We start from the raw sequence: 55,951 nt of genomic DNA on the forward strand, positions 1-55,951 counted from the left end.
AAGGACGGTCTTGCCCTCCTCCTTGAGGCGGCGGAGGATCCGGAAGAGGTAGTCGGTCTCCTGGGGCGTCAGGACGGCGGTCGGCTCGTCGAGGATCAGCGTCTCGGCGCCGCGATAGAGCACTTTGAGGATCTCGACCCGCTGCTGCACGCCGACCGAGAGCTCACCGACCCGCGCGTCGAGCTCGACCGCGAGCCCATAGTCCTTTTCCAGCTCCTCCAGCGTGCGCCGCGCCCGCGCGAAGGACTGCTCGGTCCAGACCCCACCCTCGGCGCCGAGCACGATGTTCTCTAGAACGGTGAAGGGCTCGACCAGCATGAAGTGCTGGTGCACCATGCCGATGCCGACAGCGATGGCGTCCTTCGGCCGGCGGATCTCGACCGTCCGCCCGGCCGCCCGGATCTCGCCCGAGTCGGCCTGGAGAAAGCCGTAGAGAATGTTCATCAGGGTCGACTTGCCGGCCCCGTTCTCGCCGACGATGCCGTGAATCGAGCCCTTGGCGACGCTGAGGTCGACCGACCGGTTGGCGTGGACCGCGCCGAAGCGCTTGTCGATGCCCCGCAGCTCGATGGCTGGTGGCGGCGTGCGCGGCGGCGCCCCGCCCGCCGGTTCCACCTCCGTCACGGAGCCGCCTCGCTCGCCGGATCTTGCTGACGACTGATTCTCAACCTCCGGCACCCTTCATCATGCCGTGCTCGGACCGAATGTTCCCGGGCGCCGGCGGTCCCCGCACCGCCGGATCGCATCCGGCAATGACGGCTAGCGGGGCCTCTCGAGCGTTGTCACGGCCCCCGCCGCTCAGTAGCTGCAGGAGTTGTTGGCCGTATAGTCCGCGACCTTGATCGTGCCGGCGATGATGTCCTTCTCCGCCTGCGCCAGCTTGGTCTCGATCTCGGGCGAGATCAGGCCCCGGTTGTAATCGTCGAGCGCCCAGCCGACACCGCCCTCCGCCAGGCCCAGAACCTTCAGGCCGGGCTTCCAGGTACCGTCCTTGGCCGAGCGGAAAGCCTCGTCGACCGCGACGTCGACCCGCTTCACCATCGAGGTCAGCATGACGCCCGGGTGCAGGTAGTTCTGGTTGGAGTCGACGCCGATCGCCAGGTTGCCGGTGTCGTTGGCTGCCTGATAGACCCCGACGCCGGTGCCTCCCGCCGCCGCGAAGACGACGTCGACGCCGCGGCCGAACTGGGAGCGGGCCAGCTCGCCGCCCTTGGTCGGGTCGTTCCACGCCGCCGGCGTGTTGCCGGTCATGTTCATCAGGACCTCGGTCCCGGCATTGGCGTGCTTGGCGCCCTGCTCGTAGCCGCAGGCGAACTTGCGGATCAGGGGAATGTCCATGCCGCCGATGAAGCCGAGCTTCCCGGTCTTCGACGCCATGGCGCCGACCATGCCGACCAGGAAAGAGCCCTCGTGCTCCTTGAAGACGATCGACTGGACGTTGGGCGCGTCGACCACGCCGTCGATCAAGGTGAACTTGACGTCGGGCAGCTCCGCCGCGACGGTCTCGACCGCGGCGGTCTGGGCGAAGGAGACGGCCACGATGACCGTGGCGCCGCGCCGCGCCATGTTGCGCAGGGCCTGGGCGCGCTGGGCCTCGTTGGTCGGCTCGAACTCCAGGACCTCGATGCCGGTCTTGCCCTTGAATATCTGGGAGCCGTTATAAGCCGCCTCGTTGAACGACTTATCGAACTTGCCGCCCATGTTGTAGAGCAGCCCCGGCTTGAACTCGGCCGCGGCCAGCGCGCCCGAGAGCCCGAAGACGCCCAGCGCGACCGCCAGGCACAGGCGCTTGATCTCAAACCCAGCCATCACGAACCTCCCCGTTCGGCGTTCCGTTGTCCCGCCCAAAGTGAAGCATCATTCGCTGGTGAGGGGCAAGGGCGGGCCGGTTTGGCTATCCCTCCTGCGGCGGCACCTCCCGCGCCGGCAGCGGCCCGTCGTAGTAGGGCAGCCGGACCCGGCGCGGCTGCCAGCCGCCCTGGTCGATCAATCCCTTGGCGTGCTGGGCGATCTCGTCCATGGGCGCGAGCCAGACGTCGCCCTTGGCCAGCATGGTCTCGATCATGCCGCGCAGGGCCTCGGCGCGGGCCAGGCGCGCCGAGACCCAGGGGTGCCAGACGCTGATCCACATCCCGCCGTGCCGATGGGCCGCCTCGAACTCCGCCATGAAGGTCTCGCTGGCCTCCCGCGGCGAACGGATGTTCAGGTTGTAGCCGACGTCGGAGTTGCAGACGTACTGCGGCCAGTCGTCGAGCGCCCAATGGGAGGAGAGTCCGATCAGCCGGCCCCGGTCGGTCTCGTAAAGGCTGGGCACGTCGTCGTCCATCAGGGAGGCGTCGTAGAGGAAGCCGAACTCGGCCAGGATCGAGGCGGTATGACGCGAGAACTGGTAGGTCGGGGCGCGGAAGCCGCGGGGCTTCTGGCCGGTCATGCGCTCGATGGTCTCGATCCCGCGCCCGATCCATTCGACCTCGGCCTCCCGGTTCGGCAGTTTGTTCATCTCTTCGTGGAGGTAGCCGTGGTGGGCGATCTCGTGGCCGTCCTTGAGGATCGCGTCGACCAGATGCGGATAGCGCTCCATGCACCAGGCCGGATAGAAGAAGGTCTGCTTGATCTCGAACTCGCGGAAGATCGCCAGAATGCGGGGCACGGCGATCTCGTCGTAGCGCACCCAGGAGGTCGCTGCGACCTTGTCGGGCATGGCGTCGCCGTAGATCAGATGCAGGAAGCTGTCGGTGTCGATGTCGAAGGTGAAGGCGGCGGCGCACTTGGCGGCGTTCGGCCAGGGGACGGGGTTCTCGATCATCGTTCCGGCGGTCACTCGACCGGATCGCGGATCAGCGGGCAGGTCGAGCAGTGGATGCCGCCGCCGTTCAGCTGCACCCTGTCGTAGGGCACCACGACGATCTCGACGCCCCAGCTCTCCAGCCGGTCGCGCGTGCGCGCCGAGAGGCCCTCGGGCATCAGGACACGGCCGGGCCTGACCGCGAGGCCGTTGACGATCCAGGCGTTGTCTTCCGGGGTCATCTCGACGGTGCGGATGCCCAGCGCCTTGAGCTCCTCGAGAAAGGAGAAGGGCAGGCCGGGCGCCCAGACCAGGGCGAGATCGACGTCGACCATGAGGAAGTGGCCGTCGATGTGGATGTCGTAGCCGCGCAGGTCGACGACGATCAGCCTGACGCCCTGACGGTCCAGCACCTCGGCGACCTGGGCGATGCCCTCGTCGTTCACGCGGATGCCCCGGCCGACCACCGCGGTCCGTCGGTTCAGCCAGGCGAAACTGCCGCCTTCGATCATGCCGGTGCCGCTGACGGTGCGCAGGATCGGCACGCCGAGCCCGGCCAGCGTGCGGGTGACCGCGCGCTCCTCGCCGTGGCGCATGCGCGGCGCCATGCGCGCCACGATCGCGCCGCCCTTGACGGCGAAGGCGCTGTCCCGCGTGTAGACCGACTTGAAGCGGCCGCCCTCGACGCCTTCCAGGTAGTGGACCTCGACCCCCTCGGCGCGCAGCGCCGCGGCCAGCGCGTCGTGCTGCGCCTGCAACTCTTCGAGCGCCGGGATCTCCTCGCTCTGCCAGTACCAGCCGGCCTCGGGATCGCCGTAGGAGCCGATCGCCTCGATCCGCTTGCCGCGGTCGATGACCGCGAACTCCGCGCCCGGCCGGTGCATCAGCACGGCGCGGAGCTGGCCGACGTCGTTGTCGCAGCCCCAGTTCCGGCCCCAGACCGCCGCCATGCGTTCCGGGTCTTCGAAGGCCGGCTCCGGATGCGAGCCGAACAGCTTGATGGTGGCGTTGTAGACGTCCTTGTCCTTTGGCGGGATCGGCGCGCTCACGAGCGGTCCCGCTCCAGGCCGGCGTTGTAGCGGGCCTCGGCCTGGCGGAAGACTTCACGGGTGTGCGCCATGTCCCAGGGCTGCTCGACCAGGGTTTCGTGATCCCACTGGCTGCGCGGCTTCGGCGGGTTGAAGAAGTCGCCGCCGTAGACGTGGATCGCGCTGGTGTGCTTGATGATCGGGTTGGCGACCGAGTGGATGATGTCGCGCCCCAGGGTCGCAACCTGGCCCGGCCCCATGGACTCGGCGCCGGCCGCCTCGATCGCGGGCGCGCCCTCGCCGTGGTCGATGCGGCGCCAGAAGAGGTTGTCCTCGCGGCCGCCGTATATGCCGATGACGGCGAACATCTGGTGGTTATGGGGCAGCAGGGTCATGCAGGGCGCCCAGACGAAGTTGATCACCGTCAGGTCGTCGGCCTGGTGGAGCGGGAAGACGCCGGCCTTGGTCGGCTCGCCCAGCTCGGCGACGATCCCGGCAGGATCGGACACCGCTTTCCGCACGAGCTCGCGGATCGCCTTCTGTCCTTCGCCTACCGCTGCCTTGCAGTCCTCGATGAAGCGCTCCTTCTGAAACATCGCTCCGCCCCCGGAAATCCGCTGGGAAACACAGGGAAAAGCTTAGCGATAGGGGCGGTCTCGGCCTAGAACAATTCGGCCGCCTCTGGTGCGGCTTTCTGGAGCGGGCAGAGCGATGCGCAGCCAAGACTACGACTACGTGATCGTCGGCGCCGGCTCGGCGGGCTGCGTCCTGGCCAATCGTCTTACCGAGGACGGGCGCCACCGGGTCTTGCTGCTGGAGGCCGGTCCCATGGACCGCAACCTGCTGATCCACGTGCCAGCGGGCGTCTACAGCGTCTACAGGGACCCGCGGCTCAACTGGAACTACCAGAGCGAGGAAGAGCCGGAACTGAACGGCCGCGCCATCGAGACGCCGCGCGGCAAGGTGGTCGGCGGATCCTCCTCGATCAACTCCATGGTCTACATGCGCGGCCACCCGCTCGACTACGACCACTGGGCCGAGGCCTTCGGCCTGCCGAACTGGCGCTACGCGGACTGCCTGCCCTACTTCAAGGCAGGCGAGACCAGCGACCGCGGCGCCGACATGTGGCGCGGCGACAGCGGGCCCCTCAGCGTCGCCCGGAGCAGCCTGGAGAACCCGCTGTTCGACGCCTTCCTTGAGGCGGGCGACCAGTCCGGCCAGGGCCGGTCCGACGATCTCAACGGCTACAAGCCGGAGGGTCTGGCGCGGCTGGACAGCACCAAGAGGAACGGCCGCCGCTGCAGCGCCGCCGTGGCGCATCTCCGGCCCGCGCTCAGCCGGCCGAACCTGCGCCTGGTCACCCGGGCCGCCGCCCGGGAGATCCTGATCGAGGGGAACCGGGCCGCCGGCATCACCTACACCCACCGCGGCGAGCGGCACGCGGCGCGCGCCGACAGGGAGGTCATCCTGTCCGGCGGCGCGATCAACTCGCCGCAGCTCATGATGCTGTCCGGGATCGGACCGGCCGATCACCTGCGCGACCACGGCATAGAGCCGCGTCTGGACCTGCCGGGCGTCGGGCAGAACCTGATGGACCACGCCACGGTCATCGTGAAGGTCGCCTGCACCCGGCCGGTGACGATCCACGAGGTCGCCCGGCCGCTGAACAAGGCCCTGGCCGGGGCGCGCTGGCTGATCGACCGCTCCGGCATCGCCGCCTCCAACATCTGGGAGGCCGGCGGCCTTGTGCGCGGCAACGCTAGCGTTTCCTACCCCAACCTGCAGTACCACTTCGGCGCCTTCGGCGCCGAGTACGAGGGGCAGAAGATCAGGCTGCAGCAGGCCTTCTCGCTCCACGTCGACCAGCTGCGCCCGACCAGCCGCGGCGAGATCCGGCTGAAGAGCGCCGACCCGGCGGAAAAGCCGGCGCTTCATTTCAACTACCTCTCGAGCGAGCACGACCGGCGCGAGATGGTCGAAGGGGTCCGCCTGGCCCGCGAACTGGTCGCCCAGCGCGCCTTCGATCCCTACCGCGGCCGCGAGCTCGCGCCCGGCCCCGCGGCCGTCTCGGACCGGGAGATCCTGGCCGCGGTCCGCGGCCTGACCGGGACCGACTACCACCCCTGCGGCACCTGCCGCATGGGCAAGGACGCGCTGGCGGTGGTCGACCAGGAACTGAAGGTCCACGGAATCGAGGGACTTCGGGTGGTGGACGCCTCGGTGATGCCCCGCATCATCAGCGCCAACCTCAACGCCCCGGTGCAGATGATCGCCGCCCGCGCCGCCGATTTCATCCTGGGCCGCGCGCCGCTGCCGCCGCTGCAGGCCGACTTTCACTTTCTGGAGAAGCGCCCCGGATAGGGCGCCGAAAAGCCAAAGGACCTGCGCCGCTAAGCGACACAGGCCCTTTGAAACTTAACTCGCATTCGGGAGGCCGAGGCCCCCGTCAGGCGTGACTAGTCGTCGTCTTCATCGTCGTCGAGCGGCTGAAGCGACTCTTCCAGGATCTCCCTGGCCAAACCACGGCCGCTCGCCTGTCCAGCCTGGTTGCTGAACTCGAAGTGGATGCCCGCAAAGATACGCGCCCGGCCGGCCTCCCTGGCGGCGTCGGAGAAGCTGGAATAGGTACGCTCCTCATTTCCTCCAACTTCGCTACAAGTGCGGTCGCTTCCATCATCACCGGCGAACGTGAACTCGATGTGGTCCGTGCCGTAGAAGCCGGCCAGGATTGTCGAGCCTGCACCCGCGAAGGTGCTCTGCCCCGAGGTGTGCTCGGGAGAGGAGCCCGTGCCTATGTTGCGAGGCACCCATGGATCAACGGCTTCGGTATGGCGGTTACCATCCGTGTCGGCATTCTCGACTGCGGTTCGGGGACGCCAGAAGCCGAACTTATCCTTGCTGATCCAGGCAGGGATCACCGCGTCGCCCATGGCCAGGCCCTGCAGGGCGAAGAGACGCGCCGTCTCGGAGATCGACTTGGTGGTGTTCTCCCCATCGGCGACGACGCCGGTGACCTTTATCCACTCGCCCGGAGGGCGCGCCGAGCCGCCGGAGCCCTGCCAGAAGCAGACAGTTTCCAAGAGCTCCCTTTCCTCGTCCTCATTGTCGGCGCCACCTTTCTCACCCATCAGCTTCACATCGTTGAAGGCGGTGGCATAGGCCCGGCTACGCAGCTTCGGCGGCCCGTCGCTCTCGTAATCCTCGGGGTCCTCGATCGCGAAAGGCTCCAGGTCCGCGTACTGGACAGATCCGAATCTGCCGCGGAAGTCGCCCGGGCCATCCCCGTAGAAGCCCGGCTCCCGAGTGACTACCGGCCTGTAACCGTCGTCCAAGCGGTTGTGGTACACGTCGTTCCCGACGGTTACGCCCCACTTGAAACCGCGGTCGGCCCCTTTAGCGCCGTCCAGCCTGAGCATCTCCACGGCCAACTGGTTATTGAGCTCGATCTGAGCATTAGCGCTAAGCTCCAGATCTTCCACGAACCTGCTGAGAACGGTATAGGCCGCTCCCACCGCCGCTGCCTCGCGATTACCGCGGCGCGGCGCGGCGGCGAGAAGGCGCTCAGTAACCAGAGCGGCTTCGCGGCCGCGGCGGCGCTTACGGTCGATGCCGTTGACCGCGTCGTACATGGCGGCATTGACGATCGCATAGATACGCGCGGCGTCAGGCGTACCCACACTTTCCTCGCGGACCGCGTCCAAGGCCTCTCCGTTCCAGGTAATGATCACGTCGCCGGGTTGCGTCCCGGTCGCCGTTGCTACGCTGCTTGTCGCAATTACTGACACAAATGCACAGGCCATTACCCCTGGCCATTTTCTGATTCTAGGCATTGTGTACCCCTTTGATTTTTTGGATTTCGCTTTGGGTGAGTGCTTTAAGATCTGCAACAAGTACATCACTCAGTTGTTATCTGCAACAAAAATAGTTTGTGGTTTGACGAAATTATTTTCGCCGAAACCGTATCTAATACATTGTATTTACGCGATATACACATTCTTAACACCGGGTTAATTGTAGCAATTCACGCTAAATTAGCCCTTTCTAGTCGCCGACAAATCTCGCGAGGGACTCAACTCCTAATATTAGTAAAACGTAAAGGAAGTGGGCGTATCGATGGGGCCAACCTTTCGACAAAAGCTTGTGCGAAGGAAACGGCAAGATGAGCAAAAGCAACAATTTGAAGTGGGCCACGGCGGCCGCGCTCGCGGCAGTCCTGGCGATCGGCGTTACCAAGACGGCGCAGGCCGAGCTGACCTCTGCGGAGCTGGTCCGGGCCCTGCAATCCGGCGGTCATGTCGTCTACATGCGCCACACCCTGACCGACCGCTCCCAGGAGGACCTGGATCACACCAACCTGGACAACTGCGCGACACAGCGCAACCTGAGCGAGGAGGGCCGCGAGCAGGCCCGGGTCATCGCCCAGGCCACGCGGCAGCTCAGCATCCAGTTCGATTCCGTGATGACCAGCCCGTACTGCCGGGCCAAGGAGACGGCGAGCCTGGCCTTCGGCCGCGGCCAGCTGACTCCCTCGCTGCGCTACCTCTCGCACCAGCCCGAGTACGAGCAGCCCGGTTCGATGCAGGACATCCGCCGCATGCTCAGCACCCCGCCGAGCAACGGCGGCAACACGATCCTGGTCTCGCACACCGAGAACCTGAAACAGGTCGCGGGCATCTGGCCCAAGAACTCGGGCGTCATGCACGTCTTCGAGCCCCAGGGCAACGGCAGCTTCCGGCATCTCGGCAAGATCGATCCCGGCGAGTGGACCACCCTGTCCCAGCTCGGCGGAAACGACGAAACCTGCATCTGGTTCGTCTGCTGGTAATACCGGCGCTCGGCTTCGGCTCTCTCGGGACGCCGGCTGAACTTAGATCTCCAGGGGCCGCCTCTCTCCGTCGTGCGACAGCACGGAAGGGGGCGGCCCGCGGATCCCGGGAGCGGCCGAGCCCGCCGAGGGTTCCAGCGGCGCAACCGATGCCACTCGATTGGCAAGCGCGATGAAACATAAAATAACAACCGCGATCCTCTTTCTGGTCCTGGCGATTTCGGCCTCCGTCGCTCCGCTCGGCAGCGCCTCGGCGGGGAGGTACGAAGCGGTCTCGCGGGCGAGCGGCAACCTCCTTACGCTCTCGCAGCAGATCACGCAGGACACCCTCCTGGTCGCGCTCGAGGTCGACAAGAAGCAGAATCTCGCCCGGCTGGGCGCGCATGCGGAGATCCTGGTTAGCGAGGTCAACGCGCTCCGGGGCACCGACGGCGCGACCATCACGTGGCCCACAGTCGTCGACGCCCAGCTGATCCAGATCGAGAAGGTGGCGAGCGACCTCCTGGCGATCATCCGGCAAGGACAGGGCGCCCGCACCATGTCCCAGGAACAGGTGCAGACGGTGGTCGGCCTGGAAACCCTGCTGCGCGAAGCCGTCGCGAACTTCCAGAAGGACTATCGGAACCACTCGCCCACGGGCGAGGTCTACTCGCTCTATCTCCAGACCCTGGATGTCGCCCGGCAACAGGCGGTGCTGTCCCAGAAGATGTTCAAGGAGTTCCTCTTCGTCGCCTACGGCCTCGCCACGACGGACAACCTGAGAAACCTGAACCGCAGCTATTCGATGCTCGACCGCTCGTTCCAGGCCCTGATCCACGGCGACAGCGAGCTGCGGCTGATCCCGGCGCCGAACCAGACGGTCGAGCGCCACTGGAACGAGGCGCGGGACATCTGGATCGGAATCCGCCCGATCATCAAAGAGGCGGCCAGAACCGGGACGGTCGACGTGGGTCTGATCAACGAGGTCGCGAGCCGCAACGACGCGCTCCTGACGGCGATGGTCAGCGCTGTCGAAGCCTACTGAGGCAGCAAGCGGATCGGAAAGCGCTCCCGGATCGCCAAGTCCGTGGCGTGCGCTAGGTGATCGGGCGGTTCCATCGACAGGATTTCCGCGGTGCGCGCGCGAGCCCGATCCCACATCGAGCGGCCGCCGGCTTCGAGCCATTCGGCGACGCCGCTCCGGTCGGCCAGGCGCGGATAGACGTACTCGGTTTTCATCAGGGCAAGGGTCTGCGCTTCGCCCAGATAGTGCCCCTCGCCGGTCACGACACGCTCGATCGAGGTCAGGTCAATTAACTCGTCGCGTACCTCGATGCCGCGGAGGGAGCGCAGGATCGCGCCGCACATCTCGTCGTCAATCACCAGGGCTTCGGGCGAGGCGACCATGATCGAGCCCAGCATGCCGACCGAGAGATTGATCATGTCTGCGCCGGCCAGTGCGGCCAGCGCGACGCTGTTGCCCTTTTCGTAGCCGGCCTGGGCGTCGGCCAGCTTGGAGTCGGTCATCCCGGCCGAGACGATCGCCGGCAGTTCGAGGTGAAGCAGCAGCTGCGCCGCCGCCGCGTTGGCAACCGCCGCCTCGCCGCCGCCGCCTGTCATAGCGCCGGTCCGCAGATCCGAGATGAAGGGCATGAAGGCGAAGACCGTCGGATGTCCCGGCGCCAAGGTGTCGACCACCATGAGACCCGCCAGCGATTCCGCCAGACCTTGGGCCAGGGCCCCAGCGAGCGAAGCCGGGCTGGTCGCCCCCGCTTGTCCCGCCGTACAGATCTTGAGCGGCATCCCCGCCGCGATCGCGGCCTCCATGATCGCGACGCCCTCCTCGGCGAAGCGCAGGGGCGAGACGACGTGGACCACGGTCGCGGCGCAGAACGGCTGGCGGCGAAACGCGTCGGCGCCGCCGAGCGCGAGGTCGAAGAGCGCCGCCACGGGCGCCACGTGCCCGGCGGTGTCGAAACTCACGCTGATCGGCTTGCCGGTGCCACGCAGGCAGGCGTAGGCCGTGTTGATGTCGAGCTCAAAGGCGGTGGCCATGTCCCGCGCGACCAGCGGGCGCACGCCGTAGTGGATGTTGGGGCAGGCATCGAGCACCCGCATCATGGCGTAGAGATCGTCGAGCCGCGAATCGCGATAGGCGCCGGTCTCTGAGTCGAGCACCTGGACCGCAGCGCCGCCCGTGCCAATGTGCACATAGCCGCCGCCGATCTGAAGCCCGCGCGCCTCGAGGTAACCCGGGAGGGCGACGCGCCGCAGCGCACGGCCGAGCGCGCGCTCGACCGACGCACGGCCGAACACGAGGCGGCCGTCGCTTCGCTGATGGGCGCCGGCATCAATCAGCCGCGCGCGGAGCCAGTCCGGTGCATCGCCGAGTCCAATGTCCTCGAGTATCGCGAAGGCCTTCTCGACGATGAGGTCCCGTTCGCGGGCGGACAGGGGTTGGTAGCGACCGCCGCGAAACACCGGCGGTGCGGCGACAGGCTCAACCGCTATCGGCGCTCGCTTTCGGGAAGACCGCCGTCCGGCCATCGCCAGCCCCGTCCTTGTGTCTGCCCCGCACTATCGGTCACGGCCGGCCGGATTTGAAGCCGTATTGTCGTGCTGGCGCGACGCCGTGGACGCGGCAGTCGAGATCCATAGCAGGTTCATGCCGCCGAGGATCTCGGCCAAAGAGCCGAACAGGGCCTGGAAGGCGAACCAGTCGAGGCCCGGATGCTCGGCCTGGGCGCCGGCATGGATGCCGCGCAGGTCGGCGCGGCCGTCGATGCGGCGCACGATCGCCGGGGAGAAGTCGGGCACCGGGATGCGAAGACGCAAGCCGTCGAAGTTCGCGGTCAGCGCCCCGTCCCGCGCCAGCGCGCGCGCCAGCTCGTCGACCGGGACGCGCTCGATCTTTGGGATCGCCTCCGGCCGGTCGAAGCGCGGGGCTCGGTCCACCTTTGCGCCTTCGGGGGCAAGGTAGGCGACGTGCTTTTTCATGTTGCCGGCGAGCCGTTCGGCGAAGGCAGCGGCCTCGAGGAGGTCGAGGGCCGCGGTCTCTTCCCGCAGCACCGGGTCGTCGAGATAGCTCTCCGGCCGGTAGCGCAGCGGTTCCACGAAGCTGACCACGGCCAGCCCGGCCTGCTCGACCAGGCCGGCCAGCTCCGGGACGCTGTAGGCACGGTCCCGACTGTGCAGGAAGAGGTCGACCAGCTCGGCGTCGCCGCGCTTGTGATCGCCCAGGAAGGGGTTGCGTTTCAGCCAGTTGGTGGCGGGCAGGGCGTCCATCAGGCGCCGGGCCAGGCCAACCCGCTGGTCCAGCGGCGCCGCGCCGCCGATCTGGCGCAGCATATCCTGCATGGGGTAGACGCCGGTCCGGCCGTAGGGGGCATAGACCATCACCCCCAGACCGCCGCCGGGCGCCAGCGCCCCGGCGAGCCGCGCGAGCGCCAGGCCGGGATCGGCCAGGTGGTGCAGCACGCCGCAGCAGTCGATGTAGTCGAAGCGGCCGAGGTCGAGGCCGGGCAGGTCCTCGATCGTCCCGGTGACGAAGCCCAGGTTGGTCAGGCCGCGCACGCGGGCGCGCGCTTCGGCGACCGCCCGCGCCGCGGCCGAGGGATCCAGATAGACCACCTGGCCGGGGCCGCCGGTCTCCGCCAGCTGCTGGGCCAGCATGATCGCCGCGTCGCCGGTGCCGCCACCGGCGACCAGGGCTCGGAATTCCTTTGAGAAGTCCCGCCGCCCGCCGAACAGGTAGTGGTTCAGCTCGTCGCGGTGACTCGGCGAGCCGGTGATCAGGCGATGGGCCTCGTCGGCCGGGTCGCGCGCGGGATAGGGGTAGGCCTCGTACTGCTCGCGGACCGGGTCGTCCATCACCGAGTGGTCAGCACGACCTTGCCGGTCGCCTTGCGGGCGCTCAACAGCTCGAGGGCCGCGGCCGCCTCGGCGAGGTCGAAGGTCTCGGAGACGCGGGGCCGGAGCTTGCCCTCCTGAAGCCAGGCGAAGAGGTCGCGGAACTGGGCCGCGACCAGGTCGGGCGCCTTGCGCCGGTACGAGCCCCAGTAGAAGCCCAGGACCGAGAGGTTCTTGACCAGCACGATGTTGGCCGGGATCTGCGGCAGGTCGCCGGCGGCGAAGCCGATCACCAGCAGCCGGCCGCCCCAGGGTACGCAGCGCAGGCTGGCCTCGAAGACCTTGCCGCCGACCGGATCGAAGACCACGTCGGCGCCACGGCCGCCGGTCAGCGCCTTGACCCGCTCGCGGATGTCCTCTTGCCGGTAGTCGATCAGATGGTCGGCGCCGTGCGCCTCGGCCACGGCCAGCTTATCCGGGCCGCCCGCCGTGGCGATCACGGTCGCGCCCAGCGCCTTGCCGACCTCGACCGCCGCCAGGCCCGTGCCGCCCGCCGCGCCGTGCACCAGCAGGGTCTCGCCCGGTTCGAGTCCGGCGCGCCAGACCAGGGCGCCGTGGGCCGTGCCGTAGGTGATCGGGAAGCCGGCCGCCACCGCCGGATCGACGCCGTCGGGCAGCGGGAAGACGTCGGCCTCGCGGGCCAGGGCCTGCTCCGCGAAGCAGCCCCAGTCGGCCAGCGCCATGACCCGCTGGCCCGGCCGGACCCGGGTGACGCCGGCGCCAACCGCCGCGACCGCGCCGGCCATCTCCAGGCCCGGGCTGAAGGGGAAGGGGGGCTTCTCCTGGTACTTGCCCGCGGTCATCAGGGTATCGGCGAAGTTGACCCCGGCAGCCTCGACCGCGACCAGGACCTCGCCCGGACCGGGCACCGGAGCATCGATCTCCTCGAGCGTGAGCCCGGCCGGCCCGTCCCAGCTCCGGCAGACGACCGCGCGCATCGACTAGAAGGGGGCGGCCGCGGCGGCGCGCACGGCGCCGACCACGTGGCCGGCGCGGTTGCGCACGGGCTGCTCGAGGACATTGCCGAGCTCTTCCGCCTCGGTCTCGGACAAGACGCCGAGCGCCACCAGCAGCCGGCCCATGACGAGTTCCGCCGCGCGGGTCGCCCCGTCGTCGACCTTGAGGGCGACCCCGAGGCCGAGCTCCGGCAGCGCCGCGCAGTAGACGCCCTCGGCGCCGGTCTTGACCAGCGCCCGCTCGCCGGTCAGCGCCATGACCCGGGTGCAGAAGCGGCCGGTGCCGGCCACCATGAAGGGTTCGGCGGCCACCGCGCGGCGCAGGCGCGCCGCCGCCGCCTGCCGCGGCTCCGGCTGGTCCGAAGGATCGCCGAGCCGCGCCATGGCCAGCGCCAGGTTGCCGAGGGGAATGCCCAGGGTCGGAATGCCGCAGCCGTCGATGCCGCGCGGCGCCCGGCCCAGGTCGAGGCCGGTCATCTGCTCGAGGATGCCGAGCACGCGCTGCTGGACCGGATGCTCGAGCTTGATGTAGCCGGCGGTATCGGCGCCGAGCTGGCGGGCGACGGTCAGGAAGCCGGCGTGCTTGCCCGAGCAGTTGTTGTGCGCCGCCGTCGCCGCGCGACCGCTCGCGAGCAGCTCGGTCGTGGCCTCCTGGTTCGTCGGCAGGTGGGCGCCGCACTCCAGGTCGCCGACGCCGCAGCCGATTCGCGCCAGCCAGCGCTCCACGGTCTCGACGTGGCGCGGCTCGCCGCTGTGGCTGGCGCAGGCCAGGGCGATCTCGGCGTCGCCCAACGCGTGGGCCTCTGCGGCACCGGTCTCGAGCAGGGCGAGCGCCTGGAGCGGCTTGATCGCCGAGCGCGGAAAGACCGGGTGCTCCAGCGCGCCGCAATGGCGCACCGCGCGGCCCTCGGTGTCGACGACGGCGAAGGCGGCGCGATGCCGGCTCTCCACCATATCACCGCGCGTGACCTCGACCAGCAGCGGATTGACCTCCGCGCCGGTTGCCGGCGCGGCCGATTCCCCGCCCGGCCCGGTCGGCGCATTGGCGGAAAGACCCATCGATAAAGTACCTTCGGTGGCGCGGGAGGCGCGGGCGCAGCCGCACAATCCCTGCAAGCTTGCCTCGCGGCGCCTGGCCATGCAAGGTCTCGCGCCATGCGCGGATACTTCGCAATCGGCGTCGAGGGCATCAGCAAGCCCATGAACCTGGGCAACCTGCTGCGCTCGGCCCACGCCTTCGGCGCGAGCTTCTTCTTCACGATTGCGCCGGCCTTTCAGGCCCGCGAAGTGGCGCTGTCCGACACCTCAGACGCGGCCAAGCACCTGCCGCTCTATACCTACGCCAGCGTCGACGCGCTGACCCTGCCGCGCGGCTGCGCCCTGGTCGGCGTCGAGCTGACCCCCGATGCCGTCGAGCTGCCGTGCTTCCGACATCCCGCCGCGGCCGCCTACGTGCTCGGACCGGAACGTGGCAGCCTCTCATCGGCACTGACGGAGCGCTGCGACTTCGTCGTGCGCATTCCGACCAAGTTTTGCGTGAACGTCGGCATTGCCGGGGCCATCGTGATGTACGACCGGGTGATCAGCCAGGGCCGCTTCGCGCGCCGGCCGGTCAACCCGAGGTCGAGCGCCGAGCCTCTGCCGCCCCACGTGCACGGGCCGCAGGTACGGCGGAGCGGGCACGACCCGGTCCGCGAAGGGGCCGCTCCCAGCGCAAAAGCCCCTACCCGACGCGGGTGAACTTCTTATATTGTCCCCCGGGGCAAGGATCGCGGCAGACGACCCGCAGATGCAAGCAAGGGTAAGGCGCAATGCAATCAGTTGAATCGAGCGAAGACTTCGGCAGGCAGACAGCGGACCTCCGGTCCCGTCGACGGGGACCGGCGGGCCTCGGCCTCGCGGCTCTGGCCTTGCTGCTCATGGCCTCGTCCGCTTCGGCGGCCGACGTCAAGACTCTGGGCAGTTTCGGCAGCGGCAAGTGGCAGGCCCACACCTACGACGACGACGGCGGCAAGGCCTGCTACATGACCGGGCAGCCGATCAAGGACGAGGGCAAGTACACCAAGCGCGGCGACATCTACGTCATGGTCACCCACCGCCCGGCCGAGAAGATCCGCGACGAGGTCAGCTTCTGGGCCGGCTACGACTTCAAGGAGGAGAGCCGCGTCGAGGTCGCGATCGACGGCCGCAAGTTCGAGGTCGTCCCGATCGAGGAGATCGCCTGGGCCCCCGACGCCGAGAGCGACCGCAAGCTGGTGGAGGCGATGAAGGCCGGCAACACCATGGTGGTCCAGGGCACGTCCCAGCGCGGCACGGATACCAAGGACACCTACTCCCTGAGCGGCTTCACCAAGGCCTACAACACCATCAGCGAGGCCTGCGAGTAGGGCTGCCGAAACGGCAGCGGATCCCGTTCGGCCGGTGCCCGGTCCCGGCCGAAGACACCTCTTGCGCACAACCAGGACCGACGCTGTCGTTTGCGGCGGGGCGCCGACCTTGCGGCGGCGCCGCCGGCGGTCTATGTGAACGGCCATGACCCGCAGCACCCACGCCGACCACTTCGCGCCGCCCGAGGACGCAGGCGCCCGCCGCAACCTGGTCGGCCTGAGCCGCGACGAGCTGGCGGCCGAGTTCGCCGCGCTCGGCGAGCCGGCGTTCCGGGTCGGACAGCTCTGGCACTGGATCTATCACCGCGGGGTCACCGACTTCGCCGCCATGACCACCCTCGCCAAGACGCTGCGGGCGCGCCTGGCGGAGAGCTACGTGATCGCGCGGCCCGGCGTGGCGACCGCCCAGCAGTCGTTCGACGGCACGCGGAAGTGGCTGCTGCGCTTCGGCGACGGCCAGGAAGCCGAGAGTGTCCATATTCCAGAGGAAGACCGCGGCACGCTCTGCGTCTCCAGCCAGGTCGGCTGCACCCTCACCTGCCGCTTCTGCCACACCGGCACCCAGCGCCTGGTGCGCAACCTCTCGCCGGCCGAGATTCTCGGCCAGATCATGGTGGCCCGGGACGCCCTGGGCGAATGGCCGAGCCCGGCGGAAGGCCGCCAGATCACCAACCTGGTGATGATGGGCATGGGCGAGCCGCTCTATAACTACGACAACGTCGCCAAGGCGCTGAAGATCGTCATGGACGGCGAGGGCCTCTCGATCTCCAAGCGCAAGATCACGCTCTCCACCGCGGGCGTGGTCCCGGCCATGAAGCGCTGCGGCGAGGAGCTCAACGTCAACCTGGCGGTCTCTCTGCACGCCGTGACCGACGAGCTGCGCGACCACATCGTGCCGCTCAACAAGAAGTACCCGCTGAACGAGCTGATCCCGGCCTGCCGCGACTATCCCGGCGTCCACAACGCGCGGCGCATCACCTTCGAGTACGTCATGCTGAAGGACGTCAACGACTCCCCGGCCGACGCGCGCGAGCTGATCCGCCTGCTCTCGGGCATCCCGGCCAAGATCAACCTGATCCCCTTCAACCCCTGGCCCGGCGCGCCCTTCGAGTGCTCGACGCCCGAGGCGATCCAGCGCTTCGCCCGGATCCTCAACGACGCCGCCCTCTCCGCGCCGGTGCGCACGCCGCGCGGCCAGGACATCATGGCGGCCTGCGGCCAGCTCAAGAGCGCGAGCCGGCGGCTCAAGGCCGCCGAGCGGGCCGCCGAGGGCGCCAGCGCGCCCTCTCCCGCCTGATCAGCCGGCGCACTTACGCTCCCTTAACCCAGTCCTGACAAGTTGGCCGATCTTCGGAGACCAGGGGAGAACCCTTGGAACTGGGCTTGACCACTTATCTTCTAGCCTTCGCGATCGCCGTCATCTGCGGCTTCGCCGCCTCCGCCTTCATGTTCTGGGCGCTGCCCCGCCGGTCGCTGACGCCGCCGGTGTTCAAGGCCGTCATCGCCGGCGAGTTCGTCGTGGTGACGGCCGTGATCTTCTACGTCGCGATCAGCCTGGCCGGCCTGTCGCGCGTGGCGGTGCAGTAGGTTTCCCCGCAGACGGGCGGACAGCTTAGAGCGGATCATGTTTTGACGGAAACGCTTCGCGGTTCCGGCGAAGACATGTGAATCTGCTCGATATCAACTTTTTAGAGCAGATTCACCGGGTTTGATGGATCGCCTCTGGCAATTCATCAAACCCGGATCTGCTCTACGTGGTGTAGCTGACGTTGGGCAGCTTGGGGCCGATGTGGCCGACGATGCCCTTGCGGGTCTTCCCTTCGGGATAGAAGAACAGGCGCCAGGGCCCCGGCGTGATCGGGACGTGCCAGGAGAACACCCGGGTCTCGCCGTCGGGGCAGCGGAAGCTGTGCTGGGCCTCGAAACGCTGAAGGGTGACCTGGCTCTCCGGGTCGCAGTCGGGGATCGCGCCGCGCTCGAACGGCCCGTCACGCCAGGCCACGAAGCAGTCGTTGACCTGACAGAGCCGGCGGAGGACCTGGCGCAGGTGCGGGTCGCCGCGCTCGATGCCGCGCAGCTGATCCTCAACCCGCGCGCAGAAGTCCAGCCCCGGAAACAGCTCGCGCCGCTGTTCCCAGAGGTCGGCGCCGCTCTCGAGCTCGGCGCGTTGCCGGGCGCCCAGCCAGTCCCTGTGCCCGGCGACGTGGTCGGGGGCGCAGGCGTGGCGGATGCGGGCTTCGCCCTCGACCAGGTCGGCGGCCTCGTCCAGAGACAGCACCTTGACCTCGAGCGTCTGCTGGTTCCAGTCCTCGCCCGAGGGGATGCTGACCGCCAGCCCGTCGAGCACGTGGGCGGCGGAGAGCCCCTTGGCCTCGCGCTCGGCGTGGAAGTACTCGGAGATTCCAAGCCGCTCCTCCGCCTCGGCCCCCAGCACCCTCTCGGTGAAGGGGCCATAGGTCGCCATGGCGAGAAACTTGCGCCGGAGATCGATGTCCACCTGGGGATCGTGGGTCCAGTGCCAGAGGGAGTAGCCGTCGGACAGCTCCTGCTCGACCGCGTTCTCGGGCAGCAGCAGCATCCGGCTGGCCCCGGCGCTCTGGGCCAGATGGCAGGTGTGGATCAGCGCGAGCATCCAGTCCCGCGCCGGCTCCACCGCGGGCGCCGGATCGAGGGAGAGCTCGTTGAGGACCAGCTCCGCGGTCATGCCGCGCTACGCGACCTGGGGGGCGGGGAACAGGAGCGCGCTGGCCGCCTTGTCCCACTGGTCGAAGAAGCCGTCGGGCCAGCGGTCGAGGCGGCCGTTCTCGTCGATCGCGATGGCCGTGACGGCGGCCTGGGCGACGTCGTCGACCGCCGTGCGCTCGAAGAAGTAGAGCTTGATCTTGTCCGGCGCCGCCGAGCCCTCGTGGACCGCCAGGCGCATGCCGTTGAGCAGGTGGTCGCTGTGGGTCTCGACCAGAATCTGGACCCCGCCCGCCGCGGCCCGCGCGAAGAGCATGCCGAGACCCATCTGGCCCTGGGGATGCAGGTGGGCCTCGGGGTTCTCGATCAGGATCAGGGATCCGGGCTTGGCCGCCAGGACGGCGACCAGGATCGGCAGGGTGTAGGTCAGGCCGAAACCGACGTTGGTCGCCCGAAACTCGTTGCTGACCGCGCGGTCGGTGACGAAGGAGTAACGCAGGTGCACCAGGTCGATCTGGTCGATCGCCTGGGTATGGATCCGGGTACCCGGCGAGATGGTCGCGGTCCAGGCCTCAACCTGGTCGACCAGGGCCTCGGAACTGGCCTCCGGGTGAGCCAGGGCCGGCACGCCGATTGGCTCACGCCCGTGGACCTCGAGGAAATGGGCCGTGAACTCGCCCTTGGCGCCCAGCTGGTGGCGCCGCCGGACCTGGTCGTCGGAGACGCCGAAAGTCGTGCGCGGCCCCAGACGCTCGGCCTGGACGTACTGGAAGTCCGAAGTGAAGAGCGCCTGCTCGAAGACCTGGTCGCCCGCCTCGGCGTCGATCAGGTCGAGCATGTCGTTGCTCGCCCCGGCGTCGAAGCGCCAGGCGGCCTTGCCGCCGTCCGCGAAGTCGAGGGCGATGCCGATCTCCTCCTCGGCGGCGCCGGCGAAGAGCGCATCCTGCGCGGTGCCGATCCTAACCAGGGCGCCGTTCAGGGTGACGCCGGCCTCGGCGAGCAGCGACTGGTCATGGGACTGGCGCAGCAGGAGCAGGGACTGGATGACCGAAGACTTCCCCATGCCGTTCATGCCGGCCAGAAGTGTCAGGTTCTGGAGGGGAAGTTCTTGCGACTCGAAGCATTTGAAGTTGTTAAGCTTCAAATGTGAGATCATTCGAGCACTCCCTGGACTAGATGTTCTATTTCTCGAAAGCGCTTTTTTACGTTTGCAACACTGCCAGTTGCTTGGGATAGCGCTTTGTTGAACGCGTCGTTATTCAATAATAGCTTGATGAATTCCTGGTTAAGCACCTCGCGCCGGCCGATCAGCTTTTCCAGCTGATCGGCATCCAGCGCGGCGAGGCAGACGCTCCAAACCTCGAACAGCGCTTTGTTGAAAGCCGCCGGCGGGTCTTGGCGCCGGAACGCCAGGTCGCCGAAGATCGCCCGGGCGGCGGATAGCGCCCGCTGGAAATCGCCGCGCAGCCGCTTCAGCGTCGTGCCGTCGACCTCGTTGAGGCGGGCCATTTGCTCGGCCAGGAAGGTGTCGAAGTCGCCGGCCTGGTAGTCGCTCCAGGGGGCCATTCGGAACGCCAGGAAGCGCAGGACGCAGGCCTGATCGCTGAGCTCCCGGTCGGACAGGCCCTCGCCGGCGACCGCCTTGAAGTCCTTGGAACCCGCGAGCAGCTTCAGGAAGCGGGTCGCCTGACCCCGGTGCAGGGCGTGGCGGATCTGCTGGGCGCCGAGCGGCCGGCCCCCGGTATTGATCCGCCGAAACAGGTTGAACTTGACCGTCGGCGGACAGCCTTCGCGCAGCAGGAAGGCGGTCACCTGGGTCTCCAGGATGCGCCGCTGGAAGTGCCGCGGCAGGGCGTCGAAGGTCTTGCCGTTAAGGTCGTCGTGGTACTCGAGGCCGCGCAGCTTGAGCTTCTTCTCGACCACGAAGGCGCGCAGGGTCGTCAGGCGTTGCAGCCCGTCGACCACCAGCCAGTGCCGGTCGTCGCTGGCGTCGAAGTAGAAGGCCGGTATCGGCAGACGGATCAGCAGGGACTCGATCAGGCGGCTCTGGTCGACCGCGGACCACAGGCCCGCCCTGGGCTGGAAGTCGGGATAGAGATCGATGCCTCCCTTGGCCAGCCGCGAGACCAGCTGATCGAGGGCGAGCGGCTTGCCGTCCATGCGCAGGCGCGTCGCGTCCAGGGGCTCGACACCCTTGGCCGGACCGCCGCCGTCAAGGGTCTCGGGCTCGACGTCGGGGAGACTGTCGGGGGCTTCACTGCGCCGCATCAGCGCTCGGACCGAAGGTCGTGGACGAAGGGGCCATCTGGCCTAGCGCGCGGTAAAGAAATCCTTACCGGCCTGCCGGGCCAGGAGATCCCCTCGCTTGTCTCGCCGCCGCCCTTGCCTATACTCCCGGCCGGTCCGCGCCGGCGCGGCTAGATCTGGTTGGGGGGTAGGTTCGATGAGCGAAGTAAAGAAAGTCGTGCTGGCCTATTCGGGCGGGCTCGACACCTCGGTGATCCTCAAGTGGCTGAAGGAAACCTACGACTGCGAGGTCGTGACCTTCACTGCCGACCTGGGCCAGGGCGAGGAGCTGGAGCCGGCGCAGCGCAAGGCGGAGATGTTCGGCGTCAAGGAGATCTTCATTGAGGACCTGCGCGAGGACTTCATCCGCGACTACGTCTTCCCGATGTTCCGGGCCAATACGCTCTACGAGGGCACCTACCTGCTCGGCACCTCGATCGCGCGGCCGCTGATCGCCAAGCGGCAGATCGAGATCGCCCGCCAGACCGGGGCGGACGCCGTGGCCCACGGCGCGACCGGCAAGGGCAACGACCAGGTGCGCTTCGAGCTCAGCTACTACGCCCTCAACCCCGATATCAAGGTGATCTCGCCCTGGCGCGAGTGGGACCTGACCAGCCGGACCCGGCTGATCGACTTCGCCGAGAAGCACCAGATCCCGATCGCCAAGGACAAGCGCGGCGAGGCGCCCTTCTCGGTCGACGCCAACCTGCTGCACATCTCGGCTGAGGGCAAGGTGCTGGAGGATCCCTGGCAGCCGCCCGAGGAGTACGTCTTCTCGCGCACCGTGGCGCCGGAGGACGCGCCGGACAAGCCGACCGAGGTGGAAATCGGCTTCGAAGGCGGCGACCCGGTGTCGGTCGACGGCAAAGCGCTCTCGCCGGCCGCGCTGCTGACCCGGCTGAACGAGCTGGGCGGCGCCCACGGCATCGGCCGGCTCGACCTGGTCGAGAACCGCTTCGTCGGCATGAAGAGCCGGGGGATCTACGAGACCCCTGGCGGAACCGTCCTGCTGCACGCCCACCGCGCCATGGAATCGATCACCCTCGACCGGGGCGCGGCCCACCTCAAGGACGAGGTCATGCCGCGCTACGCCGAGCTGATCTACAACGGCTTCTGGTTCTCGCCCGAGCGCGAGATGCTCCAGGCGCTGATCGACCGCAGCCAGGAGCACGTCACCGGCACGGTCCGGCTCAAGCTCTACAAGGGATCGGTTACGGTGCTCGGGCGCAAGTCGCCGGTCAGCCTCTACAGCGAGGCCCACGTCACCTTCGAGGAAGACGAGGTCTACGACCAGCGCGACGCCGAGGGCTTCATCAAGCTGAACGCGCTAAGGCTGCGCCTGCTCAACCGCCAGAAGGGTTAGAGCAGATCCGGCCTCACCCCGGCGGCAGGGCGGGGACGCCGAAGATCGCCGGGTGCAGGTGCAGCAGCACGGCGTAGAGCGCGACCGCCACAAGCGGGCGCCACCAGCCGATGCCGGCCCAGTCCATGGTAGTGCGGCCGCTCGCCAGGGCGGCGAAGGGAATCGCGCTGGTGGTCAGGGCCATCGGCCCCCAGGCGGCGCCGAGCGTGGCCTCGCGGCGCCGGTCGATGTGCCGCATGCCGCCGAGCGAGAGCACCAGGATGCCGCCCATCACGATCACGTTGGGCGCCTCGCCGTTGGCGGCCAGGTGGCTGGCCGCCCAGAGCGCGCTGCCCCAGAGAAAGGGGTGACGCGTGATCCGGAGAACGCCGGGCGCCGGATCCAGGCCGCTGGGGTCGGTCAGGCGCGCCTCGCCGCCGACCAGCGTCGGGCTGCCGGTGGTCAATCCGGCGACCGCGAGGAACAGCGCGACCGGCATCACCAGGGCTGGCGCCCAGGCCAGGGCGGGCGGCGGATCCCAGAGCAGGATGACCGGCGCCTCCCCGTAGGCCTGCAGCATCCAGACGAAGGTGATAAGGGCGAAGACGCTGTAAAGCCCGCGAAACGCGGACTGGGCCCCGCTGAGCGACGCGGAGCCGCCGGTCAAGCCGGCGATCACGCGTTCCAGGGCGCTGGTCAGTGCCTGGCGGACGGGGAGGCTGGACAGCAGGAAGTGTCCGGCCACGAAGAACACCGTCGCGGCCAGGAGGTCGTTCAAGGACTCGGTCATGGGCGCCCGTCCGCCGTTTGCCTGCCGTCCCGCCGGCGCCGCGCCGTCAGGCGGCGCTGTAGATGCCGGCGGCCTTGACCTCGGCGTCGACGTAGGACTCGAACTGCTTGAAGTTGGTCTCGAAGCGCTTGGTCAGCTCGCGCGCGGTCTGGTCGTAGGCCCGCTTGTCGCGCCAGGTGCTCTTCGGGTCGAGCACGCCCTCGGGCACGTCGGGGCAGACCGCGGGGATATGGAGACCGAAATCGGGATGCCGCGAGGTCGCCACCTCGGCCAGCCGGCCGTCCAGGGCCGCGCGCACCATGGCCCGCGTGTGGGCGATCTCCATGCGCCGGCCGATACCGTAGCCGCCGCCGGTCCAGCCGGTGTTGACCAGCCAGCACTTGGCCCCGGTCTCGGCCATCTTGCGGCCGAGCATCTCGGCATAGACCGAGGGGTGGCGCGGCATGAAGGGAGCGCCGAAGCAGGTCGAGAAGGTCGCCGAGGGCTCGCTGCCCATGCCCTTTTCGGTTCCGGCGACCCGCGCGGTGTAGCCGGACAGGAAGTGGTACATCGCCTGCTCCGGCGTCAGCCGAGAGATCGGCGGCAGAACGCCGAAGGCGTCGGCGGTCAGCATCACGATGTTCTGCGGCGGGCCGCCTTGGCCGCTGGTCTCGACGTTGGGGATGAAGTCGAGCGGGTAGCTGGCCCGGGTGTTCTCGGTATATCGGTTGTCGTCGAGGTCGAGCACGCGGGTCGCCGGGTCCATGGCGACGTTCTCGAGGATCGTGCCGAAGCGCCGGGTGGTCGCGTAGATCTCGGGTTCGGCCTCGGCGGACAGCTTGATCACCTTGGCGTAGCAGCCGCCCTCGAAGTTGAACACGCCCTTGGCCGACCAGCCGTGCTCGTCGTCGCCGATCAGGCTGCGCGTGCCGTCGGCCGAGAGCGTCGTCTTGCCGGTGCCGGAAAGCCCGAAGAAGATCGCGGCGTCGCCGGCCGGGCCGACGTTCGCCGAGCAGTGCATTGGCAGGACGTCGCGCTCGGGCAGCAGGTAATTGAGGATCGAGAAGATCGACTTCTTGATCTCGCCGGCGTAGCTCGAGCCGCCGACCAGGACCAGCCGCCGGGCGAAGCTGACCACGATGAAGGTGCCCGAGTTGGTCCCGTCGAGCGAGGGCTCGGCTTCCAGGCACGGGGCGTGCAGCACCGTGAAGTCCGGCTCGAATTCGGCCAGCTGGTCGTGTCCGGGGTGGATGAACATGTTGCGCGCGAAAAGGCTGTGCCAGGCGCTCTCGCTGACCACGCGCACCTTGAGACGGTATTCCGGATCTGCGCCGGCGAAGAGGTCCTGGACGAAGAGGTCCCGGTCCCGGAAGTAGCCGATCACCTTGGCGTGGAGCCGCTCGAAATGGTCCTCGGACATGGCGACGTTGACCTTGCCCCACCAGATGCTCTCGGCGGTGGCGGCCTCCTCGACGATGAACTTGTCGTTCGGCGAGCGCCCGGTGTGCTGCCCGGTCAGCGCCACCAGGGCGCCGCCATCGCTCAGGGTCCCGTCGCCGCGGCGGATCGTCTCCTCGACCAGCCCCGGGGCGGTCTCGTTCCAAACCGCGCTGCGGTATCCCCGGATATCGTGCTTAGAAAGGCCGTAACGGCTGACCACCGTACCGGTATCGCTCACTGCAAATCTCCCCCACTTCGGCCTTGCCCGCCTTCTCATCGGCGCTTCGGCCGGCTTTCTCCAGTTCGGGCGGTCTCGCCCGGCGTGGCCGGTCGAGAACCACGAATCGCTGGGATACTAGACGGGGCGGGTCGGGGGTTCAAACAGACTCGCCGGTCAACGGCGGACTCGGGCCTGAGCTCGGGATCTATGGTTAACCGGGGGCCGAAATCCGCGCCGGGCGTCAAGCATTTGAGAGCCTTCTCGTGCCATGCTTCGGCCCGGCGGCTGCCCAAAAGGCGCCACAGTCGGGCGGCACCTTGCCGTCTGCCACAATTGGCCCTGGACATCGGTGAATTGCCGCCCAAATCGCTGTAGGAAGAGGAAACCATGCAGCAGACCATCGCGCTGGTCGACGACGACCGCAACATCCTGACCTCGGTCTCAATGGCCTTGGAAGCCGAGGGGTTCAAGGTGAAAACCTATAACGACGGGTCCGAGGCCCTGCGCGGCATCTCGAGCAGCCCGGTCGACCTGGCGATCCTCGACATCAAGATGCCGCGCATGGACGGCATGGAGTTGCTCGGCCATTTGCGGCGCGCCTCCAATCTGCCGATCATCTTCCTGACCTCCAAGGACGACGAGGTCGACGAGGTGCTCGGCCTGAGGATGGGCGCCGACGACTACATCACCAAGCCCTTCTCCCAGCGCCTGCTGATCGAGCGCATCCGGTCGCTTCTGCGCCGCGAGAAAGTGGCGCGCGAGGAGGTCGAGCCCGACGGCGCCGAGCAGCCGCTGGTGCGCGGCGACCTGACGCTGGACCCCGCCCGCCACCTCTGCACCTGGCGCGGCGAGCAGGTCAACCTGACGGTGACCGAGTTCCTGATCCTCAAGGCCCTGGCCCAGCGCCCGGGTCACGTCAAGAACCGCGACCAGCTGATGGACGCGGCCTACGGCGAGCACATCTACGTCGACGACCGAACCATCGACAGCCACATCAAGCGCCTGCGCAAGAAGTTCAAGGAGCTGGACGACGACTTCGTGCAGATCGAGACGCTCTACGGCGTCGGCTACCGCTACCGCGAGCGCTGAACGGCCGGGCTCCGCGACGCGCGGGACGCCGGGCGGCGCGGTCAATAAGGGGTTGGGTCCGGCCCCGATTATCTGTATGGCTTTCGATAGCAATGGCTTAGCCGGTCGGACGGGACCGCGTTCCCGCGGCCGGGGCGAGCGGATATGACGGCTGAACTAGAAGGCGATGCGCGCCTAGCGCCGAAAGGGGGCGTCGGCGCGTCGCGCAAGGGCAATCGCCGCAAGGCCGGCCAGCAGGCCGGAGAGCGGACCACGGAAAAGCACGCCCTGGGCAGCGAGGAAAGGCAACAGCGCGGCGCGGCGCTGCGCCGTCGGCATTTCATCTGGGGCTCGTCGCTGACGCGGCGCATTTTGCTGCTCAACCTGCTGGTCCTGGTCATTCCCGTGGTCGGGCTGATGCACCTGGACCAGTATCGCGAGACCCTGATCTCGGCCGAGCTGGAAAGCCTGAGCACCCAGGGCCGCAGCTTCGCCCTCTCCCTGGGCAGCACGGCGGTGGTGGTCAGCGGCACCGGCCGCGAGCGGCTGATACCCGAGATGACGCGGCACCTGATGCGGGTGGTCCTGACCGACAGCGCGGTCCGCACCCGGCTCTTCGCACCGAGCGGCGAACTGATCGCCGACAGCTTCCGGCTCGGCCGCCTGGGCGACGACATGGTGCAGATCTTCGAGCTGCCGCCGGCCGACGAGGGATCGCTCCCGGGCCGGGTCGCCCGCTTCTTCGATTCGCTGGCCGACTGGCTGCCGGGCCCGGGCGACCTGCCGCGCTACACCGAGGCGGCGGTGCAGCGCGCGGACGACTACGAGGAGGTGCAGAACGCGCTCGCCGGCGAGACCCAGGGCAAGGTCAGGCTCGGGCGCCAGGGCCGCCTGATCATCTCGGTCGGCGTGCCGGTCCAGCGCTACCGCAAGGTGCTGGGCGGCCTCATGCTCTCGAAGGACGGCGCCGACGTGGTCGCTGCCGTGCGCGACCGGCGCCGCGACATCCTGCTGGTCTTCGCCGTCGCCTTCGCCGCCACCGTGCTCCTGTCGGTCTACCTCGCGGGCACGATCGCCCGGCCGATCCACCGCCTGGCGCGCTTCGCCGAACGGGTCCGCCACGGCCAGGGGCGTGAGCTCGAGATCCCGGACTTTACCCGGCGCGGCGACGAGATCGGCGACCTCTCTAAGGCGCTGCGCGAGATGACCGTGGCGCTGTGGAACCGGCTCGACGCCATCGAGGGCTTCGCCGCCGATGTCGCCCACGAGATCAAGAATCCGCTGACCTCGCTGCGCAGCGCGGTCGAGACCGTGTCCCGGCTGGAGGACGCCGACCAGCAGAAGAAGCTGATGGCGATCATCCTCGACGACGTGCAGCGGCTCGACCGCCTGATCAGCGACATCTCCGACGCCTCGCGGCTGGACGCGGAGCTGTCCCGGGCCGAGAGCCAGCCGGTCGACGTCGGCGCGCTGCTCGAAGCGCTGGTCGAGGTCCACCGCTCGACCGAAACGGCCGGAGGGCCGGCCTTCGATCTTGCGGTCAACAGGTCCCAGCGGCTGATCGTCAACGGGATCGAGGGGCGTCTCAGCCAGGTCCTGCGCAACCTGATCAGCAACGCGGCTTCCTTCTCGCCGCCGGGCGGCAGAATCGGCCTCGCCGCCCGGCGGGAACGGGGCCGCGTCGAGGTGACCGTGTCGGACCAGGGCCCGGGACTGCCACCCGAAAAACTGGAGGCGGTGTTCGAGCGCTTCTACAGCGAGCGGCCGCGCGGCGAGAAGTTCGGCACACACTCGGGCCTCGGCCTGTCGATCTCGAAGCAGATCGTCGAGGCGCACGGCGGCACGATCAGCGCGGAGAACCTGGTCGACGCCGAGGGGCAGGTGACCGGCGCCCGCTTCGTCATCAAGCTGCCCGGCGCTTGATCGGCCGGCGATGGCGGACAAGCTGGTGCACGCGACCTGCGTCGCCCTGCCGCCCGGCGTTGGCGGCGGTCCGGCGGACCCGCCCGCCGCCGTCCTGCTGCGCGGCGCTTCCGGTTGCGGCAAGTCGGACCTGGCGCTGCGCCTGATCGACCAGGGCTGGCGCCTGGTCGCCGACGACCAGACCGCGCTCGCGGCCCGGGGCGACGCGCTGCTCGCCAGCGCGCCGCCGGCCATCGCCGGGCTGCTCGAGATCCGGGGCCTTGGCATCCTGCGCTTTCCAAACGCGCGCGACGCGAGGGTCTGCTTGGTCGCCGACCTGCTGCCGGCGGAGCGGGTCGAACGTCTGCCGGAGCAGGAGTTCTGCGACCTTCTGGGGGTCCGCCTGCCGCGCGTCGCGCTCGACCCCGCCGCGCCTTCGGCGGCGATCAAACTCCGTCTTGCCGCCCGTCGCGAAGCCGACGCTATAATGGAGCGCGAGGCCGCGCCGCGGTCGCCCGCGCGCCACGGGGACAGGAGCCAGCGGAGCATGACCACGGAGACCGACAGTGCGCCGGAGGACGAGGCAGCGCAGACCGGACCCAACCGGGTTGTGCTGGTGACAGGCCTGTCGGGCGCCGGCCGTTCGCTCGCGCTGGACATCCTCGAGGACCTCGGCTTCGAAACCATCGACAATCCCCCGCTGGAGCTGCTCGAGGGGATCGTGGCCGATCCGCTGGACCGCTCGGTCGCGCTCGGCATCGACATCAGAACCCGGAACTTCGCGGTCGACACGGTCACCGACTGCCTGACCAGGCTGCGCGGCAACCCGCGCCTGTCGGCCAGCCTGCTGTTCATGGAGTGCGACGACGAAGTGCTGCAGCGGCGCTACACCGAGTCGCGCCGGCGTCATCCCCTGGCAAGCGGCCGGCCGCTCAAGGACGGCATCGTCGACGAGCGGCGGCTGATCGCGCCCCTGCGCGACCAGGCCGACCTCCTGGTCGATACGACGAACCTGACGCCCGCCGATCTGCGGCAGTACCTGAACACGCGGCTGACCTCGCCGCAAGCCGAAGAAGGCATGGAGGTCTTTGTCACTTCCTTTGCTTATCGCCACGGCCTGCCGCGCTCGGCGGATCTGGTGTTCGACGTGCGCTTCCTGAAGAATCCCCACTACGACGCGGAGCTGCGCGTGCAGACCGGCCTGGACCCCGGCGTCGCCGCGTTCATCGAGGCCGATCCCGAGTTCCAGCCCTTCTACGACCGGCTGACCGGGATGCTCGAACAGCTGCTGCCCCTTTACGAGAAGGAAGGTAAGAGCTACTTGACCATAGCCATCGGCTGTACCGGCGGCCGGCACCGTTCGGTCATGACCGGCGAACGGCTGGCGCGTCGGCTCGAGAGCGCCGGCTACCGGGTGACCACGGGGCATCGCGACCTCACGGCGCCGCCGGAGAAATCGTAACGCCGGCGCCCCGAGGGGAAGCGCGGCGCAAAGAGAACGAGAGGGCAAGCAATGATCGGCATGGTCCTGGTGACCCACGGCAGGCTGGCGCTGGAGTTCATCGACGCCCTGGAGCTCATCGTCGGGCCGCAACAGGCGGTTGCCGCGGTCTGCATCGGGCCCGACGACGACATGGAGGCGCGCCGCCGCGACATCATCGACCGGATCGCCGAGGTGGAGGGCGGCGAGGGCGTGGTGCTGCTGACCGACATGTTCGGGGGCACGCCGTCCAACCTGGCGATCTCGGTGATGGAGCCGAACAAGATCGAGGTGATCGCCGGCCTGAACCTGCCGATGCTCATCAAGCTGGCCAGCCTGCGCGGCACGGAGACCCTGAAGAACGCGGTCGCCGGCGCCCAGGAAGCGGGGCGCAAGTACATCAACGTCGCGTCGCAGCTCCTGGCCAATCAAGGGTCGGGCGGCGGCGGTTGATCTAGCGATGAGCCGGTTGCTCTCGGCCAGCTGTCGGGTCGAAGTCGTCAACAGCCGCGGCCTCCATGCCCGGGCGGCAGCGAAGTTCGTGAAGCTGGCCGGCGCCTACAATGCCGAGGTCACGGTCCTCAAGGACGGCGTCGAGGTTTCGGGTTCATCGATCATGGGGCTGATGATGCTGGCCGCGTCGACCGGGAGCTTTCTCGAGGTGCGGGCCTCGGGCCCGGCGGCCGAGGCGGTCGTGGTCGCCCTGGCAGACCTGGTGCGGAACAAGTTCGATGAAGATGGATAAGGCGGCGAAGAAATCGAAGCGGGCGGCCAGGGCCGGCAAAGAGGTCGTGCTGCCGGGCCTCGCCGTCTCACCCGGCGTCGCCATCGGCTCGGCGCACCTGCGCGAGAGCGGCGAGATCCGGGTCCTGGAGTACCAGATCGGCGCCAGCGCGGTCGACGACGAGCAGGCCCGCTTTCGCCAGGCCGTCACCAAGGCCAAGCGACAGCTCGACAGGCTCAAGAACAAGGCGACCCGCTTCCACGGCGCCGCCGCGGAGGAGCTCGGGTTCCTGCTCGAGGCGCACCACCAGATGCTCGGCAGCTCGCGACTGCTGTCCGGCGTCGAGCAGCGGATCGCGACGGCGCGCCAGAATGCCGAGGCGGCGGTCGCCGAGGAAATCGCCGAGATCGCCGCCGCCTTCGAGCAGGTCGACGACCCCTACCTGCGCTCCCGGGCGGAGGAAGTGCGCGAGGTCGGCATGCGCATCGTGCGCACCCTGTCTGATCAGAAGCTGAGCGACTTCTCGGCCCTGCCCCGCGGCAGCATCGTGATCGCGGAAACCGTGACGCCTGCCGACACGGCGCTGATGGACCCGCGCGAGATCGGCGGCTTCGCCACGGTGATGGGCGGCGCCGAGGGCCATACCGCGATCATGGCCCGCTCCCTCGGACTGCCCGCCGTGCTCGGCGTCGCCGGCCTGCTCGAGGCGGCGCACACCGGCGATACCCTGATCGTCGACGGCTCGAACGGCGCGGTCATCGTCAACCCCGCCGAAGAGACGCTGGCCGAGTACCAGCAGCGGCGCCGCGCCTTCAAGCGCGAGGCGCGCGCGCTGGACCGCCTGCGCGACGTGCCGGCCAGCACTCGGGACGGCGAGCGGATCTCGCTCGCGGTCAACCTCGAGCTGCCGCGCGAGATCGACCAGGCCGTCACCGTCGGCGCCGAGGGCGTCGGCCTGCTGCGCACCGAGTTCCTCTACATGAACCGCGACGACCTGCCCGACGAGGACGAGCAGTACGACGCGTTGAGGAACATCGTCGAGGCGATGGACGGCCGGGCGGTCACCATCCGCACGCTCGACGTCGGGGGCGAGAAGCTGATGTCGGCGCTGGGCGAGACCCTGGAAGACTCGGCCAACCCGGCGCTCGGCCTGCGCGCGATCCGTTTCTCGCTAACCCAGCGCAAGCTGTTCGAGGCCCAGCTGGCGGCCATCCTGCGGGCGAGCGCCCACGGGCCGGTGCGCATCCTGCTGCCAATGATCACCACGGTCTCCGAGGTGCGCGAGGTGCGCAAGGCGCTCAACACGGTGATCCGCCGCCTGCGGCGGCGGAAGGTCAAGATCGCCGACCCCCTGCCGCCTCTCGGAGTCATGATCGAGGTGCCGGGGGCCGCCCTGGCGGCCGACTCCCTGGCGCGGGTCTCCGACTTCTTCGCGATCGGCACCAACGACCTGACCATGTACACCCTGGCGATCGACCGGGGCGAGGAGCGGGTCGCCCACCTCTACAACCCGCTGCACCCCGCCGTGCTGCGGTCGATCCAGTTCTCGGTCGAGGCCGCGCTCAGGGCCCGCATCCCGGTCTCGGTGTGCGGCGAGATGGCCGGCGATCCGCGATACACCGCGCTCTTTCTGGGGCTCGGCGTGCGCGAGCTCTCGATGACGGCCAACGCCCTCCCGCGCGTGAAGAGCCGCATCCTCAACCTCGACCTTCAGGCCGCCGTGCGCCGGGCCTCGGTTATCATGGACCAGTTCGACTCGGGCCGGATCGCGGCGCTGCTCGACGACTTCAACGCCCTGGCCTGAATTAAGAGCGGACGACGATCCCGTGACCGAGCGAGACGACGCGGCCCCCGAAGAGCGCAAGGACGACCCGGTCGCGCGCACCATCCTCGACCTGCTGGCCGAAGCCGGCCCGGGCAAGACCATCGAGCCGGGCGACGCGGCCCGCGCCTTCGCCGCCGAGCGGGCGAAGCGGGGCGACCCGCCCGACCTCTGGCGGCGCTACCTGCCGGCGGCGCGGCAGCAGGCGCTCCACCTTGCGCGCCAGGGTCGGATCACGATCCTGCGCAAGGGCAAGCCGGCCGACCCCCACGCGCCGATCAAGGGACTGGTCCGCCTTGCCCTGCCGGAATAGCTCGGAATAGCTAGAGTTTCGGCTCCGGAACCCCCGCCTGGCGGCAGGCGGCGGTGACCGTGTTGGCCAGCAGGCAGGCGATCGTCATGGGCCCGACGCCGCCCGGCACCGGCGTGATCGCGCCGGCGACCCGGCGGGCCTCCTCGGTCGCCACGTCGCCGACCAGGCGCGTCTTTCCTTCACCGGTCTCGACCCGGTTGATGCCGACGTCGATGACCGTGGCGCCGGGCTTGATCCAGTCGGCCTTGATCATCTCGGGCCGGCCGACCGCGGCGATCAGGATGTCGGCGCCGCGGCAGACTCCGGGCAGGTCCTTGGTCCGGGAGTGGGCGATGGTGACGGTGCAGTTCTGCTGCAGCAGCAGCTGCGCCATGGGCTTGCCGACGATGTTGGAGCGCCCGACGACGACGGCCGAGAGGCCGGTCAGGTCGCCGAGCGTGTCCTGCAGCAGCATCAGGCTGCCGAGCGGGGTGCAGGGGACCATGGGGGCGCTCTCGCCGGTCGCGCCGACCGAGAGGCGGCCGGCGTTGATCACGTGAAAGCCGTCGACGTCCTTGGCCGGCGCGATCGCGTTGATCACGGCCTCGCCGTCGATCTGCTCGGGCAGCGGTAGCTGCACCAGGATGCCGTGGACCGTGGGATCGCCGTTGAGCTGTTCGACCAGGGCGAGCAGCTCGGCCTGGCTGGTGGTCTCCGGCAGCTCGTGCTTGAAGGAAGCCATGCCGGTCTCGGCGGTCTGCTTGGCCTTGTTGCGGACGTAGACCTCGCTGGCCGGGTTGTGGCCGACCAGGACGACCGCCAGCCCGGGCGTCAGCCCGTGCTCCGCCTTCAGCGTCTCGACCGCCGCAGCGACCCGCCCGCGCAATCCGGCGGCGAAGGCCTTTCCGTCGATCGTCGCGGCGCTGCCCGCCTGTGCCTGGTCGTTCATGTTGTGCCTCCCTGTTCACTTGCTGCGGTTGTGACGGCGCCGGGGACCGTCGTCATGTTCCATAACGCCGCTTACCGACGCATCGCCGACTCTTCAGCGCTGCCGTCGGGTCCGGCGAACCCCTTCTCGGGCGTATCGCCGAGCATTGTTGCACCTCCGGAAAGGTGCGCCTTCCCGCTGCGTCGTTTCCATGCCGGAACGATGGCGAAGCGCCGTCGCCTTGCCCACGAAAGGAACGCTCAGAGCGTTGCGCCCCCGAGCGAGAAGAGGATGTTGCCCAGCACCATCTGGCAGAAGTAGAGGACCAGGATCAGGATTACCGGCGAGACGTCGAAACCGCCGAAGCTCGGCAGCATTCGCCGGATCGGCCGGAGCGCCGGTTCCGTGATGCGGGTGAGGAACTCCCAGATCATGTAGACGACCTGGTTCGAGGTGTTGATCACTCTGAAACCGATCAGGAGGCTCATGATGGCCGAGGCGATGATCAGCCAAATGTAGAAGTCGATCGCAATGATCGTGACATGGATCAAGGGGCCGAGAACGATCACGCCGGTACCTCGTTGTCGATTTCGGAATGTCCGCGGCGGGCTTGCCTGGGCTAACCTAGCGACGGTGCGGGGGACATACAAGATCGCCCGGCGCCGGCGGTTTTGCGGCGCCTCCAAGGTCTTCCGGCGGTCGCGGCCGGGGAGCGTCCGCGCTGATCTCGTGGCGGTTTCGGCGCCCGCTTGACAGCCCTCGCGCGAATACCCATTATCCCGCCGCCCGATGCCGGGCAGTTTCCAGCCGTGCTCCTTGGCGGGCACGCGCGCCATCTGGCGGGGCCGTAGCTCAGTTGGGAGAGCGTCGCGTTCGCAATGCGAAGGTCAGGGGTTCGACTCCCCTCGGCTCCACCAAGATCCCGTAATCTCAGCCTGCTTTGAGGATCGGCTTCTCGGTCTTGCGGACCGCGTCAGCGATCTGCGTGACATTGGCCGGCACGACGGCCTCGCCTTCCGGCTGCGCCGGCTTGCGCGCCTCCAGGACCGAGACGGGCACACCGTACAGCATGCCCCACGGCGTCTTGAGGTCGATCTTGGGATCCCGCTCGAAGGTGCGCCCGACGACTTCCCCGCAAACCTCCAGTTCTACCTGAACCTTATCGCCCAGTCTCATCGTACCCTCCTGCTTTTACAGCCCCGGCCCAACCTCGGTAAGATTAACTGTTTGTAAAACCGAGCGTTTTCAAGAACGAATATATGTAACCCGCCGGAAAAATCCAAATAAATAAGCTGAATTATTTGTAAACATTGCGATTCGCAAATGTAAGGCCGCAGCGGCCCGGGTTTCGTTCATTTACCACTTGGTAACTCTGCTTGGCTATCTCTCGTTAACCATTGGGACGCGAGAGAGATCGGCCGATGAACGATCAGAGCAGGTCAGAGCGGCGGCGGCACGGCAGAGCCAAGGTGCTGTGGACCGGCAACCTGGACCACGGCAACCGGACTTCCGACTGCGTGGTCCTCAATATCGGGCCGCACGGCGCGATGGCGCGGTCGCTCGATCTGATACCGCGCGGGAGTCGCGTCATGCTGCAGTCCTTCCATTTCGGGCGCCTGGCGGCGGAGATCGTCTGGCAGGACGGCAACGCCCTGGGCCTCTGCTTCAAGGACAATCCGGCGGCGGTGCGCCGGGCGCTCGGCTGGCAACTCCCGGAGCTTCGCCTAGAGCAGATCCGGGTTTGACTGAATCGCCGGAGGCGATCCATCAAACCCGGTGAATCTGCTCTAAACCTCAGATGTAGAGCGGATTCACATGTTTAGTTGGAGACCACGAAGTGGTTCCATCTAAACATGATCCGCTCTGGCCTGAAGCCTGGAGCCTATCCGGTAAACGCGGATCTGCTTCAGGCTACCCGCGGCCGCAGGTGAGCGTGCCACTTGTGCTCCCACAGCTTGAATCCGCGAGAAATGGCGAAGACCAGGATCATGTAGAGGACCGCCGCCGCGATGAAGCCCTCGTAGGCCAGGTAATGCTTGCCGTTGAGGGTCCGGCCAGCGCCGAGGATATCGATGATCGTGACCGTGCTGGCCACGACCGAGCCGTGCAGCATGAAGATGATCTCGTTGGAATAGGCCGGCAGTGCCCGGCGCAGGGCGCTGGGGACGATGATTCGACGGGCGGCCTGTGACTGTGACATGCCGCAGGCCTTGGCGGCCTCGACCTCGCCGAAGGGCGTGGCTTCGATGGCGCCGCGCAGGATCTCGGTCGTGTAGGCCGCGGTGTTGAGCACGAAGGCGAGCAGGGTGCACCACCAGGCCTCGCGCAGAACCGGCCAAAGGAAGCTCTCGCGAATGAACTCGAACTGACCCAGGCCGTAATAGATCAGATAGAGCTGGACCAGGAGCGGCGTGCCGCGGAAGAGGTAGACATAGGCCCAGGTGATCTCGTTGAGCACCGGCGTCCGGTTGGCCCGCACCAGGGCCAGGGGGATCGAGAGCATGCCACCGATGAGCAGCGCCAGGACCGTGAGGACGAGGGTGTTCCAAACGCCGAGAGCGAAGAGCTCCCAGTTCTGGAAGATCAGGACGAAATCGAGCGGCGAGGCGCCGCTGCTGAACTCCTCGAGGGCGACCAGGAATCCGCCGGCTTCCTTCGCCATGGCTCAGGCCCTCCGCACGCCGACGCTGTACTTGCGCTCGAGATAGCGCAGGCCGACATCGGATATCGCGGTCAGGACCAGATAGAGCATCAGGACCACGAAGAAGAAGGTGAAGAGCTGGCGCGTCGAGCGTCCCGCCGTGAAGGCTTCCCATACCAGCTCGTGCAGGCCGAGCACGGAGACCAGGGCCGTGCCCTTCAAGAGCACCAGCCAGTTGTTGCCGAAGCTGGGCAGGGCATAGCGCACGAGCTGGGGCCAGACGATGCGGCGGAACCGCAGGCCGGGGCTCATGCCAGAGGCGATGCCGGCCTCGATCTGGCCATTGGGGATCGAGAGAAAGGCGCCGCGGAAGGTCTCGGTCATGTAGGCGCCGTAGATGAACCCAATCGTGAACACGCCCGCGGTGAACTGGTCGATCTCGAGGTAGCCCCACCAGCCGGTCGCGTCGCCGAGATCGTTGAGCAGCTGCTGGCCGCCGTAGAACAGCAACAGCATCAGAACCAGATCGGGAATCCCGCGCACCAGGGTCGTGTAGGCGTCGGCCGTCTTCTTGGCGGGCAGGGACTTGGCGAGCTTGCCCCAGGCGCCGACCAGGCCGAGCAGAACGGCAAGGGCCAAGGAGCAGATGGCGACCGCGATCGTGACGAGCATGCCATTGAAGATCGCTGGCATGTAGGCAATGACATCGCTCATGGAGATCGCCCCGCTGCCCTGGAATCCGGATGAAAAAGAAACGGCGGAAGGGTCCGGGGACCCTTCCGCCGAAATCAGCTACGAGCCGGCGTCGGCGCCGTAGATGTCGAAGTCGAAGTACTTGGAGTTGATCTTGGAATAGGTGCCGTCCTTTCGGATCGCCTTGATCGCGGCGTTGAACGAGGAGCGAAGATCGTCGTCGCCCTTGCGCACCGCGATTCCGGCGCCCTCACCGTGACACCCCAGATCGAACTGGTCACCGCCGAGGAACGCGAAGTTCTTGCCGTCCTCAGTGCCCAGGAAGCCCTCGAGGGCCTGGATCGAGTCGGAGATCTGCGCGTCGATCCGGCCGGAGGCGAGGTCCAGGAAGACCTCTTCCTGGGTGGCGTAGAGCCGCAGCTCCGTGTCCGGGAACTTCTTCTCCATGTAGCACTGGTGGATCGTGCCGCGCTGGACCCCGACGGTCTTGCCCTTCATGCCTTCCGCGGTCGGCTCGAAGCCGGCGTTCTTGGGCGCCACGAACTTGGCCGGGGTATTGTAGTACTTGGCCGTGAAGTCGACCTTCTTCTTGCGCTCCTCCGTGATCGACATGGAGGCGACGATGGCGTCGTACTTCTTGGCCAGGAGGGCGGGGATGATGCCGTCCCAATCCTGCTCCACCAGCTCGCAGTCCCTATTCATTTCGGCGCAGAGCGCCCGGGCGATCTCGATGTCGAAGCCCTTGAGGGTGCCGTCGGGCTCCTTCCAGGAGAACGGCGGGTAGGCGCCCTCGACGCCGATGCGCAGTTTCTCGCCCGCCTGGGCGGTCGCGCCCATGGCGAGCGCGAGGCCGGCCGCGGCCAGTAGCGTTGTCAGTTTCTTGAAACCCATGCTTCTCTTCTCCCTGTTGAACGACTCCGGCCGCGCGCGGCGTCCGGGGTCAGCTTGCAAAATAGCGCCGGTTTGCCTCCGTCAATCGCGGGTCTTGGCCAGGAACTGGCGGAAGCGTTCCGATTTCGTGTTGCCGAAGACCTCGGCGGGCGGGCCCTGCTCTTCTATACGGCCCTCGTGCAGGAAGACGACCTCCGAGGAGACGTCGCGGGCGAAGCCCATCTCATGGGTCACCACCAGCATGGTGCGCCCCTCTTCCGCCAGCTGCCGCATGACCCGCAGCACTTCCCCGACCAGCTCGGGATCGAGCGCCGAGGTCGGTTCGTCGAACAGCATGACGTCCGGCTCCATGGCGAGCGCGCGGGCGATCGCCGCCCGCTGCTGCTGCCCGCCGGACAGGTGGGCCGGATAGTAGTCCTGGCGCTCTCGGATGCCGACCTTCTCCAGGATCGCGTCCGCCCGTTCCAGAGCTTCCGCCTTGGGCACCTTGAGCACGTGAATCGGCGCCTCGATCACGTTCTCCAGGACCGTCATGTGGGACCAGAGATTGAAGCTCTGAAACACCATGGCGAGCCGCGCGCGGATCCGCTCGACCTGCCGGAGGTCCTCGGGAACGGCCTGGCCCTGGCGATCCTTGGTCATGCGGATCTCTTCGCCGCGCACGAGCACGCGCCCGGCATTGGGCGTCTCGAGCAGGTTGATGCAGCGCAGGAATGTGCTCTTGCCGGAGCCGCTGGCGCCCAGCATGGCGATCACGTCGCCCTCGTGAGCGGTGAGCGATATGCCTTTCAGGACCTCGATCGGCCCGAAGCTCTTGTGGATGTCTTCGGCGACCAAGGCCGCTTCGGCGCCGTTTGCGGCGGCGGGTACGATGTCCGCCATCGACCCTCGGCCTCCCTGCCTGTCACTCTTCTAATTGTCTCAGAAGGTTAGACAGCTTTCGGCGGCTTGCAAAGGGAAAAGCTCCTGGCGCCGGGCCCGGGAGACGAGGGTTAGGGGCGGCCCGCCAGCATGGCGCGCGCCTGGGCGATGGCGCCGTGTTCCGGCGCATCGGCCGGCAGTTTCTCGGCCAGCGCCGAGGCCTGATCGAGCGCGGCGACGGCCTGCTCGCGCTCGCCCAGGACGGTATAGGCGCGGGTCAGGCGCAACCAGCCAGCCAGGTCGTCGGGCTCCTCCTCGAGCCGGGCCGCCAGGCGGTCCACCATCGAGCGGATGAAGGCCTGGCGCTGGTCGTTGCTCATTTCGGCCGCCGCGGCGACGTCCTCCTGGCTCGGTCCGGGCCCGCGGCCCAGGTCCGGCGACGACGCCCCGGGGGCCGGTTGGGGTTCGGGAGCGGGCCGGGCGATCTCGGGCGGCGGTTCGCCGTCGAGCGCCGCCTGGGTGCTGGCGATTCGGTTGTCGAGCAGCTCCTTCCAGGGCGCGTCGGGCGGCGTCTGGGCGGCGAGGCCGCGCCAGACTTCGAGCGCCTCGGCCAGGCGGCCGGACTGGGCGTAGGCGAGGCCGCCGTAGTAGAGCGCCCGGGGGTTGGCCGGGTCCATTTCCAGGGCCTCGGCGAAGGCGGCACGGGCCTCCGGCCCGACCCGGCCGCCGCCCGCGGCGGTCAGCACCTCGCCCAAAGAGGCGCGAGTCTCCGACGATTCGTCCCCGTTGGCGATCGCGCGGCGGTAGGCCTGCGCGGCGTCGAGGTAGCGGCCGAGCTCGCCGTAGGTCCGCGCGAGCAGGATGAAGCCCTGGATGTCGCCCGGGCTCTGCTCGAGCCGCGCGGCCAGGCGGTCGGCGAGGTCGGACAGGCTGTTGCCGTCGGGTGCGACCGGCGCCGGCGGCGGCGACTGGCGCGCGGCGAGCGGATGGGCCGGCAGCCCCGGATTGCCGAGCTGCCCGTAGAGCACGACCGCGGCGCCGGGAACGGCCAGGGCCAGGACCAGCGCCAGCGCGCGCGCCGGCCCGGCGGCGGCGAGCGGCCGATGCTTGCGTTCGCTGGCCTGCAGCATGCGCCGCTCGATCTCGGTGCGCGCGGTCGCCGCCTGGTCGGAGGTCAGAACGCCGCGGGCGAGGTCGCGCTCCAACTCGGCGAGCTGGTCGCGGTAGATCGCGAGATCGTAGGCGTCGCGGGCGGCGGCGGCGCCGCGACCGCGCCACAGCGGCAGCACCAGCAGCAGGACGGCCAGGGCGGCCATCACCGACGCGGCAACCCAGAAGATCATGAGCCGTCCTTGCGGTCGCCGCGATCCCGTTCGGAGCCGTCGATCAGGGCTTCGAGCCGCGCCTTCTCGGCGTCGCTCAGGGGCGCCGCGGCGGCCGGCGCCTGGCCGGTGCCGCCCCGGAAGTAGAGCACCACCAGGCCGAGCCCGAGGATGAACAACAGGAAAGGCCCGAACCAGAGCAGGTAGGTCGACGGCTTGAACGGCGGGCGCAACAGAACGAAGTCGCCGTAGCGCGCCACCAGATAGTCGAGCACCTCCTGGTCGCTGTCGCCGGCGACCAGGCGTTCGCGCACCAGGATGCGCAGGTCGCGCGCCAGATCGGCGTTGGAGGAGTCGATCGACTCGTTCTGGCAGACCACGCAGCGAATCTCCTCCGAGAGCGATCGGGCGCGGGATTCCAGCGCCGGATCGTCGAGGATCTCGTCGGGCTCGACCGCCGGGACGCCTTGCGCCGTCAGGAGCAGCGCCAGGGCCGCAAAGGCGGGAATCAGGTAACGCTTCATCCCTTCAAGGCCTCCAGCACCGGAATGATCTCTTCCTCCAGCTGACGGGGGTGGATCGGTCCGATGTGCTGATGCCGTATCCGTCCCTCGCGGTCGATGATGAAGGTCTCGGGCACGCCGGACACGCCCCAGTCGATCGCGGTGCGTCCCTTGTCGTCCAGGCCGATCCGCCGGTAGGGATTGCCCAGGCTCGCCAGCCAGCGGGCGCCGGCCGGCGGCGGATCCCGGTAGTTGATGCCGACCAGCCGGATTGAGGGGTCCTCGGCGAGCTCCATCAGCAGCGGGTGCTCGGCCCGGCAGGGGATGCACCAGGACGCGAAGAAGTTCACCAGGGTCACTTCGCCGCTCAGGTGCGCGGTGTCCAGACCCGGGGTTTCGGTCTCCGGCACCGGCGGCAGCGCGAAGTCCGGCACCGGCTTGTCGATCAGGGCCGAGCGGACCTCGCGCGGATTGCGCTCGGGATCGAGCCCCCAGAGGAAGTAGCCGGCGACAACGGCGAAGACGGCCAGCGGCAGAAAGAACAGCAGGCGTCGGCCCATGGGCGTCTCCCCGGTCAGGCGCTCTGGGTCGCAGTCCGCGCCGCGCGCTTGGCCTTGGAGGCCGGCGCGCCGATGCGAAACCGGCGGTCGCTGAGCGAGACCGTGCCGCCGAGGACCATCAGCAGGCAGCCGATCCAGATCCAGGGCACCAGGGGCTCGTGATAGATCCGCACCGTCCAGCCGCCCTGGCCGTCGGAGTCGCCGATCACCGCGTAGAGATCGCGCATCACCGTGGTGTGGATCGCGGCCTCCGTGGTCGGCATCTCCTGCACCGGGTAGAACCGCTTCTCGGGCGTCAGGACGGTGTAGGCCTCGCCGTCGCGGGTCACCGTGAAGGTCGCGGTATCGCTCAGGTAGTTCGGGCCCCGGCCGCGCTCCACGCCCTCCAGCGTGTAGACGTAGCCCGCCAGCTCGAGGCTCTCGCCCGGCTTGAGCACCTGCACCGCCTCGGACTGCCAGGCCGAGGAGGCGGTCATGCCGGCGACCGCGACGGCCATGCCCATGTGGGCCAGGGTCATGCCGTGGGACGAGCGCGGCACGCCGCCGATCCGCGCCAGGGTCTCGCCGGGCGGCCCCCGGAACAGCTTGACCCGCAGCGCCCACTCGGTGAAGGAGCCGGCGAACAGCCAGGCGGCCAGCGCCATCCCGAAGATCGCCAGGGCGGACTTGCCCGCGGTGAAGATCAGCAGCGCGACGACCACGACCGCGACCAGCCCGGCAGCCACCTTGAGCCTCGCCAGCACGCCGGCCAAATCGGCCCGCTTCCACGGCATCAGAGGGCCGATCGCCATGGCGGCGACCAGGGGCACCATGAGCGGCACGAAGGTCCGGTCGAAGAAGGGCGCGCCGACCGAGACCTTGTCGCCGCCCAGCGCCTCGGTGAAGAGCGGGTAGAGCGTGCCCAGGAAGACCGTGGCCGTGGCGGTGGCGAGCAGCAGGTTGTTCAGCACCAGGGCGCCCTCGCGGCTGACCGGCGCGAAGATTCCGCCGGGCTTGAGCGCCGGCGCGCGCAGCGCGAACAGCAGCAGCGAGCCGCCGATGGTGATCGAGAGCAGCACCAGGATGAAGAGTCCGCGCTCCGGATCGGTGGCGAAGGCGTGCACCGAGGTCAGCAGGCCGGAGCGCACGATGAAGGTACCGATCAGCGACAGCGAGAAGGTCAGGATCGCCAGCAGGATGGTCCAGACCTTCAGGGCGTCGCGCTTCTCGACCACGATGGCCGAGTGCAGCAGGGCCGTGCCCAGGAGCCAGGGCATGAAGGAGACGTTCTCGACCGGGTCCCAGAACCACCAGCCGCCCCAGCCGAGCTCGTAGTAGGCCCACCAGCTGCCGAGCGCGATGCCGGCGGTCAGGAAGCACCAGGCGAGCAGAGTCCAGGGCCGCACCCAGCGGGCCCAGGCGGCGTCGACGCGGCCCTCGATCAGCGCGGCGATGGCAAACGAGAAGGCCATCGAGAAGCCGACGTAGCCGGTGTAGAGCATGGGCGGGTGGAACGCGAGGCCCGGGTCCTGCAGCAGCGGGTTGAGGTCACGGCCGTCGAGCGGCACCGGGAAGACGCGCGCGAAGGGGTTGGAGGTGAAGATCGAGAAGGTGAGAAAGCCGATCGCGATCCAGGCCTGGACGGACAGCACCCGCGCGCGCAGGGTCGGCGGCAGGTTGTCGCCGAACACCGCGACCGCCGCGCCGAACAGCGCCAGGATGAGGATCCAGAGCACCATCGAGCCCTCGTGGTTGCCCCAGACGCCGGAGATCTTGTAGATCATCGGCTTGGCCGAGTGCGAGTTCTGGACCACGTTCAGGAGCGAGAAGTCCGAGGTCACGTAGGCGTGCATCAGCGCCATGAAGGCGGTCAGCACGAGCAGGAACTGCAGCACCGCCGCGCTGCGCCCGACGCCCATCCAGGCCAGGTTGCCCCGGGCCGCGCCGATCATGGGCAGGCTGCCCTGAACCAGGGCGACCACGAGCGCGAGGATCAGTGCGAAGTGTCCCAGCTCGATGATCATTGCGTGTAGGCTCCTTCCGACGCGCCGTCGGCCTCACCCCCGGGTTTCCACTGGCCGGACTTCTTCAGCGCCTCGGCCACCTCTGGCGGCATGTAGTTCTCGTCGTGCTTGGCCAGCACCTCGTCGGCCTGGAACAGGCCGCTGCGGTTGAGCCGTCCCTGGACCACCACGCCCTGGCCCTCGCGGAACAGGTCGGGAAGGATCCCCTTGTAGGCCACGGGCACGGCCTCGGCGAGATCGGTCACGCGGAATTGAACCTCGAGCCCGGAGCCGCGCTGGACCGAGCCTTCCTCGACCAGGCCGCCGAGCCTGAGCGCCCGCCCGTTGGGCGCCTTGCCGGCCAGGATGTCGCTCGGGCTGTAGAAGAAGACGAGGTTCTCCTCGAAGGCGGTGAGCACCAGCACGGCCGCTGCCGACAATGCCAGCATGCCCGCGCCCAGCATGATCATCCGCCGCCGCTTCCTGGTCATGACGTCTCTCCGCTGCGCGCCGCCCGCCGCGCCTGGCGGCGGCTCTTGACTTGATCCGACTGCTCGACCGATTCCAGGTCGCGCTCGTGCCGCTTGAGGTCGCGCAGGCTCTGCCACAGGAAGCCCGCCAGCACCAGCGCGCTGAGCCCATAGGCCGGCCAGACGAAGGCGCCGTAGCCCCCCATGGCGAGGAAATCTTCAAGGCTCGTCATGGGGTTCTTTCTAGACCGCCGGCCCGGTCGTTGACCATGCGTTCGATCAAGCTGTCCGCCGCCATCACATCACCCCGGTTGCTGCGCCACCAGGCGAAGCGCCCGCAGGCGCGCGGCCGCCAGCTCGCTGCGCACGCGCAGCAGCAGAAGGGTCGCGTAATAGAGCTTGAAGCCCAGGGCCATCAGCAGCAGCGGCCAGAGCATGTCGGGGTGGATCGTCGGCCCGTCCATGCGCATCACGCTGGCGGGCTGGTGCAGGGTCGACCACCAGTCGACCGAGAACTTGATGATCGGCACGTTGACGAAGCCGACCAGCGCCAGTATGGCGGCCGCCTTGCGGCCGCGCGCCGGATCCTCGAAGGCGTTCATCAGCGCCATGTGCCCGAGATAGAGGAAGAAGAGGATCAGGACCGAGGTGAGCCGCGCGTCCCAGACCCACCAGGTGCCCCACATGGGCTTGCCCCAGAGCGAGCCGGTCGCGAGCGCCAAAAAGGTGAAGCCCGCGCCGAGCGGCGCCGAAGCCTTGGCGACCACGTCGGCCAGGGGGTGGCGCCAGATCAGCGAGGACGCGCTGGCGACGGCGATCACCGTGTAGACGAAGAGCGCCATCCAGGCGGCGGGCACGTGAACGTACATAATCCGCACGCTCTCGCCCTGCTGATAGTCGGGCGGCGCCACGAAGAGCGCGAGGTAGAGGCCGGCACCCAGGCAGACCGCGCAGAGGCCGGCCAACCAGGGTACCAGGGGCCGGGCGAGGCGCATGAAACGGCCGGGATTGGCGAAGCGGTGCATGGCTCGATCGTCACTCTCTCGCGTTTAACCACAGTACGAAAAAAACCGCGCAGCCGCTCACTCTGCAACCTGCCTGAGCGCCGCCGCGCTGGCCCAGGGCGCGAGCGGCAGCGCGGCCAGCAGCAAGGCGCCGAGCAGAAGCAGATGAGGGCGCGCGGGCAATTCTGCCAGCACCGCATCGATCGCGCCAACGGCGAAAATCAGAACCGGGATGTAGAGCGGCAGCACGAGCAGCGGTATCAGCACGCCGCCGCGGCGCGCGCCCAGGGTGAGCGCCGCGCCGATCCCGCCGATCAGGCTGAGCACGGGCGTCGCCAGGGTCATGGCCAGCATCAGGATCGGCAGCGAGGCCGCCTCCATCCCGTAGCTCGTCGCGATCAGGGGGCTCGCGAGGATGAGCGGCAATCCGGTGGTCAGCCAATGGGCCAGCACCTTGGCCAGGACCGCCAGCTCGAGCGGTAGGGGCGAGAGCACCAGAAGCTCCAGATTGCCGTCTTCGTAGTCGGCCAGGAACATCCGCTCGAGCGACAGGAGCACCGCCAGCAGGGCGCAGACCGCGACCACGCCGGGCGCGATGCGCAGCAGCAGGTTGGGCTCCGGGCCCAGGGCGAAGGGAAAGAGCATCGCGGCGAGCAGAAAGAACAGGATCACCAGGCTGGCCTCGGCGCGCTGGCGCAGCGCCAGGCGCAGGTCGCGGCCGAGCACGGCGGCGAAGCCGCTCACCAGAGGAACTCCACGGCGCGGCGCGGCGCGAAACGGTCCAGCGAGAGGGTCTCCGCCGGGCCGAACGGCAGCGCCATGTGGGTCGCGGCGACGACGCAGCCGCCGCCTTCGCGGTGCCGGGCGACCGCCCGGCCCAAACGCTCGAGCGAGTCGCGATCGAGGCCGACCCCGGGCTCGTCGAGCAGCCAAAGCCCGGCGGGCGCGGTCAGCAGGCGCGCCAGGGCGAGCCGGCGCTTCTGACCGGCCGACAGGAGCCGGCCGGGGACGTCGGTCTGGGCGGCAAGGCCGAAGAGGTCGAGCGCCCGCTCGACCGGCTCGGCGCCTGCCTCCTCCGCGCCGCCGCGCAGGCCGGTCCAGTACTCCAGGTTCTCGCGCGCGCTGAGCACCGGCTTGACCGCGTCGAGATGGCCGAGGAACTGGACCCGCGACCGTTGCTCGTCGGCCCGGGTCGGCCGCTGCTCCCACAGCAACTCCCCCTCGCTCGGCGCGAGCAGGCCGGCCATGAGCCGCAACAAGCTCGACTTGCCGCTGCCGTTCGGGCCGTCGAGCAGCAGCACGCCGCCGGGCTCGAGCGCGAAGTCGAGGCACTCGAAGACCCGCCGGCCGCCGCGGTCACACGCGAGTTCGCGTCCTTCGAAGAGGCTCATGGAGATACCGACGGTCGCGGTTGGGGCAGAGCGGATGAACGGAATAGACGCGTCGGATATAGCAAACAAGGCGGGAGCGGCCAAACGCTCGTCGCTCAAACGCTGGTCGCCCGAACTCTGGTCGCGGGTCGCTTGATCGCTATGACATGGGAGGTCGAGAGTGGCCGCCGGGGTCGGGACCGGCGGCCACTCTCAGTTCCCAGCCGAAGGGGGCAAGTAGATGATGAGGCCGGCTGGCCACCTCGAACAGAGAGGGGAAGTCTCCGTGGGTAGATAGGTAGAGGGAGATTGTGCTCTGACTTGGCCGCAATTGCGGCGGAATTAAGGATTTCGGTCCCGATGCGGAAAGGTTCCGAAACCGGCCCGGGCACACCAGGATCCATCCCATTCTCCCCAGAAAAACAACCTTGGATAGCCCTACAGAGCGAATTCTTTACCAGAAGGATGCTAGACCGGGGGCGCCTTAACCCTTCCGAGCCGCCAGCATGCGCCGAAATCGCCGCTCCCCCTGCCCTACCCGGCCACTGACACCCCGCGCGAGCGTCGTGGCGGCGGCCTTCCTGCTTGCCGCCTGCGCGGCCGGCCCGGAAAAGCAACCGGCAGCACCGGAATCCACGTCCGCCCAAGCCGCGACCGAGCGATACGATTCAGCAATCCAGGCCCTGATCCGCAAGGCGGAGGACGGCGACGACAAGGCCCAGTACAGGCTGGGCGAGCTCTTCGCGCGCGGCCAGGCGGTGCCGCGGGACGAGCGGGAGGCCGCCAAGTGGTTCCGCCGGGCGATGGCGCAGGGGCACCCCCGGGCCGGCCGGGACCTAAGCCTGCTGATCATCGAGGGCCGGGTCCGACCCAAGAGCAAGGCCGAGACCCAGAGGCTGCTGCCGCCGGCGGCCGAAGCCGGCAACGTCGAGGCGCAGTACCGCCTGGCGGTAATCCTGGAGGAGGGCCAGGGCCTCAAGCGCAACCCCAAGAAGGCGGCTTTCTGGTACGCCAAGGCGGCGATGGCCGGGCTCCCCCAGGCGCAGTACCGCCTCGGCCGACTCTACCTGGAAGGCATCGGCGTCGAGCAGAGTTTCAAGACCGCGTTGAAATGGTTCCGCAAGGCCGCCAACAAGAACTACGGGCTCGCCGAGAAAGACCTCGGCGTCATGTACAAGAACGGCTGGGGTACCGAACAGGACGACGCCAAGGCGGTGTTCTGGCTGCGCCGCGCGGCCGACAAGGGCATGCCTTCGGCCCAGCGGGTTCTGGGCGCCATGTATTACTACGGGCACGGCGTCGAGCAGGACTACGTCGAGGCCTACAAGTGGTTCGATCTGGCGGTGATGCGCGGCCACCAGGAGGCGGCGGAGGCCCGCGAGGGCGTCGCGCGCCGCATGACCGAGGGCCAGATCATCCAGGCCGAGACGCGCGCCCGTGAATGGCTCGCCAAGCAGAAGGGCAGCTGATCCCGCGGGACCGGCTCAGTCGTAGCTGCGCTGGTCGTCGATCACCTTGCCGTCGTTCGGCAGGCTGGCCGGCGCCACCAGACGGATCTCGCCCTTCAGCTTGCAGCTTTCCTGCAACGAGCGGCCGAGCGCCGCCACCAGCGCGTCGGAACAGTCGCTGGCTTCGCAGAGCAGGGTCATGTGGTCGCTCTCGCCGCGCCGCTCGACGGTGAGCCGCGCCCGGGCCACCTCGGGGTGCCGCTTGACCACCTCGGCGATCTGCGAGGGGTGGACGAACATGCCCTTGACCTTGGTGGTCTGATCGGCCCGGCCCATCCAGCCCTTGAGGCGCAGGTTGGTCCGCCCGCAGGCGCCCGTGCCCGGCAGCACGGCGGAGAGGTCGCCGGTGGCGAAGCGGATCAGGGGATAGTCGGGGTTGAGCGTGGTCACCACGACCTCGCCGACCTCGCCCTCGGCCACCGGATCGCCGGTCCCGGGCCGCACGATCTCAACGATCAGCCCCTCGTCGACCACCATGCCGTCGCCGACGGCGCCGTCCGGGCCCAGGGTCTCGTAGGCGATCAGGCCTAGGTCCGCCGTCGCGTAGCACTGCAGGGTGGCGACGCCCCGCTCGGCGTATTCCTGGCGGAGCGAGGGGAAGAGCGCACCGCCCGAGACCAGGGCGCGCTTGATCGAGTCGCAGTCGAGATCGAGCTCGTTCGCCTTGTCGAGCAGCACCTTTAGGAAGTCCGGCGTGCCCGTGTAGCCGACCGGCTTGAGGTGCGCGATCGCCTGGACCTGCTGCTCGCTGTTGCCGACGCCGCCGGGCACGACGGCGCAGCCGAGCGCCCGCAAGCCCCCGTCGAGCATCCAGCCGCCCGGGGTCAGGTGATAGGCGAAGCAGTTGTGCACCAGGTCGCCGGCCCGGAAGCCGGCCGCGTGGAGTGCCCGCTCGAGCCGCCAGAAACCGGGGCGCACAGACTCGAACTCGTAGATCGGTCCGGGCGAGGCGAAGATCCGGCTCGGGTCCGCCGCCGCCAGGCCGCCGAAGGGCGGGGCGCTCGCCTGGCGCTCGACCAGGTCGCCCTTGCGGGTCACCGGGAGGCCGGCCAGGGCCGCGCGATCCTTGATGCCGCCCGGCTCCACATCCCCGAGGATCTCGGCGTAGGCCGGCGTCTCGGCCTTGGCGTGGGCGACCTGGGCGGCCAGCGCGACGCCCTCGTCGCGCGCGCGCAGATCGGGGGTGCGGGTTTCCAGGTCGTCGAAGTGCTCAACCGCGCTCATGGCATTCTATCCTCTTGTCATGCTTGGACTTGATCCGAACATCCAGGGTTGCCAGCCGCCCCTGGATTGCCGTGTCGAGCACGGCAATGACAACGAGAGAGGCAACTGGGTACAGCGATCAAGCCAGCCAGCGCTTGCGGCGCTTGTAGTGCTTCACGTCGCGGTAGCTCTTGCGGCCTGTGGTCGAGAGGCCGAGGTAGAACTCCTTGACGTCGGCGTTCTCGCGCAGGGACGCCGCGTCGCCGTCCATGACCACCCGGCCGTTCTCCAGGATGTAGCCGTACTTGGCGTAGCGCAGCGCGACGTTGGTGTTCTGCTCGGCGAGCAGGATCGAGACCCCCTCCTGCTCGTTCAGCCGCTTGACGATCTCGAAGATCTCCTCGACCAGCTGCGGGGCGAGGCCCATTGAGGGTTCGTCGAGCAGGATCATGCGCGGGCGGCTCATCAGGGCGCGGCCGATCGCCGTCATCTGCTGCTCGCCGCCCGAGGTGTAGCCGGCCAGGGAGCTGCGCCGCTCCTTCAGGCGCGGAAAGTAACCGTAGACCATCTCGAGATCCTGGTCGATCGCCGCGCGGCCCTCGCTCCGTGTGTAGGCCCCGGTCAGCAGGTTCTCCTCGACGGTCAGGTGCTCAAAACAGTGGCGGCCCTCCATCACCTGGATGACGCCGCGCTTGACCAGGTCGTTGGGCGTCAGCCGGTCGACCTTCTCTTTCTCGAACTCGATCGACCCCTTGGTGACCTCACCGCGCTCGGCGCGGAGCAGGTTTGAGATCGCCTTCAGGGTGGTGGTCTTGCCGGCGCCGTTGGCCCCGAGGAGGGCGACCACGCCCCCATCGGGAACCTCGAGCGATACGCCCTTGAGCACCAGAATGACGTGGTCGTAGATGACCTCGATATTGTTGACGCTCAGGAGCGCAGAGCCGTTGGCGGCACCATTGCTCCGTTCTGCGGTCGCGCCTGTGGACATCCAGGTTCTCTCCGGCCCGTTGTTCGATGCTGGCGGCGCCGCCCCGGGGGAAAGCGGGACGGCGCCCTCCAGCGAGAGACTAAAGCGGATTTACCGGGTTCGATGGATCGCCCTGGTGAATCCACCGAACCCGGATCTGCTCTAGGGGCAGCTGCGCGGCGTGATGCCCTTTTCCGCGGCGTAGGCCGCTGCGGCCGACTCGATCATCGGCCTGAGCAGCCCCTTACGATTGGGCTCGATCCAGTCGGAGACCTTGTTCCAGGCGCTCCCGTCCCACTGCTGCACGTAGGCACGTCCGGTGCCCTCGTGGTCGGCGCAGGAGACCTGGATCGCCTCCATGAAACCGGTCAGGCCCATATCGGCGAGCCGGGCGGAATCGACTTTGAGGTTCTCGAAGCCGTCGCGGATCTGCTCGCCGGTCAGCGGCTTCTTGCCGTGCATGCCCTGCGCCGTCTTGATCGCCTCGACGATGATGGCGGCGTTCATGACCCCGCGGTTGTAGAGCACTTGGCCGACCTCCTCGCGCGGGCCGGTGCCATTCCCGGCGTCGTGCACCTTGGTCAGGATGTTCTGCAGCGCCGGATAGTCGGTGCCCGTGCCGTGGAAGTTCAGGGACTTGTAGCCCTTGGCCTGCGCGCCCGCCGGCACGACGTCGGGCTCCGCGCCCGACCACCAGATGCCGATGAAGCGGTCCATGGGATAGGCCACCGCGGCGGCTTCCTTGATCGCGGTGGAGTTCATCACGCCCCAGCCCCACATGGCGGTCCAGTCGGGGCGGACCTGTCGGCCGATCTGCAGCCAGGTGGCCTTCTGCTCCAGGCCCGGGTGGGCGACGGGGAACAGGTGGAGCGAGAAGCCGTGCTTCTCGGAGAGCGCCTCGAGGGTGGCGATCGGTTCCTTGCCGTAGGCCGAGTCGTGATAGACCAGAGCGATCTTCTTGCCCTTGAGGTTATCGTAGCCGCCCTCGTTCTTGGCGATGTAGTTGACGATGATGTCGGCGCCGGACCAGTAGGTCGCCGGCAGCGTGAAGACGTAGGGGAAGACCCTTCCGTCGGAACCGGCGGTCCGGCCGTAGCCCATGGACAGCACCGGGATCTTGTCCGCGGTCGCGCGATCGATCAGCGCGTAGGTGATGCCGGTCGAGAGCGGTGTGATGGCGGCCGCGCCGGGGCGCTTGAGGCGCTCGTAGCATTCCACGCCGCGGTCGTTGTTGTAGGCCGTATCGCACTCCTCGTACTCGATCATCACGCCGTTGATGCCGCCGGTGGCGTTGACCATCTTGATGTAATCCTGGAACCCGTTGGCGAAGGGTATGCCGTTCGGCGCATAGGGACCGGAACGGTACATCAGGCCCGGAATGAACTGCTTGTCCTGCGCGGCGACAGGCGGGGCCGCCGCCATGAGGAGCGCCGCAGCACCCGCTGCAGCCAAGCCTAGAGCATTGAATCTCATTTCAAACTTCCTCCTTGTTCAAGCCGGCGGATTGTTCCGCCGTTGGTTGTGAACCTATCATTACAGCCTGACGCCGACCAAGCCCCGGCCGCCCGGACCGCACGCTAGTAGGGGAACGGCCAAAGCCGCAGCTTCTCCTTCATGATCTGCCAAAGCCGCGCCAGCCCGTGGGGCTCAACGATCAGGAAGAACACGATCAGCGCGCCGAAGATCATGAACTCGACATGGGACACCAGGGCGGTCGAAATGGTCGGGTCCACGGCAAGCATCGCGTTGTTCAATAGGATCGGCAGCAGCACGATGAAGGCGGCGCCCAGAAACGATCCCAGAATCGAACCGAGCCCGCCGATGATGATCATGAACAGCACCTGGAACGAGCGGTTGATTTCGAACGCCAGCGCCTCGACCGAACCGGTATAGACGAAGGCCCAGAGCGCGCCGGCGATCCCGATGTAGAAGGAGCTGATCGCGAAGGCCAGGAGCTTGGTGTGCAGCGGGCGGATGCCGATGATCTCGGCGGCGATATCCATGTCCCGGATCGCCATCCAGGAGCGGCCGACGCGGCTGCGTACCAGGTTCTTGGCGATCAGCGCCAGCAGTCCGACGAAGATCACCAGGAAGAGGTACTTGGCCTCCGGGGTCGCCTCGTTTCCGGTCAGGAAGATACCGGGCAGGAGCTCGCGCGGCGGCGCCGAGATGACGCCCGACGGGCTGTAGTTCACCCACCAGGGGAACTTGTTGAAGACCCAGACCAGGAAGAACTGCGCCGCCAGGGTCGCGACCGCCAGGTAGAAGCCCTTGATCCGCAGCGAGGGCAGGCCGAAGACCACGCCGACGGCCGCCGTGCCGAGGCCCGACAAGAGGAAGACCAGGACGATGTGGAGGTCGGGGAACCCGGTCGAGAGCTTGTAGGCGAAGAAGGCGCCGCAGGCCATGAAGCCGCCCGTGCCCAGGGACAGCTGGCCGCAATAGCCGGTCAGCAGGTTGAGCCCGATCGCGGCCATGGAGAAGACCAGGAACGGGATCATGATCGTGCTCAGCCAGTACTCGCTGGACATGGTGGGAATGATCAGCAGCGCGACCAGCAGGATGATCGCCACGCCGATGCGGTCCTGCGCGATCGGAAAGATCGCCTGATCGGCTTGGTAGCTGGTCTTGAATTGGCCGGCCTCGCGATAGAACACGACTCAGACCCTCTCGATGATCTTTTCGCCGAACAGGCCCTGCGGCCTGAACAGGAGCACCACCAGCGCCAGCATGTAGGCGAACCAGTCCTGGATCGCGCCGCCGATAAAATGACCGAGGAAGATCTCGGCGAGCTGTTCACTGGCACCGATGATTAGGCCGCCCACGATCGCCCCGGGAATCGAGGTGAAGCCACCGAGGATCAACACCGGCAGGGCCTTGAGCGCGATCAGCGCGAGCGAGAACTGGACGCCCGCCTTGCCGCCCCACATGATCCCGGCGACCAGCGCGACGATGCCGGCAACCGACCAGACGATGGTCCAGATGACCTTCAGGGGTATGCCGACCGACAGGGCGGCCTGGTGATCGTCGGCCACGGCCCGCAGCGCGCGCCCGGTCCGCGTGTACTGGAAGAACAGCGCCAGCGCGGCGACCAGGACACCGCCCGTCAATGCGGCGATCAGGTCGTACTGGTTGACCAGGATGCCGCCCTCGAAAACGTTCTCAAAGACGAAAAGGGGGCTCTTCGGGATCCCGATATCGAGCACCTTGACGTCGGAGCCCCAGAGCGTCTGTCCGAAGCCGTCGAGAAAATAGAAGATCCCGATGGTCGCCATGAACAGGATGATCTGCTCCTGGTTCACCAGCGGCCGGAGGACGACGCGCTCGATCGCGAAGGCGACCAGCACCATGATCGCGGCGGTCAGGAGGAAGGAGAGGGCCCAGTAGAGCCCCATCTCGATGAAGCCGACCATGGTGAGCGCCGAGAACAGCACCATCGAGCCCTGGGCGAAGTTGAAGATGCCGGAGGCCTTGAAGATCAACACGAAGCCGAGCGCCACGAGGGAGTACATCACCCCCTGCAGCAGGCCGGCCAGCAGCACCTCGAAGTAGTAGCCCCAGGTGAAGAAGAAGCTCGGGTCGAGGCCGGCGACGAGCTGGAGAGCCAGGCCGAGCCCCGCGATCCCGAGCAGGGGCGAGATCATCCAGAGGGTCAGAGTGAGGGGCGCTGCCATCGAAACGCCCCTAGTGGCTCACGCCGAGGTAGGCGTCGATCACGGCCTGGTTGCGGCGCACCTCGTCCGGCGTGCCGTCGGCCAGCTTGCGGCCGTAGTCGAGCACCACGACCCGGTCCGAGATATCCATGACCACGCCCATATCGTGCTCGATCAGGGCGATGGTCGTGCCGAACTCGTCGTTGACGTCGAGGATGAAGCGGCACATGTCCTCCTTCTCCTCGACGTTCATGCCGGCCATGGGCTCGTCGAGCAGCAAGAGGTCCGGCTCCGCGGCCAGTGCGCGGCCGAGCTCGACCCGCTTCTGCAGGCCGTAGGGCAGGCGGCCGACCGGGGTCTTGCGGATCTGCTGGATCTCCAGGAAGTCGATGATGTTCTCGACGAAGGCGCGGTTCTCCATTTCCTCCCGCTGGGCCGGCCCGTAGTAGAGCGCTTGCCAGAGGAAGTTGCGTTTCATCTTGAGCAGGCGCCCGGTCATGATGTTGTCGAGGGTCGACATGCCGCGAAACAGCGCGATGTTCTGAAAGGTCCGCGCGATGCCCTGCTTGGCGGCCTCGTGGGGGCGCATCTGCTTGCGCGTCGCGCCCTTGAAGGTGATCGAGCCCTGCTGCGGGTGGTAGAAGCCGTTGATCACGTTCAGCATCGACGACTTGCCGGCGCCGTTCGGGCCGATGATCGCGCGAATCTCGTGCTCCCGAATGTCGAAGCTGACGTCGGAGATCGCCCGCACGCCGCCGAAGGAGAGGGAGATGTTCTCCACCTCGAGAAGCGTGCCGCCGATTCGCGCCGCCCGCGCCGCCTCGTCGGACGCGCCCGGCCCGGCCGCAACCTCCGCCGGCGGCGCCTTGATTAGGGTTTCCGCCACGCTCAGCCCGCCTTCTTCATGGGTTGATAGGTCTCGGCCGACGCGATCGCCAGATCCGCGGCCAGCTTGCCCTTGCGCCCGTCCTCGAAGGTCACCTCGGACTCGATGAAGGCGTGGTCGTCGCCGCCGTAGAGCCCGTCGATCAGCGGCGCGTAGCGCTCGGTGACGGTCCGCCGCCGGACCTTGCGGGTCCGGGTCAGCTCGCCGTCGTCGGCGTCGAGCTCCTTGTGCAGGATTAGGAAGCGGCGGATCTGCGAGCCGGCCAGCTGCGGGTCCTCGGCGAGGTCGCGGTTCACCTGCTCGACGTGGCTCTTGATGATCTCGTAGACCTGTGGGTTGGCCGCCAGCTCCTGGTAGCTGCCATAGGCGACGTTGTTGCGCTCCGCCCAGTTGCCCATGGCCTCCAGGTCGATGTTGACGAAGGCCGAGACGTAGTCGCGGCCGCTGCCGAACACCACAGCCTCGCGGATGTTGGGGAAGAACTTCAGCTTGTTCTCCACGTACTTCGGCGCGAAGAGGCTGCCGTCGTTCAGCTTGCCGACGTCCTTCGCCCGGTCGATGATCTTGAGGTGGCCATCTTCCGCGAAGAAGCCGGCGTCGCCGGTGTGGACCCAGCCGTCCGGCGTCTTGGCCTCGGCGGTCGCCTCGGAATTCTTGAAGTATTCCTGGAACACGCCCGGCGAGCGGAACAGGACCTCGCCGCTGTCGGCGATGCGGATCTCGACCCCGGGCGCCGGCTTGCCGACGCTATCGGCCCTGATCTCGCCGTCCGGCTGCATGGTAATGAAGACGCTGGCCTCGGTGCTGCCGTAGAGCTGCTTCAGGTTGATGCCGAGCGAGCGGTAGAACTGGAAGATGTCTGGACCGATCGCCTCGCCGGCCGTGTAGGCAATTCTGATCCGGCTGAAGCCGAGCGAGTTCTTCAGCGGGCCGTAGATCAAGAGTTCGCCCAGCCCGTAGAGCAGGCGGTCGCCGAGCGAGACCCGCTGGCCGTCGAGAATCCGCACGCCGACCCGGCGCGCCAGCTTCATGAAGGCGTCGAACAGCCGGCGCTTGACCCAGCCGGCGTCCTCCATGCGGATCATCACGGTGGTCAGGATGTTCTCGAAGATGCGCGGCGGCGCGAAGAAGTAGGTCGGCCCCAGCTCGTTGAGGTCGTGCATCACCGTGGCGCCCGACTCGGGACAGGAGACGCAGAAGCCGGCCCAATAGGCCTGGCCATAGGAGAAGATATGGTCGCCGACCCAGGCCATGGGCAGGTAGGCGAGCATCTCTTCCTGTTCGGTCAGCCGGTCGAACTCGACCGAGTTCTTCGCGGTCTGGATCACGTTGTCGAAGGTCAGCACCACGCCTTTGGGCTGCCCCGTCGTCCCGGAAGTATAGAGGATGATCGAGGTGTCGCGGCCCTGGCTCTTGGCGATCTCGGCCTCGAAGAAATCGGGATGGTCCCGGTCGAAGGCCCGGCCCTTCTCCTGGACCTCCTCGAAGCCGTGCAGAATGTCGCGGGAATAGTGGCGCAGGCCGCGCGCGTCGTCGTAGACGATCTGCTCGAGCCGTGGGCAGCGCTCCCGGACCTCGAGCAGCTTGTCGACCTGTTCCTGGTCCTCGGCCATGGCGAAGCGGATCTCGGCGTGGTCGAGCACGAAGGCCATCTCGCCGGCCACGGAATCCTGATAGATCGGCACCGGCACCGCGCCGATCGACTGCGCCGCCACCATGGTCCAGTAGAGCCGCGGCCGGTTGTCGCCGATCACCGCGATCTTGTCGCCGCGCTTCAGGCCGTAGGCGGCGAGACCGCAGGCCAGCGCGCGCACCTCGTCGAGCGCCTCGCCCCAGGTCCAGCTCTGCCAGATGCCGAGATTCTTCTCCCGCACGGCCGTCCGGTCGCCGCGCGCGCGGGCGTTGCGCAGCAGCAGCTTGGGAAAGGTATCGGCGGCCTCGGCGCTCACGCCGCCGGGCCCTGCTTGGGATCCACTGGATCGCCCTCCCTGTACAACGCATCCCTTCCGGACACTTGGCGCGGAGTTTAGTGTGCGCGCCGCGCCATGACAATCTTTCGGGCCGTAGCCGCGGCGGTCCGTATCTGCTAGAGCGGAATCACCGGGTTTGACGGATCGCCTCCGACGATTCAGTCAGACCCGGACCTGCTCTAGGTGCCTGCAAAGAGCGCCGACCAACCGGAGACGGGGCCCGTGCCCGAACCAGCCGCCTCGGCCAGCGAGGACTTCAGCGTAACCGCCGACGGCCGGCGGCTCGCCGTGCGCCGACTGCGGCCGCCGGGCGCCGCCGCTGCCGGGCCGACCCTGGTTTTTCTCCACGAGGGGCTCGGCTCCATCGCCCAGTGGCGCGACTTCCCGACGGCGCTGTGCGCGCTGACCGGCCGGCCGGGCCTGGTCTACGACCGCTGGGGCTTCGGCGGCTCGGACCCGGTGACGCTGCCGCGCCCGACCGACTACCTGGAACGCGAGGCGACCGGGGCCCTGCCCGCCGTGCTGGAGGCCTGCGGGATCCAGCGGCCGATCCTGATCGGCCACAGCGACGGCGGCACGATCGCCCTGCTCTACGCCGCCGCCTTTCCGGATCGACCGGCCGGCTGCATCACCGAGGCGGCCC

At 68.2% G+C, this 55,951-nt stretch carries 56 protein-coding genes and 1 tRNA gene (1 of these 57 cut by a window edge); 19 read left to right on the forward strand and 38 right to left on the reverse strand.

The window, feature by feature from the left end:
• From QNJ67_03500 to QNJ67_03520, 5 genes are all read right to left on the reverse strand, one after another.
• Positions 1-615: ATP-binding cassette domain-containing protein (locus QNJ67_03500; GenBank protein MDJ0608015.1), on the reverse strand; the 615-nt coding region annotated here is incomplete at its 3' end.
• A gap of 183 nt (positions 616-798) precedes the next feature.
• Positions 799-1,809, reverse strand: a complete 1,011-nt coding sequence (locus tag QNJ67_03505; GenBank protein MDJ0608016.1) for a BMP family ABC transporter substrate-binding protein — start codon at positions 1,807-1,809, stop codon at positions 799-801.
• Positions 1,810-1,894: 85 nt separating this feature from the next.
• Positions 1,895-2,821 (reverse strand): polysaccharide deacetylase, encoded by a 927-nt coding sequence (locus QNJ67_03510; protein ID MDJ0608017.1) that lies wholly within the window; start codon positions 2,819-2,821, stop codon positions 1,895-1,897.
• A complete protein-coding gene (locus QNJ67_03515; protein MDJ0608018.1) occupies positions 2,818-3,834 on the reverse strand; it encodes an arginine deiminase family protein in 1,017 nt (338 codons plus the stop codon). The genes QNJ67_03510 and QNJ67_03515 overlap by 4 nt, the downstream gene beginning before the upstream one ends.
• On the reverse strand, positions 3,831-4,409 hold the full coding sequence (locus QNJ67_03520) for a hypothetical protein (protein MDJ0608019.1): 579 nt from the start codon (positions 4,407-4,409) through the stop codon (positions 3,831-3,833). The genes QNJ67_03515 and QNJ67_03520 overlap by 4 nt, the downstream gene beginning before the upstream one ends.
• Before the next feature lie 115 nt (positions 4,410-4,524).
• On the opposite strand from QNJ67_03520, the gene QNJ67_03525 reads away from it, so the two are divergent.
• Positions 4,525-6,174, forward strand: coding sequence for a choline dehydrogenase (locus QNJ67_03525; GenBank protein MDJ0608020.1), 1,650 nt, complete (start codon positions 4,525-4,527; stop codon positions 6,172-6,174).
• Positions 6,175-6,269: 95 nt separating this feature from the next.
• On the opposite strand, the gene QNJ67_03530 is transcribed toward QNJ67_03525, so the two are convergent.
• Positions 6,270-7,514, reverse strand: a complete 1,245-nt coding sequence (locus QNJ67_03530) for a vanadium-dependent haloperoxidase (GenBank protein ID MDJ0608021.1) — start codon at positions 7,512-7,514, stop codon at positions 6,270-6,272.
• 458 nt (positions 7,515-7,972) lie between these two features.
• On the opposite strand from QNJ67_03530, the gene QNJ67_03535 reads away from it, so the two are divergent.
• Both QNJ67_03535 and QNJ67_03540 read left to right on the forward strand, forming a co-directional pair.
• Positions 7,973-8,638, forward strand: a complete 666-nt coding sequence (locus QNJ67_03535; protein ID MDJ0608022.1) for a histidine phosphatase family protein — start codon at positions 7,973-7,975, stop codon at positions 8,636-8,638.
• A 172-nt stretch (positions 8,639-8,810) separates the two neighbouring features.
• The gene (locus tag QNJ67_03540; protein MDJ0608023.1) at positions 8,811-9,662 is read left to right on the forward strand and encodes a hypothetical protein; all 852 of its coding nucleotides are present in this window, start codon (positions 8,811-8,813) and stop codon (positions 9,660-9,662) included.
• Here QNJ67_03540 and QNJ67_03545 read toward each other — a convergent pair.
• The 4 genes from QNJ67_03545 to QNJ67_03560 are packed head-to-tail and all read right to left on the reverse strand — an operon-like array spanning position 9,656 to position 14,541.
• The gene (locus tag QNJ67_03545) at positions 9,656-11,164 is read right to left on the reverse strand and encodes a trimethylamine methyltransferase family protein (protein ID MDJ0608024.1); all 1,509 of its coding nucleotides are present in this window, start codon (positions 11,162-11,164) and stop codon (positions 9,656-9,658) included. The genes QNJ67_03540 and QNJ67_03545 overlap by 7 nt on opposite strands.
• Before the next feature lie 30 nt (positions 11,165-11,194).
• Positions 11,195-12,487 (reverse strand): class I SAM-dependent methyltransferase, encoded by a 1,293-nt coding sequence (locus QNJ67_03550; GenBank protein MDJ0608025.1) that lies wholly within the window; start codon positions 12,485-12,487, stop codon positions 11,195-11,197.
• Positions 12,487-13,464 (reverse strand): NADPH:quinone oxidoreductase family protein, encoded by a 978-nt coding sequence (locus QNJ67_03555; protein ID MDJ0608026.1) that lies wholly within the window; start codon positions 13,462-13,464, stop codon positions 12,487-12,489. Before QNJ67_03555 ends, QNJ67_03550 begins: the two co-directional genes overlap by 1 nt.
• Positions 13,465-13,467: 3 nt before the next feature.
• Complete coding sequence (locus QNJ67_03560) at positions 13,468-14,541, reverse strand: asparaginase (protein ID MDJ0608027.1); 1,074 nt, start codon at positions 14,539-14,541, stop codon at positions 13,468-13,470.
• A 96-nt stretch (positions 14,542-14,637) separates the two neighbouring features.
• On the opposite strand from QNJ67_03560, the gene QNJ67_03565 reads away from it, so the two are divergent.
• From QNJ67_03565 to QNJ67_03580, 4 genes are all read left to right on the forward strand, one after another.
• Positions 14,638-15,222, forward strand: coding sequence for an RNA methyltransferase (locus QNJ67_03565; GenBank protein ID MDJ0608028.1), 585 nt, complete (start codon positions 14,638-14,640; stop codon positions 15,220-15,222).
• Positions 15,223-15,293: 71 nt separating this feature from the next.
• Positions 15,294-15,869, forward strand: a complete 576-nt coding sequence (locus QNJ67_03570) for an invasion associated locus B family protein (GenBank protein MDJ0608029.1) — start codon at positions 15,294-15,296, stop codon at positions 15,867-15,869.
• Between the two features lie 145 nt (positions 15,870-16,014).
• A complete protein-coding gene (gene rlmN / locus QNJ67_03575; protein ID MDJ0608030.1) occupies positions 16,015-17,166 on the forward strand; it encodes a 23S rRNA (adenine(2503)-C(2))-methyltransferase RlmN in 1,152 nt (383 codons plus the stop codon).
• A gap of 74 nt (positions 17,167-17,240) precedes the next feature.
• Positions 17,241-17,456, forward strand: a complete 216-nt coding sequence (locus QNJ67_03580; protein MDJ0608031.1) for a hypothetical protein — start codon at positions 17,241-17,243, stop codon at positions 17,454-17,456.
• Between the two features lie 163 nt (positions 17,457-17,619).
• On the opposite strand, the gene QNJ67_03585 is transcribed toward QNJ67_03580, so the two are convergent.
• From QNJ67_03585 to QNJ67_03595, 3 genes are read right to left on the reverse strand one after another with little or no spacing between them, the layout of a single operon-like run.
• Positions 17,620-18,573 (reverse strand): hypothetical protein, encoded by a 954-nt coding sequence (locus QNJ67_03585; GenBank protein ID MDJ0608032.1) that lies wholly within the window; start codon positions 18,571-18,573, stop codon positions 17,620-17,622.
• A gap of 6 nt (positions 18,574-18,579) precedes the next feature.
• Positions 18,580-19,707 (reverse strand): DUF3696 domain-containing protein, encoded by a 1,128-nt coding sequence (locus QNJ67_03590; protein MDJ0608033.1) that lies wholly within the window; start codon positions 19,705-19,707, stop codon positions 18,580-18,582.
• Positions 19,704-20,819 (reverse strand): DUF262 domain-containing protein, encoded by a 1,116-nt coding sequence (locus tag QNJ67_03595; protein MDJ0608034.1) that lies wholly within the window; start codon positions 20,817-20,819, stop codon positions 19,704-19,706. Before QNJ67_03595 ends, QNJ67_03590 begins: the two co-directional genes overlap by 4 nt.
• Before the next feature lie 175 nt (positions 20,820-20,994).
• Here QNJ67_03595 and QNJ67_03600 point away from each other — a divergent pair, with 175 nt between their 5' ends.
• Positions 20,995-22,200, forward strand: a complete 1,206-nt coding sequence (locus QNJ67_03600; protein ID MDJ0608035.1) for an argininosuccinate synthase — start codon at positions 20,995-20,997, stop codon at positions 22,198-22,200.
• Between the two features lie 13 nt (positions 22,201-22,213).
• Here QNJ67_03600 and QNJ67_03605 read toward each other — a convergent pair whose 3' ends face one another.
• Both QNJ67_03605 and QNJ67_03610 read right to left on the reverse strand, forming a co-directional pair.
• Positions 22,214-22,969, reverse strand: coding sequence for an NnrU family protein (locus QNJ67_03605; protein MDJ0608036.1), 756 nt, complete (start codon positions 22,967-22,969; stop codon positions 22,214-22,216).
• Positions 22,970-23,015: 46 nt separating this feature from the next.
• Positions 23,016-24,626, reverse strand: a complete 1,611-nt coding sequence (locus tag QNJ67_03610) for a phosphoenolpyruvate carboxykinase (protein ID MDJ0608037.1) — start codon at positions 24,624-24,626, stop codon at positions 23,016-23,018.
• A 369-nt stretch (positions 24,627-24,995) separates the two neighbouring features.
• Here QNJ67_03610 and QNJ67_03615 point away from each other — a divergent pair, with 369 nt between their 5' ends.
• The 7 genes from QNJ67_03615 (at position 24,996) to QNJ67_03645 (ending at position 31,917) form a co-directional block, all read left to right on the forward strand.
• A complete protein-coding gene (locus tag QNJ67_03615) occupies positions 24,996-25,697 on the forward strand; it encodes a response regulator transcription factor (protein ID MDJ0608038.1) in 702 nt (233 codons plus the stop codon).
• Between the two features lie 144 nt (positions 25,698-25,841).
• Entirely contained in the window at positions 25,842-27,599 is a 1,758-nt protein-coding gene (locus tag QNJ67_03620) for a stimulus-sensing domain-containing protein (protein ID MDJ0608039.1), read from the forward strand.
• Positions 27,600-27,609: 10 nt separating this feature from the next.
• Entirely contained in the window at positions 27,610-29,040 is a 1,431-nt protein-coding gene (rapZ, locus tag QNJ67_03625; protein MDJ0608040.1) for an RNase adapter RapZ, read from the forward strand.
• A 51-nt stretch (positions 29,041-29,091) separates the two neighbouring features.
• Positions 29,092-29,511 (forward strand): PTS sugar transporter subunit IIA, encoded by a 420-nt coding sequence (locus QNJ67_03630; GenBank protein MDJ0608041.1) that lies wholly within the window; start codon positions 29,092-29,094, stop codon positions 29,509-29,511.
• Between the two features lie 7 nt (positions 29,512-29,518).
• Complete coding sequence (locus QNJ67_03635) at positions 29,519-29,803, forward strand: HPr family phosphocarrier protein (protein ID MDJ0608042.1); 285 nt, start codon at positions 29,519-29,521, stop codon at positions 29,801-29,803.
• Complete coding sequence (gene ptsP, locus QNJ67_03640; protein MDJ0608043.1) at positions 29,790-31,586, forward strand: phosphoenolpyruvate--protein phosphotransferase; 1,797 nt, start codon at positions 29,790-29,792, stop codon at positions 31,584-31,586. Before QNJ67_03635 ends, ptsP begins: the two co-directional genes overlap by 14 nt.
• 22 nt (positions 31,587-31,608) lie before the next feature.
• A complete protein-coding gene (locus QNJ67_03645) occupies positions 31,609-31,917 on the forward strand; it encodes a DUF3253 domain-containing protein (protein MDJ0608044.1) in 309 nt (102 codons plus the stop codon).
• 10 nt (positions 31,918-31,927) lie between these two features.
• On the opposite strand, the gene folD is transcribed toward QNJ67_03645, so the two are convergent.
• Both folD and QNJ67_03655 read right to left on the reverse strand, forming a co-directional pair.
• Positions 31,928-32,845, reverse strand: a complete 918-nt coding sequence (gene folD / locus QNJ67_03650; protein ID MDJ0608045.1) for a bifunctional methylenetetrahydrofolate dehydrogenase/methenyltetrahydrofolate cyclohydrolase FolD — start codon at positions 32,843-32,845, stop codon at positions 31,928-31,930.
• Between the two features lie 239 nt (positions 32,846-33,084).
• Positions 33,085-33,393 carry a YggT family protein gene (locus QNJ67_03655; GenBank protein ID MDJ0608046.1) on the reverse strand — a complete coding sequence of 103 codons (309 nt, stop codon included), beginning with the start codon at positions 33,391-33,393 and terminating at the stop codon, positions 33,085-33,087.
• A gap of 272 nt (positions 33,394-33,665) precedes the next feature.
• On the opposite strand from QNJ67_03655, the gene QNJ67_03660 reads away from it, so the two are divergent.
• A tRNA-Ala gene (locus QNJ67_03660) sits at positions 33,666-33,741 on the forward strand.
• Positions 33,742-33,754: 13 nt separating this feature from the next.
• Here QNJ67_03660 and QNJ67_03665 read toward each other — a convergent pair.
• Complete coding sequence (locus tag QNJ67_03665) at positions 33,755-34,000, reverse strand: hypothetical protein (GenBank protein MDJ0608047.1); 246 nt, start codon at positions 33,998-34,000, stop codon at positions 33,755-33,757.
• Between the two features lie 245 nt (positions 34,001-34,245).
• Here QNJ67_03665 and QNJ67_03670 point away from each other — a divergent pair, with 245 nt between their 5' ends.
• Positions 34,246-34,569 (forward strand): PilZ domain-containing protein, encoded by a 324-nt coding sequence (locus QNJ67_03670; GenBank protein MDJ0608048.1) that lies wholly within the window; start codon positions 34,246-34,248, stop codon positions 34,567-34,569.
• 161 nt (positions 34,570-34,730) lie between these two features.
• Here QNJ67_03670 and QNJ67_03675 read toward each other — a convergent pair whose 3' ends face one another.
• The 13 genes from QNJ67_03675 to ccmA all read right to left on the reverse strand — a co-directional run bounded on the left by QNJ67_03675 (position 34,731) and on the right by ccmA (position 45,142).
• Positions 34,731-35,486, reverse strand: a complete 756-nt coding sequence (locus QNJ67_03675) for an ABC transporter permease (GenBank protein MDJ0608049.1) — start codon at positions 35,484-35,486, stop codon at positions 34,731-34,733.
• A gap of 3 nt (positions 35,487-35,489) precedes the next feature.
• Complete coding sequence (locus QNJ67_03680; protein ID MDJ0608050.1) at positions 35,490-36,179, reverse strand: ABC transporter permease subunit; 690 nt, start codon at positions 36,177-36,179, stop codon at positions 35,490-35,492.
• A gap of 78 nt (positions 36,180-36,257) precedes the next feature.
• Positions 36,258-37,049, reverse strand: coding sequence for an ABC transporter substrate-binding protein (locus tag QNJ67_03685; GenBank protein ID MDJ0608051.1), 792 nt, complete (start codon positions 37,047-37,049; stop codon positions 36,258-36,260).
• Positions 37,050-37,130: 81 nt separating this feature from the next.
• Positions 37,131-37,931 carry an ABC transporter ATP-binding protein gene (locus QNJ67_03690; GenBank protein ID MDJ0608052.1) on the reverse strand — a complete coding sequence of 267 codons (801 nt, stop codon included), beginning with the start codon at positions 37,929-37,931 and terminating at the stop codon, positions 37,131-37,133.
• Positions 37,932-38,041: 110 nt separating this feature from the next.
• Entirely contained in the window at positions 38,042-39,253 is a 1,212-nt protein-coding gene (gene ccmI / locus QNJ67_03695; GenBank protein MDJ0608053.1) for a c-type cytochrome biogenesis protein CcmI, read from the reverse strand.
• Positions 39,250-39,756 carry a cytochrome c-type biogenesis protein CcmH gene (locus tag QNJ67_03700; protein ID MDJ0608054.1) on the reverse strand — a complete coding sequence of 169 codons (507 nt, stop codon included), beginning with the start codon at positions 39,754-39,756 and terminating at the stop codon, positions 39,250-39,252. Before QNJ67_03700 ends, ccmI begins: the two co-directional genes overlap by 4 nt.
• Positions 39,753-40,295: a DsbE family thiol:disulfide interchange protein gene (locus QNJ67_03705; protein ID MDJ0608055.1), complete on the reverse strand. Its 543-nt coding sequence runs from the start codon at positions 40,293-40,295 to the stop codon at positions 39,753-39,755. The genes QNJ67_03700 and QNJ67_03705 overlap by 4 nt, the downstream gene beginning before the upstream one ends.
• A 14-nt stretch (positions 40,296-40,309) precedes the next feature.
• A complete protein-coding gene (locus tag QNJ67_03710; GenBank protein MDJ0608056.1) occupies positions 40,310-42,298 on the reverse strand; it encodes a heme lyase CcmF/NrfE family subunit in 1,989 nt (662 codons plus the stop codon).
• On the reverse strand, positions 42,295-42,768 hold the full coding sequence (ccmE, locus tag QNJ67_03715; protein ID MDJ0608057.1) for a cytochrome c maturation protein CcmE: 474 nt from the start codon (positions 42,766-42,768) through the stop codon (positions 42,295-42,297). The genes QNJ67_03710 and ccmE overlap by 4 nt, the downstream gene beginning before the upstream one ends.
• On the reverse strand, positions 42,765-42,980 hold the full coding sequence (gene ccmD / locus QNJ67_03720) for a heme exporter protein CcmD (GenBank protein MDJ0608058.1): 216 nt from the start codon (positions 42,978-42,980) through the stop codon (positions 42,765-42,767). The genes ccmE and ccmD overlap by 4 nt, the downstream gene beginning before the upstream one ends.
• 69 nt (positions 42,981-43,049) lie before the next feature.
• The gene (locus QNJ67_03725) at positions 43,050-43,772 is read right to left on the reverse strand and encodes a heme ABC transporter permease (protein MDJ0608059.1); all 723 of its coding nucleotides are present in this window, start codon (positions 43,770-43,772) and stop codon (positions 43,050-43,052) included.
• Between the two features lie 57 nt (positions 43,773-43,829).
• Positions 43,830-44,495, reverse strand: a complete 666-nt coding sequence (gene ccmB, locus QNJ67_03730; GenBank protein MDJ0608060.1) for a heme exporter protein CcmB — start codon at positions 44,493-44,495, stop codon at positions 43,830-43,832.
• Positions 44,492-45,142: a heme ABC exporter ATP-binding protein CcmA gene (ccmA, locus tag QNJ67_03735; protein ID MDJ0608061.1), complete on the reverse strand. Its 651-nt coding sequence runs from the start codon at positions 45,140-45,142 to the stop codon at positions 44,492-44,494. Before ccmA ends, ccmB begins: the two co-directional genes overlap by 4 nt.
• A 545-nt stretch (positions 45,143-45,687) precedes the next feature.
• Between ccmA and QNJ67_03740 the strand changes: the two genes are divergently transcribed.
• Complete coding sequence (locus QNJ67_03740; protein ID MDJ0608062.1) at positions 45,688-46,590, forward strand: tetratricopeptide repeat protein; 903 nt, start codon at positions 45,688-45,690, stop codon at positions 46,588-46,590.
• Between the two features lie 15 nt (positions 46,591-46,605).
• Here QNJ67_03740 and QNJ67_03745 read toward each other — a convergent pair whose 3' ends face one another.
• The 7 genes from QNJ67_03745 to QNJ67_03775 form a co-directional block, all read right to left on the reverse strand.
• A complete protein-coding gene (locus QNJ67_03745; protein ID MDJ0608063.1) occupies positions 46,606-47,853 on the reverse strand; it encodes a phenylacetate--CoA ligase family protein in 1,248 nt (415 codons plus the stop codon).
• A gap of 118 nt (positions 47,854-47,971) precedes the next feature.
• Positions 47,972-48,820: an ABC transporter ATP-binding protein gene (locus tag QNJ67_03750; GenBank protein ID MDJ0608064.1), complete on the reverse strand. Its 849-nt coding sequence runs from the start codon at positions 48,818-48,820 to the stop codon at positions 47,972-47,974.
• 141 nt (positions 48,821-48,961) lie between these two features.
• Complete coding sequence (locus tag QNJ67_03755) at positions 48,962-50,272, reverse strand: ABC transporter substrate-binding protein (protein ID MDJ0608065.1); 1,311 nt, start codon at positions 50,270-50,272, stop codon at positions 48,962-48,964.
• 104 nt (positions 50,273-50,376) lie between these two features.
• Positions 50,377-51,456, reverse strand: coding sequence for a branched-chain amino acid ABC transporter permease (locus QNJ67_03760; GenBank protein MDJ0608066.1), 1,080 nt, complete (start codon positions 51,454-51,456; stop codon positions 50,377-50,379).
• Between the two features lie 3 nt (positions 51,457-51,459).
• Complete coding sequence (locus tag QNJ67_03765) at positions 51,460-52,473, reverse strand: branched-chain amino acid ABC transporter permease (protein ID MDJ0608067.1); 1,014 nt, start codon at positions 52,471-52,473, stop codon at positions 51,460-51,462.
• 10 nt (positions 52,474-52,483) lie between these two features.
• Positions 52,484-53,254 (reverse strand): ABC transporter ATP-binding protein, encoded by a 771-nt coding sequence (locus QNJ67_03770; GenBank protein ID MDJ0608068.1) that lies wholly within the window; start codon positions 53,252-53,254, stop codon positions 52,484-52,486.
• A gap of 86 nt (positions 53,255-53,340) precedes the next feature.
• Entirely contained in the window at positions 53,341-55,287 is a 1,947-nt protein-coding gene (locus QNJ67_03775) for an AMP-binding protein (protein MDJ0608069.1), read from the reverse strand.
• A gap of 243 nt (positions 55,288-55,530) precedes the next feature.
• On the opposite strand from QNJ67_03775, the gene QNJ67_03780 reads away from it, so the two are divergent.
• Positions 55,531-55,951 carry the 5' portion of an alpha/beta hydrolase gene (locus tag QNJ67_03780; GenBank protein MDJ0608070.1) on the forward strand. It continues 386 nt past the right edge of the window, so 421 of the gene's 807 nt are visible here — the first part of the coding sequence; it begins with the start codon at positions 55,531-55,533; the stop codon falls past the right edge of the window.

The organism is Kiloniellales bacterium, from assembly GCA_030064845.1.
GTDB lineage: Bacteria > Pseudomonadota > Alphaproteobacteria > Kiloniellales > JAKSDN01 > JASJEC01.

Coding starts and splice junctions, on each gene's coding strand:
- QNJ67_03505 (MDJ0608016.1), bottom strand. CDS start 1,809: ATGGCTGGGTTTGAGATCAAGCGCCTGTGCCTGGCGGTCGCGCTGGGC.
- QNJ67_03520 (MDJ0608019.1), bottom strand. CDS start 4,409: ATGTTTCAGAAGGAGCGCTTCATCGAGGACTGCAAGGCAGCGGTAGGC.
- QNJ67_03525 (MDJ0608020.1), top strand. CDS start 4,525: ATGCGCAGCCAAGACTACGACTACGTGATCGTCGGCGCCGGCTCGGCG.
- QNJ67_03535 (MDJ0608022.1), top strand. CDS start 7,973: ATGAGCAAAAGCAACAATTTGAAGTGGGCCACGGCGGCCGCGCTCGCG.
- QNJ67_03540 (MDJ0608023.1), top strand. CDS start 8,811: ATGAAACATAAAATAACAACCGCGATCCTCTTTCTGGTCCTGGCGATT.
- QNJ67_03545 (MDJ0608024.1), bottom strand. CDS start 11,164: ATGGCCGGACGGCGGTCTTCCCGAAAGCGAGCGCCGATAGCGGTTGAG.
- QNJ67_03550 (MDJ0608025.1), bottom strand. CDS start 12,487: ATGGACGACCCGGTCCGCGAGCAGTACGAGGCCTACCCCTATCCCGCG.
- QNJ67_03555 (MDJ0608026.1), bottom strand. CDS start 13,464: ATGCGCGCGGTCGTCTGCCGGAGCTGGGACGGGCCGGCCGGGCTCACG.
- QNJ67_03560 (MDJ0608027.1), bottom strand. CDS start 14,541: ATGGGTCTTTCCGCCAATGCGCCGACCGGGCCGGGCGGGGAATCGGCC.
- QNJ67_03565 (MDJ0608028.1), top strand. CDS start 14,638: ATGCGCGGATACTTCGCAATCGGCGTCGAGGGCATCAGCAAGCCCATG.
- QNJ67_03570 (MDJ0608029.1), top strand. CDS start 15,294: ATGCAATCAGTTGAATCGAGCGAAGACTTCGGCAGGCAGACAGCGGAC.
- rlmN (MDJ0608030.1), top strand. CDS start 16,015: ATGACCCGCAGCACCCACGCCGACCACTTCGCGCCGCCCGAGGACGCA.
- QNJ67_03585 (MDJ0608032.1), bottom strand. CDS start 18,573: ATGACCGCGGAGCTGGTCCTCAACGAGCTCTCCCTCGATCCGGCGCCC.
- QNJ67_03590 (MDJ0608033.1), bottom strand. CDS start 19,707: ATGATCTCACATTTGAAGCTTAACAACTTCAAATGCTTCGAGTCGCAA.
- QNJ67_03595 (MDJ0608034.1), bottom strand. CDS start 20,819: ATGCGGCGCAGTGAAGCCCCCGACAGTCTCCCCGACGTCGAGCCCGAG.
- QNJ67_03600 (MDJ0608035.1), top strand. CDS start 20,995: ATGAGCGAAGTAAAGAAAGTCGTGCTGGCCTATTCGGGCGGGCTCGAC.
- QNJ67_03605 (MDJ0608036.1), bottom strand. CDS start 22,969: ATGACCGAGTCCTTGAACGACCTCCTGGCCGCGACGGTGTTCTTCGTG.
- QNJ67_03615 (MDJ0608038.1), top strand. CDS start 24,996: ATGCAGCAGACCATCGCGCTGGTCGACGACGACCGCAACATCCTGACC.
- QNJ67_03620 (MDJ0608039.1), top strand. CDS start 25,842: ATGACGGCTGAACTAGAAGGCGATGCGCGCCTAGCGCCGAAAGGGGGC.
- rapZ (MDJ0608040.1), top strand. CDS start 27,610: ATGGCGGACAAGCTGGTGCACGCGACCTGCGTCGCCCTGCCGCCCGGC.
- QNJ67_03630 (MDJ0608041.1), top strand. CDS start 29,092: ATGATCGGCATGGTCCTGGTGACCCACGGCAGGCTGGCGCTGGAGTTC.
- QNJ67_03635 (MDJ0608042.1), top strand. CDS start 29,519: ATGAGCCGGTTGCTCTCGGCCAGCTGTCGGGTCGAAGTCGTCAACAGC.
- ptsP (MDJ0608043.1), top strand. CDS start 29,790: ATGAAGATGGATAAGGCGGCGAAGAAATCGAAGCGGGCGGCCAGGGCC.
- folD (MDJ0608045.1), bottom strand. CDS start 32,845: ATGAACGACCAGGCACAGGCGGGCAGCGCCGCGACGATCGACGGAAAG.
- QNJ67_03665 (MDJ0608047.1), bottom strand. CDS start 34,000: ATGAGACTGGGCGATAAGGTTCAGGTAGAACTGGAGGTTTGCGGGGAA.
- QNJ67_03670 (MDJ0608048.1), top strand. CDS start 34,246: ATGAACGATCAGAGCAGGTCAGAGCGGCGGCGGCACGGCAGAGCCAAG.
- QNJ67_03675 (MDJ0608049.1), bottom strand. CDS start 35,486: ATGGCGAAGGAAGCCGGCGGATTCCTGGTCGCCCTCGAGGAGTTCAGC.
- QNJ67_03680 (MDJ0608050.1), bottom strand. CDS start 36,179: ATGAGCGATGTCATTGCCTACATGCCAGCGATCTTCAATGGCATGCTC.
- QNJ67_03685 (MDJ0608051.1), bottom strand. CDS start 37,049: ATGGGTTTCAAGAAACTGACAACGCTACTGGCCGCGGCCGGCCTCGCG.
- QNJ67_03690 (MDJ0608052.1), bottom strand. CDS start 37,931: ATGGCGGACATCGTACCCGCCGCCGCAAACGGCGCCGAAGCGGCCTTG.
- ccmI (MDJ0608053.1), bottom strand. CDS start 39,253: ATGATCTTCTGGGTTGCCGCGTCGGTGATGGCCGCCCTGGCCGTCCTG.
- QNJ67_03700 (MDJ0608054.1), bottom strand. CDS start 39,756: ATGAAGCGTTACCTGATTCCCGCCTTTGCGGCCCTGGCGCTGCTCCTG.
- QNJ67_03705 (MDJ0608055.1), bottom strand. CDS start 40,295: ATGGGCCGACGCCTGCTGTTCTTTCTGCCGCTGGCCGTCTTCGCCGTT.
- QNJ67_03710 (MDJ0608056.1), bottom strand. CDS start 42,298: ATGATCATCGAGCTGGGACACTTCGCACTGATCCTCGCGCTCGTGGTC.
- ccmE (MDJ0608057.1), bottom strand. CDS start 42,768: ATGACCAGGAAGCGGCGGCGGATGATCATGCTGGGCGCGGGCATGCTG.
- ccmD (MDJ0608058.1), bottom strand. CDS start 42,980: ATGACGAGCCTTGAAGATTTCCTCGCCATGGGGGGCTACGGCGCCTTC.
- QNJ67_03725 (MDJ0608059.1), bottom strand. CDS start 43,772: ATGCACCGCTTCGCCAATCCCGGCCGTTTCATGCGCCTCGCCCGGCCC.
- ccmA (MDJ0608061.1), bottom strand. CDS start 45,142: ATGAGCCTCTTCGAAGGACGCGAACTCGCGTGTGACCGCGGCGGCCGG.
- QNJ67_03745 (MDJ0608063.1), bottom strand. CDS start 47,853: ATGAGCGCGGTTGAGCACTTCGACGACCTGGAAACCCGCACCCCCGAT.
- QNJ67_03750 (MDJ0608064.1), bottom strand. CDS start 48,820: ATGTCCACAGGCGCGACCGCAGAACGGAGCAATGGTGCCGCCAACGGC.
- QNJ67_03755 (MDJ0608065.1), bottom strand. CDS start 50,272: ATGAGATTCAATGCTCTAGGCTTGGCTGCAGCGGGTGCTGCGGCGCTC.
- QNJ67_03765 (MDJ0608067.1), bottom strand. CDS start 52,473: ATGGCAGCGCCCCTCACTCTGACCCTCTGGATGATCTCGCCCCTGCTC.